The sequence below is a fragment of the Piscinibacter defluvii genome, assembly GCF_004011805.1.
Classification (GTDB): domain Bacteria; phylum Pseudomonadota; class Gammaproteobacteria; order Burkholderiales; family Burkholderiaceae_C; genus Piscinibacter; species Piscinibacter defluvii.
Genome location: NZ_RCHJ01000024.1, coordinates 1 through 54,892 on the forward strand (window position 1 = coordinate 1; position 54,892 = coordinate 54,892).

Sequence of the window (54,892 nt, forward strand, 5' to 3'; positions counted from 1 at the left end):
CGACTTCCGCGCGGTCAACCCTCATGCCCGGTGACCCACTCGAAATTCAACAGAGCCTTCTTCCTGCATGTTGTCCCTGACCTGATGTTCTCGCCCGCGAGGGAGGCGGCTGACCGCCGTTCCATTGTGCCGGTGGCTTAGCGGCGCGCCGCGATGCTGGCGGCAGACGCGCTGGCGGAGCTGGCCGGCGGGGACAGCTTGAACACGGCGCGGAGGATGAAGTGCGACAGCGCGGCGTCGAGCGGCTCGTAGACCAGAGCGCCGAACATCAGGCCCAGGCCGAGCGAGGACAGCAGCAGCACGGCGAAGGCCGTCATGCCCATCGCGGTCTGCGCATCGAGGCCGGGAGCGATGGCCTGCGCCGCGGCGATGAAGGCGTGCGCCGAGCTGAGCGCGATCCAAGCCTTGAAGAAGGTGGCGGCCAGGCCGGCCATGATGGCGGCGGAAGCGAACAGGCTGACGGCGACGACGCGAACGGTTCTCATGGGAGGCTCCTTGGTGGGTTGAGGGACTAGAAGAGGCGGTCGGGCGGCGGCGCGGCGTCGTCAGCGCGGCCGAAGGCCGGTGCGCCGTCGAGCAGCGACGACGCCGGCGCTGGTTCGGACGGCTGCGCGCCGCCGAAGGTGGTGACGGCCGCCGGCGGCGAGTGCCACAGCGAATGCTCTTGGTGCGCGGCGTGATGGGCGCCGGGCGCACCGAAGAAGCCGCCGTGCGAGGTCGCGGGAGAGGCGTTCGGCGAAGTCTGCGGATCGTGATCGGCCGCAGCGGTGATGTTGGCGCCGGTCAAGAGCGCGGTCGGCTGCTCGGGCGACGACGCGCCGCCGAGCCATGACGTGCCCGTCGTGGATGCAGCGGGTGAGGCACCCCAGACCGTGCCGGCCTGACGCGGTGTCGCGCCACGGCGAGCCTTCGACAGGACTGCCTTCTTGAGCCGCGTGGAGGCTGCGGCGGGTGCAGGCTGCTGAGCAGGCAGCTTGGCGTCTTGCGGTTTCGCGTTCGCAGCCTCGGAGCTGGATGAGCCCGGTGGCGCATCCGTCTCGCTGCGGCGCTCGGGGGCCGCGTCGCCGTCGCGCCGATCCGCGGCGCGGTCTACCTGCGTGCGCGCGTGGTCGCGAGCCGTCTGGCCAAGATCGCGAAGCCCGCGCTTGAGGCGTTCCAGCAACGAGTTCACGCACGGGCTCCTGTCGAAGGTCGAAGGGCCACTATGCCGGGCCGAGCGTTGAGCCGTCCAACGGAAAGGCCGGTGCTGCGACCCCCTGAAACCTCCGGTCGCCCAGTTTTTGGGCAAACAGACTTGGCTGGCGGCTGACAAGGACTTGCGCGAACGTCAGCACAGGTTGTCCACAAGAATTGTGGATGACTCTGGCGGTCGCCGGCACCCTTGAAGGGGCGAGGTCGCCTCGTATCGTGAACGCGTGGCAATCAAAGAGATGGAGCACGCGATGAGCGATCTGCACGATGACGAACTCGAGGTGATGGAGGGCTGTGAAGCCCCCGCCGTACCGGCGCGCGAGATCCCCGACGTGCCCTTCGGCGTGACGCGGGGCATGAGCAACGAGGATTACCACGGCGATCGCAGCGCCGTGTCGTCGACGCAGCTCAAGCGCATGCTGATCAGCCCGGCGCACTTCCTCAGCGGCCTCAACGAGCCCGAGGAATCGAGCGAGGCGCTGCTGTTCGGCTCGGTGCTGCACGGTCGGCTGCTGGAACCGGACAGCTTCGAGTCGCGCTTCTTCCCCATGCCGAAGCTCAACCGGGCGACGAAGGTGGGCAAGCAGCGCTACGCCGAGTGCCTCGTTGAGGCGGCGGGCCGGACCGTGTACCCGGTGGCCTGGAAGGAGCCCATCGAGCGGATCATCGACAACGCGATGGCGCACCGCCGCGCGCGCGAACTGTTCGCACAGGGCGAGGCCGAGGTCGCGCTCGTGTGGCTCGACGAAGAGACGGGCGTGAAGTGCAAGGTGAAGATCGACTGGTGGGCGAGCCCGCGCCAGCTCGTGGACGTCAAGTCGGCCGAGGACGTGACCTTCGACGGCTTCCGCAAGGCCTGCGGCCGCCTGGGCTACGCACTGTCGGCTGCGATGTACTGCGAAGCCGTCTTCCAGATCACGGGCGAGGAGCCCGAATGGGCCTTCGTCGCATGCGAGAAGGGGCGCCCGAACACGGTGGCGGTGTACCGCGCCACGCAGCGGCTTCTCGAACGGGGCAGGAGCGACTTCCGGCGTGCACTGCGCCGGCTCGCCGAGTGCCGGGCGCGCGGTCACTTCCCCATGCTGCAGGCGGACGGCGAGTGGGAGGACATCGACCTTCCGCCGTGGGCGTAGGCCACAGGGGCGCGAGCCCTTGTGTCGGAGCGCTCATCCGATGGCGGCGCGAATCAGCCTGCTCGGCTGGTGCGACGGGACTGCAGCCCTGAGCCGGAAGAACCCGCCATCGGATGAGTCGTTGAAAGGAGATCGCGTGAATTGCTTGAACCTGGTGCTGGCGCCGGGCTGCCGCGTCCGCATCGACGCGAACGCCGCGCGCATGTCGCTGCCAAAGGATGCCTGGTGTGGCCAGTTGTCGATGGAAGGCGTGCGCCTGAGTCGCACGCTCGAATCGATCCTGGACGCCACGGGTTTTCGGCCCTACGTCACCGAGGTGAGAACCGATGGCGTCGAGGTCGCCACGAGCTTCTTCGGCGATGGCATGTCCACATTGCGCATCCCGCGCACGGCGGTGATCGAGGTGACACAGGCGCCGGTCGCGAGCGCGCATGGAGGTCTCGCATGGGCTACCTGAATCCGTTGCTGAGGCTGCCGGCGGGTCGTGCGCTACTCGAGCTGCCCACCGCTGATCGCCTGCGCATCGCGAAGGTGATGCGCGAGCTGCGTGTGCAGGCGAACAGCGAGGCCGAAAAGTCCTGGAGCCGCCGCAAGGGATTCGCCGCGGCGTATTGGCGCGCGGTGTCCACCTACGCGCGGCACGTGGCGCATGCGCTGACGCGCAAGCCCGAGCGGCACGAGAAGGCGGACACCGACGTGGGTCGGCTGCTGCTGGATCTCGAGCGGGCCAGACTCGATGTGGAACTGCTGCTCGACGGCGCGCGGCGGTTGCTGCCTGAGGGGCAGCAACCCGAGGGCGCCGATGCACGACAGTGGGCCCGGGCGATGAAGCGGCGCGCCGATCAAGTTGCGCACGGCGAGGCCGCCCTTATGATGGGCGCGAAATCTGGGGAGCCAGCAGGATGTTGAACTCGATCGCGCGTTGGGTCCGAACGATTGGCCAGCCGTTCCCAGCGTCGGATGTCGTCGGGCAAGCAATGGCTGCCGATCGCCTCGGCCTCGAACTCGACGCCGGAGGCTGACATGCTCAACCGTCATTCATTGTTGGTGATGCTGTCGGCCATGCTGGGCGCGATGTTCTTCGCGTGGGTGTTCTTCGACAAGGCTTCCTTCCTCGATCACGGCTGGTTCGTCGTGGTCTGCCTGAGCGTGGTGCTGACGCCAATCGTGTCGCTGTTCGGCAAGCCCGACGGTTGACCGAGGCCGTGTCGTTCTTCCAGAAAGCCCTGGACGGCATCCGCGAGGACCTGGGCCATCCGGCAAGCCTGCTGCGCGCGCTGCGCGACCATCCCAGGCTCATCGCCAAGATTGCGGCCGACCCCGCTTCGATCGCGCTGTACAGCGTGACGCGCTGGGAGGAACTCGGAGACCACGCACCGACGAGCTGGCCGCGCCGCGAGCAGGGCGATCTGCAGGGCTGGCGCGCCGGCGAGAACGGCCGCTACGAGTCCTTTCGCGCGCAGCGTTCGGAGTACGCCGCACTGGGAGTGGAGCGGGTCAGCGCGGAATGGCTTTGCGACCTGTCGCAAGTGCACGGGTTCTCTTCCTCCAAGTCGCGTCTGGAAGACTTCGCGACCACCGATCAGATGGTGGAGCGAAACAGCCCCGAGCTCATCGCCGAAATCTCACACGAGAGGCTGCAGGCCAACCTGGCGCACAGCGAGATTCGTATCCTCCACGACTCGGACAGCTCGGATCACTTCGTTCGACGCGAGTGGGACGGTAGGGTCTTCCTCGTCAACGGCGGCGGCTCACACCACCTGGCTGCGGCCAAGTACATAGCCAGCCGGCTGGGCGTGCGCATCCCGCTCAAGGCCCCGTTGCACACCCATTCGCTCAACGCCGCGGCGCTGGCGTCGCTGAGGGGCGAGTTCGACATGTTCGTAGTCGGGGAAGAGCCCTTCGCCTGGAACGCGTTCACCGATGCGATGGAAGCCTACAGGGCGACTTGGCTGTGGCATCCCCTGCCGCGGCCGCGCGACCGCGGCGCGCGGGCCGTCCTGCTGCCCAAGAGCGTGGGGCGGTCGCGGCGCGTCGCGGACGAACTGCGCGGCGCCGGCTTCGAGGATCTCGGCGCGCACCTGGCCGGCCTCATCGACCGCCAGGCGTCTCTCGCGAGAACGAGCCCATGAGCACAGGGCTCGCGACCATCCAGCTGTCCGCGTTGCGACGGGCGGTCTTCATCGCCAACATGTCGCCGCGCAACGCGGCCTACGACTGCGTCGCGTGGTCCGGCGGCGTCCACACCACCAAGCGCGGCGCGTGGCGCATGGTTCGCGGTGGCCAGGATGCCGCCAGCCAGCGCGTCGCCCCGAGGCCCAGGCCTTGAGCGGCCGGCGGCGATCCTCTCGAACTCGTCATGCTGGTCGACGTCGTTCTCCTGCGCGACAAGGGCATGCGGCTGCGCAAGGGCGAGCTGCAGCCGGCCGTGCGCGGCGAGCTCGAGCTCGGTGACGACAGCGGCTCAGGGCTGAGCTTCAAGCGGCCGCTGCGCGTGGCGCGCCTGTACAAGCGGATCGGCGTGCAGAGCCAGCGCCAGGACGCGCTGCTGCCCTTGTTCGACGCGCGCGTGATCCGCGTCGAGGACGACACCCTGACCATCACCGGCGTCGAGCTCAGCAGCGAAGGCGACCGCATCAGCGAGTTCGGCCAGGTGTGGCGCTGCACCGTGGCGCGCTGATCGCAAACCCGGCCGCACCGCGGCCTTGAAACCGGCGGCTTGCGCGGGATGCTGAAGGCCACTGTCAACATGACGGGAGCCTTCATGGGTCACAGCGAACTTTCCCACCTTCCCGGCGCGCATCCTCAGGGCGCTGCCCTCAAGTGCCGCATCTGCGGCTGCAAGCTCAACGCTGCCCAGGGCGACGATGCCGCGCGCGGCGTCTGCGCGGCCTGCGATCGGCGCCCCGAGGCTCGGCGGCTCGGCCAGACCCCGCCGGCGAGCGCCGGCGGTGCGGCGGCGCCGGCGCGGGCCTTCACGGCCGCCGAGCTGTCGCTGATCCAGCGCGTGCATGCCGTGATGCCACTGCCTCAGCTGCTGGCCATACTCAACGAGCGGCTGATGGCCGACCTGGGCCCGGACGCGGCACCGTACACGCTGGAGCAGCTGCACGCGACCGTCTCGGGCTGGTCGGGCGCGGGCACGCTGGGCCCGAACGACTGGGCCGCGACGCGCAAGTTCCTCGCCAACGCGCGACGCCAGGGCATCCTCGACCGGATCGACGACTCGGTGATCAACGCCTTCGCCGTCGTCTTCCAGCTCGCGCCCAAGCAGGTCCTCTTGCTCAAGGACGTTGTCCTGGGAGGATGATCAACATGAACAAGCACCAGGTCATCAACCGGCCGGAACTGGCCGAAGCGACGCTCAACCTCGGCGGCGAACCGCTGTCGCTCGCCCCGTACGCAACGACCGGGCTGCTCGGCCTGGCGGTGGGCCCGCGCGGGATGGGCAAGACCAACGCGGGGCTGCTCGTCGCCGAGCAACTGAGCGAGCAAGGCTGGGTGTCGGTGCTCATCGACCCCGAGAGCGAACTCGAATCGCTGTACGGCGACGCGGTGAAGAGCCCGGCCGACCTGACCAAGCGCCTGCGCGCACGGCGCGAGAAGATCCTGGTGGTCCGCGCCCTCGACGCGAGCGAGTTCGTGCCCTACGGCAACGCCATCCTCGAGGTTGCCGACGCCATGCGCAAGCCGATCCTGTGCGTGGCCGACGAGGGCCAGCTGTTCAGCCACCCGCGCCGGCGCAGCGAAGGCATCGGCGAGGCGGCCGACATCATCAACACGATCTGCGAACGCGGCCGCAAGCGCGCGCTCGACCTGTTCATCACTGCGCTGCGCTACACCGGCACCCTTCATCGTTCGATCTTCGCGAACAAGAACCTGACGCTGGTGGGCTGCCAGGAAGATCCCACCGTCTGGGCCTCGCTGGCGCCGCAGTTCCGCGGCACGCAGATCGAGTTCTCCGACCTGCAGGCGCTGGCGCCCGGCGAGTTCGTGATGTTCAGCCGGCGCGGCGTCGAGAAGGTCCGCATGCCGATGGCCGCGGCTCTGCAGCCGGTGGCCACGAAGGCGGCGCCGCCCAAGCGGGTCCTGCCTGCCACCTACAGCCAGTGGGCGCGCGCGATGGGCGAACTGCCGCTGGCCACCTTGGAGCGCCTCACGGACGACGTGGTCGGCGTGCTGGGCGCGCTGTCGGGACTGACGGCGCAGCAGCTGGTGGCCGGCAGCAGCGCGCTGCGTGACGAGATCGAGGCGAGGGCACGATGAGCGCGCGCGAGGACCGCGGTGCGGAAGCCGGTTCGATCGGAGTGCTGCCCGACTGGCGCGCCTTCGTCTTGGCGCACGGGCATGGCGCGCCGCTGCGCGCACTCGCTGCCGTTCTGGGCCGCGAGGCAAGCGAGGTCCAGCGCGTGCGCAACAGCGGTGCGTGCGTGCGCGGCGCGCCGAAGCGCACGTTCAGCGAGTTGTTCACGCTCTGGCATGGCCGGGCGCCGGCCGATGGCGACTGGCCCGTGCCAGAGCGCGGCGCGGCGGGCGGCTACGAGTGGCAGTTGCCCGAGCTGGCGCTGCTGGCCGCGCAGGTCGGCCAGACCGGCGTGCGCGAGCTCGCTCTGCTGCTCAGCGAGCGGCTGCGCGCGCTGACGGGCGACCCGCAGGCCTGCCGCACGCCGAGCGCGGTGCAGAGCCGGATTGCGCTGCTGGGCCTGCAAGCCCGCGACGTGGTCGGCGGCCTCACAGTGGCCGAGGCGGGCCGCGAGCTCGGCTCGCGCACCATCGTGCAGGAAGCGGTCAGGCACGGGCACCTCAAGCCGCGCAGGGTCGGCTCCGTGCTGGTGATCCCGCGCGACGAGTGGCAGGCCTGGAAGACGCGCCGCTCGGCGCCGCCGGAGGGCTACGTGCAACTCTCGACCCTCAAACCGATCATCTGCCCGGGCACGGACAAGCTGCCCGAGTACGCCGGCCTGGGCTACATCCCGAGCGCGGTGCGGTGCTTCCCGATGCAGGGCGGCGTGCCGTCGAGCTCGCGCGGCACCTGGTTCATCAGCCGGGAAGTCGCCGAGCAACTGCTCGCGGATCGACGGGCCGGGCGGCCGCTGCCCTGGTACGGCAAGCCCACACCGTCGAACCTGCGCGCGACCTTCCGGCTGCTGCAGCAGCGCCTGCATCCGGCGCACTGCCCGGAGTGCCGCAAGATCTGGGGCCGCGCCGGCGCGCCGAAGGACTTCGACGACTACGTCCGCCGCTACCCACCGCTCGACCACGGCGCCAAGCGCCACCTGACCCGGCCGTGGACGCCGGGCATGACGCTCGCCGAGACCGCGCGCCACTGCGACACGACCGCGGCGATGGTCAAGCGCGCGATCGACAACGGCGTGCTCGCTGCGCGGATCGTGGACGGCAAGCCCTACGTGACGCGCGCCGATGCCACGCGCTGGCGCGCCCGGCGCTGTCCCTCGGGCGAGGGCGCAAAGTCGTGGATCTCCCTGGACACCGCAGTGCGCTGCTACCTCTTCACCCGCAAGGAGTTGAAGGCGGTGGTGGCCGATGGCCGGCTGCGCTCGAAAGTGGGCACGGACGGCTCGATGCGCGGCAAGGTTTACGTGCTGCGCCACCAGTGCGGCGAGATCCGCGCGCGCGATGGCTTCGAGCTGCCGGATGCCGCCGCACGGGCCGGCGTGTCGGTGGGCCGCATGCGCGAACTGCTGGCCGGCGCGCACTGGCGCCAGGACGGAGAGCGCGTGCCGCTGGAGACGCTCAAGACGGTCATCAAGCGGCTGCAGTCCACCACCGGCCTGTCGCTGACCGACGCGGCGGCAGAGCTCGGCGTCGAGGTCGCGTGGGTGGCCGCGCGGGTCGAGGACGGCACGATCAGGCTCACGCTCGACAAGTGGGGCTCGCAGGAGCCGCGCGTGACGCCGCCGATGCTGGCGCGGCTTCGCGGCGCGCTGGGCCGAGCCGAAGGCGAGCGCCTGGAGCCCGAGGGCTGGTACGGCCTGGGGGAGGCCACCGCCGATGCCGGCGTGTCGCCGGCGACGCTGATGAAATGGGGCGACGCTGGCGAAGTCGAGCGGCGGCAGGTCAACGGTCGCTGGCGCTACCGGCGCGAGTCGCTGCGAGCGCGCGCGGCACGCTACTGGTCGGCGTGCCGGTTCAAGCGGGCGGCGCCGCCGGCGTGGCTGAACGCGGGCTGAGGATCGAGAACGGAGGTAGGCGCTGCGCCGGGCGTTGACCGGGCCCGGTTGCAGGGGATCATGGGTTCATGAACACCCTCCTGCAATCGCTGCTGGCGCGCGAACAAGCCCAGCGCAATGCCGACCGGGCCGCGCGCGGCGGCGAGCTCGCCGAGGCTGCGGACATCGTGGCCGCGCTGCATGCCGCCTACGCCCCGTTCCACGAGCAAGTCCAGGCGCTCAAGCTGCGCGGCGACTACGGCGCTGCCGTCAGCTTCGGTGATCGCGCCGAGCACCTGCGCAGCGTGGCCACGGAGAGCGGGCTGCAACTGCACCTGGGGTCAAAGCTCCTGCCGGCGTCGCTGCACCTGAGCGTGGTGGCCCGGCAGGGCGCGACGCAAGCGAGCATCCGCCTGTTCATCCAGCACCGGCACCCCGGCAAGGTCGAGGAACTGGCGATCTTCGGTGCCGGCCACAGCCCCGAGGACATGGTGCGGGCGCTGCTCGAGCAACTGGCGCGCCACGTGCACGACGACAGCCTCGCGGAGGCCGCGTGAGCGCCCCGGCGCGGCGGGACGCCGTGGGCGCGCTGCTGCGGCAGCACGGCTGGGTGCTGGTCGAAGGCGGCACGGCGCTCGCGACCAAGGTCTACCCCACGGCGGTGGGGCCGAAGGAAGCGCAGGTCTACCTCTCGCGCAGCCGCGACGACGATCCCAATCAGTCGCTGTCCGGCCAGTACTACAGCGAGGGGCGCAACATCATGTCGACGGGCGTGCTGCTGCCGAAGGCGGCTGCCGCGGCGGACGTCGAGCGGCTGGTGGCGCAGTTCGCGCGAGAGGCCGATTACGCCGTCGACGCCTCGTACGCGCGGGGGATCTGGCTGCGCGACCAACGCGAGGCTGAAGGCCTGCCGCGGCAGGCTTGAACCCGCCCTGGGGCGCAGGACCATGGTGTCCCAAACCTCTGGAGCAAGATATGGCGCGAGCAGTGCCCTACGCCCGAACCTTTCCCTGCAGCACCCTGGTGATCGACGGCACCACCGCCGGCGGCGAACTCGACAGCGATCCGCGGCTGTGGCGCGGCGCGCCCTATGCGCTGTTCGACGTCGAGGACCAGCACCACGTCACGCCGCGGCTGCCGGCGCTGTGGATCGCCCGGCTGGCGCTGCGCCTCGCGCCGGCTTGGGCTTTCGCCCTGGGCGCGCTGGAGTTCCGCCGCGACTTCACGCTCAACCTCGGCGCCGCGCTGATGGAGAGCTACGACAGCGGCCGGGACTGGGCCCACCGGATCACGGGCCGCCGGTTCGACAACGCGGCCTGACCAGGAGCCAGCCAGGAAGCGAAGCAAGTAGCGGCGGCACCGCGCTCACGGTTCGCGTTCTGCGAGCGCCATCCATTCGGACCAGCTGGGCCAGAACCGTGCGCGGCGGGACAGGATCGCGGGCAGCACGGCGCGCGTCGGAACGTAAGGCGAGGTCGCGCACGGCTGGACTTCCTCGCTGGCCAGCGCCGCCAGCGTGTCGTACGACTGCAGAAACTGCAGGGCCAGTTCCGGCGGCAGCACCATGCCCGGGCTGGAAGGCGGCGCGCTGCGGAGGTGGTGCGCAATGGCGCTGAGCTCTTCGGCGACGGTCTTGCGGAACGGCCGGCGCGCCAGTTGATCCACGGCGGTAGGGTTCGCCCACCGGGACAGCCACCGCGCCTGCGCCACCTCGCTCATGTCGCTGGACGCCTGCGAGGGCGCCCGGGCATGGGCGCGCATGAAGTCGAAGGCCCAGCACGCCGAAATCCAGAAGGGAACGGCTCGGCACGCCGCGCGCGGCAGCCGCGTGGCGTGCCAGGCCATCAGGTAGGCGTGAAGCGCCGGCGCGTGCTCGACGACGCAGCGGATGCGATGCCCGTCCGGCCGCTTGGCGTAGGTCTCGCGAAGCTTGTCCAGCCAGTCGCCGAGCTCGGCGTGCTCGCCGGCGCGCGGGACGTTGTAGGTACCGTGCGCCGCGCGGTAGGCCTCCAGCTCTTCGAGCCTGCGCCCCAGGTCGAGCAGCGCGCGGTGGGTGAGCGAGCGGCGCGGCGTCGCGCTGCGGCCGGCTTCCTTGAACGGGCCGCGCATCAGTCGTCCTCCTCATCGTCATCTTCCGTGGCACCCTCCGCCATCAGTGCAGCGTCCTCGACGCAGGAGCCGGTGGTCTGGATCGTCAGAGCCAAGCGCCCGAAGGCGTAGCGCACGAATCGCTCGCGGCCCTCCAGCGTCATGACGGCCACTTGCCCCGCGGAAGCGACATACGCGCGGGCGGCAGCGACGAGGATGTTCATGCGCGCAGGGAACGCCAACACAGCCTGTGCCGTGCCCAGAGAAGCATGGGCAGAGTGCTCGATGCGCAGGTCGAGCCGCCTACCGTGCAGGCGAAGGCTGGTGGCGCTCAGTTCGATGCGCGGTGGCTCCAGCAGCTGCGCGACACGCTTCTTGGGCGGCTTGGCGTGGAGCACGTCGGCAACCTCAAACCAATCGGTGGCGTCGGTCATGTCGAGCGTGTCGCAGGGTGTCGCGCCTTCACCGGCCAAAGGCGGGCAATCGCTCTGAGCGGTCAGAGGCAGCGTGCCACAGAGCCTCTGGCCGAGCATGACGCTCACGGTGTCGGCGTCGCACTGCAATAGCGGTCGCCAATCGCGAGGCACGCGGCGCAGTTCGCGCAGCAGCTGGCGCGCGTTGGCAGCGATGGCGATTCGCGGTCCGTGGTGATCGGCCGGGGTCGAGGTAGCAAGGGCGAACGGCCCGTAGCCCGAGGCGATGGTGAGGGCCGATCGGTCCTGGAAGATCCGCACGGAGCGTAGTGGCGAATCCCGCGGGCCGACCACGCAGGGCTTCACCTGGCGCAGCATTCGCACGAGCTCGCCTGCCGGCACGCCGTGAACCGCGCACCGCGCGGCCTGGCGGGCGTTGAGAGAACGCCAATCGGGATGGCAACCTTGCTCTCGAAGCGGTACGGGCTCAGTAGGCATGCTGTCCTCCGAAGGTCGAAGCGCGGCAGCGGAGCAGCAGGTTGAGCAGCGCCGAGCCGCTCACGAGCTCGACCGACGTGCCGTAGAGCGCCAGCCGGGTCAGCGGGCCGGTGCGGCCGCAGTGGACGAACAGGCCGCCGGCGTGCCCGCGCTCGCGGATCGCTCGCTCGAACTCGCCGACATGGCTCGGGTTCACCGACGCGCGGTAGCGCTTGATCTGGACCGCCCACGTGCGGCCGAGCGTGCCCGGGACCACGACGCGGCCGTCGATCCCACCGTCGCCGGTGTAGCGACGGTTGCGCAGAACGATGTAGCCGGCCGACTCGATGCCGCTGAGTACCACTTCCTCGAAGACGTGCGGGTCCACGGTGCGCAGGTAGGCGAAAGCGCGCGCGCCGGCGCCCTCGCCGCGGAAGCGCGCCAAGGTGGCGAGGATGCGGCGCGAGCGCGCGATGCGCCGCAGGTGGGAGGGCCGGTCGAGCAGGCGGACGGTGTTGAGCGCGCGGCTGACCAGGCTGGCCAGGCGCGGGAACCGCGGTGCCGGCGCACGCGGCGCGTGGGCGGGCTGGCTGGCGCTGCGGAAGGAAGGCGGCGCGAAGGAGCGGAGTGCGTGGCTCATGTCGTGTCTCCCCGGTCAGGCCGCGGCCGTGGGTTCGGGCGCCGCTTGGTCCGCTGGGGCGAGCTGCCGGGCGCGGGTGTGGGCGAGGCTGGGGCCGAGGTACGCGTTGCTCACCTCGGGACGGCCGTGGCCGAGCTCGTGAGCGATCGCGAGGCGCGCGCTGCGCTTGTTGTCCGCCTCGCTCTGGCCGCCGCGCACGGGCGACGGCTCGCCGGTGAGTTCCTCGTAGCGGTCGTTGGCGTGCTGGTGGCGCAGCCCGTGCGCCGTCACGCCCAGAGCAGCCTTCGTGATGCCGAAGCGCCGCAGGGTGTTGTAGAAGCGGTTGGCGTTCTGCGCCGCGGTCCGGCCGGGCTCGCCGACGTAGTTGCCCTTGGCGACGATCTTGAGCAGCCGGTCGATGAGCTCGACCTGCTCAGGCGTCTGCAGGGGAATGTCGCGCGGGCGGCCACCCTTGGTGCCGCGGTGCACGCGCAGGAAGCGCTCGCAGCCGGGGAAGTGCACCGTGTCGCGAGGGTTCGCCTCTTCGCGCGACTTCACCGCCTCGTGCGGCCGGAAGTGCCGCGCTTCCTTGGCGCGCAGCCCGAAGCGGTAGCAGATCTCCAGCTGCAGGCCGACCCACGGGTCGTGCGCCCGCACGTCGGCGATCTTGGCCTCGACGTCCACGCACTTGGCGATCCAGCTGCGGTCGGCGCGCGCGGAGCGGTCGCGGTGGATGTAGTGCGAGTCCTCGCCGAAGTAGTGCGCGACGTCGCGCACGAGCCCGGGCCGGCCGATCCAGGCGGCGTAGGTGCGCAGGAAGCTGAGGTAGTTGTGGACGGTGGCCACCGACAGGCCACGGTCGGCCCACAGGCGCGTCACCGCCAGCACCTGGCGGTTGGTCAGGTAGCGCGGGTCGGCGTCGGCGAAGCGGGTGTTGAAGCGCAGGTCATCCCAGAACTTGAAGTAGAAGCGCTCGCGGTCGAGCGTGGTCTTGTCGGCCACCACCTTGATCAGCTTCGCGTGCTGCTTGTTGTGCACGCGCAGGACTGCGTCCAGGACGCGCTTCCAGTCCCGGGTGCCCTTGGGGGCGTTGGCGATGATGGTCTGGGGGTCGGTGGCCGCGCCAGTGGGCGGCCGCCGGTGGTAGCCACCAGCCTTGAACGAACAGGTCTCCTTGTCGAGCGACATGTGAGTCTCCAATGACGGCCGGCGAGCCACTTCGGCCGAGTCACAGAGGGCGGACGCAGATCTCCAGCGCGCATGGGCGTCCAAGGCCACGCGCACAGGTCGAGGGTCATCGACCAACGCGCTGCCGACCCTCGTGCGCAGCGCGTCGCTTCCGTCGTTTCGGCCGCGCTCGCGCGCAACCAGGCGGTCGTTAAAAAAATCCAGTCCCAAGACCTGGCGGTGTGTTTCCACGCCGGCAAGCCTCCTGGCCCGCGCACCTCTTCGGATGCGCAGCGCCGAGCCCGGTCCATGCCGAGGCTCATCAGGGAAGTTCGTGGGTACCGTGGCTCCCGCCGGAAGATCGCTCCTGCCAACGGAGCGTCGCGGGGTCAAGGTCTTGAAGCCGGTCGCATGACCTCATAGGGGCTGAGGCGACGGCTAACCCTCAAGGGGTTGGCGACATTGACAACGGTGTAGCCGCGCGCAGCTCGAAGGCCGCACGCAAGGGGGCAACTGCCGCGCAGGCGCGCGCAGAAGCTGTTCAGACGAATCCGCTTGACGGATCGGAGATGGGGATCAAAGGCGGCACCGCGCTGGGCGCGGCAGGGCTCTTGAAGAGCCGGGGATTGAAGTGCAGGTCACGACTGCGAACGGTGGCTTGCGGGCACCACATTCCCGGCCTGCTTGCAAAGAGAGCTGTGGCAGGCAGCACAAGCTCAGGCGCGAGTTGAACCCATCGGCGGCGCGGCTGTCAAGTGCGCGGTGTTGACGAATGGAAATTGGTCTAGCAGTGATTCGCCTGTGAGCGAATTGAAAGTGGCGAGTCTGCGCGGGGTTGACTTCAACCCTTGCCCCCGTCTAGCTGTGTACGGCGAGCGTGTTTGCTCGAAGACGATGCACCCGAATCCGAGATCGACTCCGACTGAGCCGGCATGCGGCCGGCGTTCTGATGGGCGACGTCGTGCTCTCGTCGAAGTCTTAGACGAAGGAACGGGCCGCGCGGCACGTGATGTCGTGCTCTCGTGGCACGAGAGCACGACATGGGAAGGCGCGAGCGGCACTTTTCGGGGGTCGTAGCACCCGCCTTTCCGTTGGCGCGGATCGGATTTCGTCGCGATGCTTCGGGTCATCAAAGGCCTTCAACAGGAGCAAGCGCACATGGCAACGATCGTCAGGGCAATCGACGTGGGCTTTGGCAACACGAAGTACGTGAAAGCGTCGAGCGGGGGCAAGGTCGACTGCGCCCACTTCCCATCGATCGCGTTCGACAGCGTGCACGACAGCACCGGCGAGCCGCTTGGCGGCAATCGCAAGACGGTGTGCGTGCCGGTGGGCGGTCTCTGGTACGAAGTTGGGCCGGAGGTGGTGCTGGCCGCCGATGGTTTCATCGGCCGGAACTACCACGACGATTACATGAAGACCCCGGAGTACCGGGCCTTCATGGCGGGCGCGTTGCACCTCATGAAGGTCGAGCACGTGGATCTGCTGGTGCTGGGCCTGCCGGTCGCGCAGTTCTCCGCGCGGCGCGCTGAACTCGAGAAGGCGATGACCGGAACGTTCGAGGTAGGCAAGCGCAAGAAGGTTGAAGTGCGAAGGGTGCTCGTGGTGGCTCAACCGCAGGGCGCGCTGTACGCGACTTTCGGCAGCACCGGGGCCTCGGACAAGAAGCAGGGCAGGAATCTGCTGATCGACGCTGGCTCGCGGACCTTCGACTGGCTGGTGACACGCAACAACCGCGTCATCGGCAAGATGAGCCACTCGGTGAACCGAGGCGTCAACGACATGCTCACCAAGATCGCCGCCGCGATCGCGGCAGAGGTGAAACAGGACTTCCGCAACCTGGAGGCGGTCGACGAAGCGCTCAGGACCAAGAAGCCGCTGCGCGCCTACCAGCAGAGCTTCGACCTCTCGAAGTTCGACAGCATGATCCAGAAGATAGCCGACCAGGCGGTCACCGAGATCCAACAGCGCATCGGGTCGAGCGACGATCTCGAACACATCGTGCTCGTCGGTGGCGGGGCACACCTCTTCCAGGGTGCGGTCAAGCGCAAGTTCCCCGGCATCAAGATCAGCGGGGTCGCCGACCCTCTGTACGCCAACGTCCGTGGGTTCCAACTGATCGGCGAACAGTACGTGCGCGAGAACCAAAATCTCTTCGGAGACCAGGGGAAGGCTGGAAACGTCGCGATGGTCGAGGCCTGAAGGAAGCAGCCATGAACAGAGACGAGAGGCTGGTGGTCCAAGTCACCATTCGTGCCCAGGAGTTCCCGATCTTCTTTCGAGAGCTGAGGGACATGACGGCGAACAAGCAGCGGGCGAGCCTGATGGCGCGGCTGGCCTACTTCGGGTGGCTGCTTGAGCGAAACGGCGTGCAGTTGGGTGCCTCGCCGACGGCAGGGCCGACCGCGGACGGGACCGCACAACTGGTCGAGATCGGCGACGCTCCACCCATCGGCGAATGGCTCAGCGATCTTGGAGGAAGCGATGGAATCGAAGAACCAGGGGTCGGAACCCCTGCGACGTGAACTGGTGAGCGCCAGCGACCTGGCGCAGCTGGGCTACTGCGAGCGCGTCGTGCACTTGGACTGGCAGCACGGCCCGAAGCGTTCGCAGGCTCAAGCGGCCGCGCAAGAGCGCGGCAACCAGGCTCATGCCCAGTTCTACAAGGACAGCCTCGAGGTCGCGCGCGCAAGCCAGACCAAGGGCAAGTGCTTCGTGGCCACGCTGGCGCTGGGCGAATGCGAAGAGACCCGCGCGCTGAGGGCGTTCCGCGATCTCTACCTGCGCAGATCCGATGTGGGGCGGTGGTGCATCGGTGCCTACTACCGGCTGTCACCGGCGCTTTGCCGGGCGCTGCAGTCACGGCCGGTGGCGTTGGCCATCGTCAGAACGCTTGTGACGGCCGCAGCGCGCGCCGCCGCGCGTCTCGTGGAAAGGAGACTGGTGCAATGAGCGATACCGCAACCGGAGTGGCGCTGGTACTGGCGCTGATCGTCTTCGCGGCGCTGTACCTGCAGATCAAGAGCCGCGGCGCGAGCTACGAAGAGCCTTGGCTGCCGCGTGAGATCCGTGGCGCCGAGCTCGCGTACTCGGAGAAGCGCTTCGAGTCGAAGCGGCACGGCCTCGTCGCGCGCTTGGATCGGGCCTACCGCGGCGGCGGTGTGCTGCACCTGGTCGAACTCAAGACCCGCGACTACTACGCAGCACACGCTTCCGATGCCATCGAACTGTCGGTCCAGCGCATCGTGCTCGAGGAAGAGACCGGCGAGCACGTGTCGCCGGTAGCCTACGTGGCGGTTCAGAAGGGTGGCCAGGGGACGCCGCGGCCGATCCGGGTCGATCTGTTCGAGGAACAGGAGATCCTGGCGATGCGCCGGCGGCTGCTCGAGGTCCGCAGCGGCCGCGGCCGCACGCCGGCGCCGGCGGCCAGGCCGAAGGCCTGCGAGAAGTGCGGCCAACGCGCGACCTGCCTGCGCACGTTCGGTGAGCCGGGGCGGCTCAGCTGACCAGGCGCCGTCGGCGGCGCCGCTCGAGCCCGACCGGGCGGCCGACGGCGAGCAGAACGACCATTCCCCAGACCGATGCCACGATGAGCATGACGGCGCCTGCGCCCCACGGGATGAGGGTGGCGGCGAGCGCGAACAGTGCCGTGGTGGTCCAGATCAGGAAGCGGTCGCAGGCCTTGGCGATGTCAGCGAAGGCGGCCGCATCCAAGCGACGCAGGTAGTGCCGGTCGGACCTGGCGACGAGGTAGGACGCGAGGGCGGGAACAGCCCAGCGAGGAGCTCGAACTGGGCTTTCGCTCACGGCGACGATGCTACTGGATCGTCGGCGTGCTCATCGTCATGCGCTTGATCACGCCGGCAAGCGCGTCCTGCAGCGAACGTGCGAGGAAGGGTGACCCTTCCGGATTCGGGCCGTAGTCGTAGGTCTTCATGCCCCAGTGCGTGGAGACGTAGTCGTCGACGGTGGCCACGCCATCGATGAGGCCCAGTTCCTTCGCTTCGGGCCCGGGCCAGACTTCGCCGGTGCCGACGTCGACGCCCGACTTCAGCTGGGCGGCGCGCTTGGCTTTCACCTCGGCCAAGAAGAAGCCGCCCATCTGGTCGACGAGCTGTTGGGCCTTGCGATCCACCTCCGGGCTAACCGGGGTGAAGGGATTGAGAAACGCCTTCAGCTTGCCGGATGCATAGACCCGCTGCGCGACGTCGACCTTGGCGATCGCCTTGTCCAGCTGCCAGGGCGCCATGATGGCGCCGATGGAGCCGACGAACGAGTACTTGGCCGCGATGATCTTGTCGGCGTTCAGCGCGATCATGTAGGCGGCGCTGGCACCGATGTTGTTGATGACGGCCACGACTTCCTTCTTGTGCTTGGCCTTCAGCGTGTTGATCGCGGTCGAGATGCGCTCTGCTTCCACGGGCGCTCCCCCAGGGCTGTCGATGTGAAGCACCACGCCCTTCACGTTCGGGTTGCTGAAGGCCTTCTCGAGCACCGGGATGATGTTCTCGGCTGAGGCGCGTTCGCTCGATCCGATCGCACCTTCGATGCGAACCACGCCGACCACGTTGCCGAAGGGGCCCCAGCGGAAGCCGGCCGTGTTGAGGAAGAAGAGGAAGTACAGGATGCCGAGGACCACCGGCGCGCCGAAGAACATCGCCTGGAAGAAGGTGCGCCAGCGCCGCTCGGACTTACGCTCCTTGGCGGCGAGGTCGGCCGACCGCTCGAACGCATTGCGCTGTTCGCGCATCTCGCGAAGAACCTCGAGAACGACACCGGGATAACCGGCCTGGTCAGAAGATCGGGGTGGTGCGCTTGGGGTGAGCTCGGGCGGCTCGGTTGGGGCGGTGGTGGACATCGCGATCTCCTTGCATGAGGCCTACGCTGAGGCCAAGACAATAGATCGCGAGGTGCGTGGACCGCCAACGGAAAGGCGGGCGCTACGACCCCCCGAAAGTTCCGGTCGACTTGCGACGAAGATGCTGCTGGTGCGAGCCAGTGGCGCGAGAGCTACTTGCAGCTGCCGCCGCCGAACAGGGTGCCCAACGTCACCTTGCCGCAATCCTTCTTGGCGACTCCGTTCGGACCGGAGGGAGCGGATCCTTCGGCCCTCTTCACCGCCTCGAACATGCGGCTTTTCAGGCTCTCCATCGGATCGGTCTTCTCGAGCTCGTTCAGTCTGGAGACGAGTTCGTCATGCTTCAGGATTGTGCAGCGAAGGTCAAAGGCGGGAAGTGCGCGATCTCCGAATGGAATGCTTGTTTCGGTCCGCGTGATCGAGGCGACGGCACAGGATGCCTCCGCCACAGCAGTCAATGACCGGACATCGGTGTTACTCGACGATGAGCCCTGCAGCATCAGGATCTGACCGTTGCGGCACTTGGTTGCAACGAATTCGCCCGCGAGCCGGAAGAAGGCATCGATCTGATCCTTGCTCGAAGCGACAGCGGGGACGAGGGTCCTCTGTCCAAGAACGTAGTTGGTGTCGTGCGTAAGATCGCACACGGAGTCATCCGTCGCCTTGTTGAGACGCAAGGCCACCGCGTGCGCCGCTTGAGCGAAAGACATGACCAAGAAGGCCAGAACGGTTGCTGCGCGCAGGTTCATCGACTGGGCCCTTGACTAAACGACTGAAGTAGTATAACTACCGAGCATTCTCAGGATCGATTGAAGCTTGATGCCATGAAACCATTGATCGCAGCTGGCGCTGTCGCCTTGGCGCAAGGCGTGATTGCCGTTGCGGACGGTCGCACGGTTGGTACCGCGATCGGCGCCGGCATCTTCTTCTTCGTGCTGACCTGGGCCATCGCGAGTTGGATGGGCGCGGCCAAGAAGGGTGGATCGTCCGGCCGCAAGCTAGCGCGAGAGGACATACCCCTCTGGCGTGGCACCCACGACACCCCATTGCGGGACCGGTAGAAGATTCCGGCCCTCGCTAGTTGCCTCGGGGTCGGCTTCGACCCTTCGGTAGCATGTTCGGCACTTCTGGGGTCGCCTTGATGGCTTGCTCCCGCGGGCTCGTGCCGTCAGGCGCCTTCGTCGTAGTGGCCTTCCTCACAGCTGCCTCGGCTTGCGCGGCGGTGTCGTAGACATCGGCGCCGAACATTGCGCCGGACCGGCCAACCAGGCTGTAGTCGACGATCAGGTGCCCATTGCTGTCTCGCTTGAGATGCTGGCGCTTTTCAAAGCCACCGATCCAATCGTCGTTGTTCTTGTGATGCGCATCGCCGCGCTCAGTGACGTGATCGCGAAACTGTTGGGGAGTTCGACCATCAGCGCCCGGCAGAGGGCCGGGCGACCCTGGCATGGGCGCCAGGCCCGGCGACGAGGGGCTCGGCGGCGCTCCCGGCTCTCCCAGTCGCTGGGAGCGGATCTTCCCGTCGTTGGCTGCCTTGAGGGAATAGAGGTCGGGGTTGACTTCCGAGTCCTTGGACTGGCGTAGGAACGTTTCCTGCACGTCGGAGAAGCCACTGGGAAGACCGGCGCCCGTCGTCGGGCGCGCCGGGTTCGTGGAGAAGTTTCCAAGGTGCGATGCCATGTGCGCAGCCAAGGCCTGCGGGCTGCCACGGAACTGAGCAGCAACGCGCTCGCTCTCGAGCACAGCTGACGAGTTGACCGGGTCGGCTGCGAGATCTCGCGAATAGCCGTAGCCGAGCTGATAGGCCTGGCGGACCTCCTGCAACCGAGAAACCGCCTCTGCATAGCGGCGTTCGGCCACGTCGCTCCGTTGCCCAGCAGTGGACAAGTCCGACGCGAGGGAAGATCCGGCCTTGCCTTCTGAAGAAAGCGTGTTGAGGAAGCTTCGGTCGTGGGTCAACTTGTCACCAAAGGACTTGGACACCTTGCCGGTGTCTTGGTTGGCGTGGTCAAGAACCTTGCTGTCGGTATCGGAAACGGAGACGTTGTAGCGCTTCCCGACTGCGACGCCGCCGCCCATGCCGAACGCCTCCGGCATCATGGAAAACCGGAGCATCGTGTCAGCCACTTGCCCCGCGTCGACGCCGGTGGCCTTCGAGATTCGATTGGCCTCGGACCAGAACTGATCGAAGCTCCTTCCCACCTCTTCGTAACCTGCGAGACCTTGGCCGGCATTGGACCGAGCGGCATTCACCCGCTGCCGCACTTTGTCCATACCCTCCCTCAGCGACGCAGCCTGCGTCGTACCTGCGCTGATGACCTCGCCTTTGGCCGCGGAGGCGGTCTTGCTCGCAGCCTCGACGTCGTCCTGGGTCACGCGAGCCGTCACAACCTGCGCCGTGATTCCTTCGTTCTTCAGCAACGAAATGGCGGTGCGACCGTGGTTGTCGTGCGTCTTCCAATTCGCGAAATCGTCCTGCTCCCTGGTGACATACGGATTCGAACTCGTCGGAGTCACGTTCCGTTGATCCATCGTCACGTTGCCGAGATTGCTGTTGCCGATTGCGGCAGCGGCAGATGCGCTCCCGGAAAGCGACGATGACGACAGGCCCTGCAAGCCTCCCATGACCGCGGACCCGAAGTTGACCAGCCGGTTCGCGAGCGAGTACGCCAGCATCGGAATGCCGATGATCAGGTAGGACACGACAGCCTGCGCGGAGACGGCATTGGAGTAGATGGGCGACGCGGTCTGCAGAGAGAGCGCCTTCACCCCACCGCCGATCTCCGCGGCCGCGGCCTGGTCGATCTGCGCGTACAGCGTGGCCATGTAGTTGAGGATCGCGAAGAGCGGCGGCCAGAGCTGAATCGAGATCAGCGCAATGGCATAGCCGGAGATGATCATCAGCGTGGTTCTGCCGCTGGAGAGAAACAGCAAGAGAACCACGAGAGGGAAGACCGCGTAGCACATCGACTCGGCGACATTACGGACGACCGGCAGAGCCTGCTCTGCGATCTTTGCGCCATTGATCCACGCCGCGTTCTGGGAAGCGACGGCCGAAGCGCGGCCAGTGGCCATCATCATGCAGGACGGGTCGTTGATCTTCTGACAACCGAGCTCGCCAGCGTCGTTGATCGCGTTGATGAGGGCGTTCTGGCGGATGATGTCGGCGGCCGTCGACGCCGCGCTCGAGATCTGAGAGCGGATAAAGGCCTGGGGAACTTGGTTCACGAACGCGGCTTGTGCCGCGAGACTGGTGAGCGAAGGGTTCAGACGCGACGAGAGTCGCTGGGTCAACGTGTTGACCTGCGCAGGGATCCGCGCGCCGATCGACGCGTAGACCGCATCGCACGTGTTGGTGGTCACACCAGCGGCGCTCGTGATAGTGCTGAACCGGGCGGGATTGGTGAAGGCCATCATCGACCACAGATCAGATGACTCCGAGAAGGCAGTCGGCGAGATGGTCCCGTCGGCGATGTCGAAAGCGGTGCAGTTGTTGACGAAGTTGATGAGGTCGGTTCGGACACCGGGATCAGGCAGCGAGGTGCGCCGCAACTCTTGAATCAGCCTGCTGCCGAACATCAGCCCGTTCTGCTGATACGCCAGCTCCGGGGGAAGCGCGCCCGGACCCGGCAAGGTCTGAAAGGCGGTCTCGAAGAGCTCGGTGATCGAGTTGCCGATCGAACTCGTGAGACCGCCGAGAGCCGCCATTCCGAAGGGCACGTTGGCGATGATGCGGTTCGGCGTGCCGCCCGTCTTGTCGACAACGGCAACGGTCACGCGCGGCACGAACAGCACGCCATAGATCAGGACGACGGATCCGATCCACTTCCAGCCCTGAAGCTTCTCCGGCTGGAACATGTAGGCCACCATCGCGGCGACGAAGCCGCAGAAGGCCACGGCCGCCACCGCGCTCAGGTAGGTGCCTGAGGCCATGATCGCGGCAATCGCGTTGAAGATCCCCGCGAGTGCCTCGGAGTTGTGGTAGGCGAAGATCTCCCACATGGCGTGTTCTCCAGCTCGTTCTTGAGGGCTACTTCAGCGACGCGTAGCCGAGCATGTCCAGCGCATGATTCGAGAGGTTCGAGCGGATGTTTCGCTCCAGCCGCTCGAGGTCGGTTGCCACGGTCGAGACTGCCGTGACCTTCTTGTACATGGTGGCCTGTTCTTGTTGCAGCTGGCTCATGAACTTCTGAACGTCGCTTCGCTGAAGTTGAGCCAGTTCGGTCTGCCGTGGCGTGAGGCGATAGCGCTTCGTGAGCGCCGAGACGGCGACGTTGGCGAACTGGTTGAGGAAGGTGAACGCGTAGTCCGCCGCCACGACCTCGCGGTAGTTGCCGATCATCATCTCGGCCAGGCCGGAACCAGGGATCGTGTTGCCGATGGCCAGCATCCGCCACACCGGGATGCTCGTGCTGTTCACGAAGCCGACGGCGGCCGAGTTGTTCGGAATGGCGGTCCGAGTGCGGATGTTGTCCGAGATGAGCTGCATGATGTCCGACACCTTCTTGGTGAGCGGCTCGTGCACATAGGTGTTGGAACGGGTCACCACATCGCAGTCGGTGTAGTTGTTGCAACGAAGAACTTGGAGATTGACGTTGCCCCCGCCCGCATCGGATTGCCCATAGAGCAGCTGCGCGACTGTGGTGATGCTCGGGCCGATGTACTCAGGGTCTCGATTCGCAGACTCGGGCTGGAAGATCACTGCGCCCACGATGCTCATGACGAGCTCTCGCGCAGGATCATCGAGCGTGTCGATCGACTTCAGCGCTTGCCAAGTGAAGTTGCCGACGAACGGCGCCTGCGCGACCAGGTTGGGGTCGCCGCTGGTGCGAGCCGACGCAAGGATCGATGCGCTGTCGGAAGCGCACCGCCGCATCGCTGAGTCGATGTCGGTTTCCAGGCCCATCTGCATCGCGAGCTTGGCGCACGCCCGCTGGGAGTCATAGCCGACAGCCTCAGCCGCGGAGGCGACAAGAGCGGTCGCCGTCTCGCACGAGTTGATGCGAGAGTTGTTGATCCAAGTCTCGAGGCCCTTCGCCCACTTCGTCAGGCCACCCAGCAGAGGGGAGACCGCCTCGAGCGCCAGCTGGAACGCGATGCCTGGCAGCGCGGCCGTGATGTTTCGCAGCATGTTGCGGAACTCGGTGGCCGAAATGTGCGAGAACGATCCACCGAAGAGGTCGATTCCGCCGCAGCCGCCCTTGGCCGACGGGAACTGGATGGCTGCGAGCTGGTAGGTCTTGTTCGGGGACCGCAGGTAGAGGTTGCCGCCCGTGTAGGTGTTGAAGGTCTGGCCCTTGAACGCGCCGGGTGCGGTGTAGTTGCCGATGGCGCCGAGGCTGTTGAACATGTTGTTCACCTCGCCGTTGAGGTCGGCGGCGTAGGCAAGGGGCGCAGCGAAGGCGATCGAGTAGGCCGTGACGAGCGCAATCAGCCTGCCGAAGATGGATCGAACGGACATAGGGCCTCCTATTGCAGGTTGACGCGGCGCGTGACGGACGGGGCGTAGGCCTCTGCGCCAGGCGAAGCCACCGTAGCGATGCGCTCGAGGAGCTGGGACTCGCTGAGCACACCGAAGCCAATGGGTGTGATCTTTCCGGTGAAGGGCTCGGCCAGGTAGACGGCGGGAACCTGCGTCACCTGCAGCGTTCGGGCAATGCCGTTGTCGCGGCGGAAGTTCGGGAAGTTGGGCAGGCCCTTGCCGTCGACGCTGACGGGCACGATCTGGATCCCGTAGCGCGCCTGGAAGGCTTCCAACGTGGGCGCGAACGCGTGGCAGTAGGGGCAGTCCGAGCGGAAGAAGAAGAACAGCACGTGCGAGCGCGACAGGTCGGCCAGGGACTGCACGCGGGACGTGGTTTGCTCGCGGTCGAAGACCTCGATGGCGCGCGAGTTGACGGGACGCCCCTGCAAGGTCATGTCGAGGTCGGGGGTGGCCCACGCGACGCGCTGGGCGACGTCGGAGAAGTAGCTGGCCTGGCGCACCACCTGCGCCTCCAGCTGCATGTACCGGCGCACGTTGTCTTCGGTGGGGCGGATGATCGCGATGTTGCGGTACTCCTCGAGGCGCTTCTGCAACTGCTCGAACTCGATCAGCTCGGGAGCTCGCGTGTCGCGGCGCTTCGCCTCGGGCTTCTGTGGGATGGGCTTGGGCGGAGGCGCCGGCGCGGGCTGAACCTCGACCTCCGGGTCCTCGTAGAAGTGCCATCCGCGGCGGAAGTCATCCCAGAAGAGATACCGGGGCGCGGTCGATGCGGCAGAGGCGACGGCCGCTGCGGGCGCATCGGGTGATGTCTGGCCGAAGGCCGGAGCGACCAGGCCGACCAGGAGGGCAAGGCGGACAAGCAGCGTTCGCATGATCAGATCCTCACGAGAGGGACTTCGGGGGCTTGCCGTCGCGGCAGATGTTGATGCCGAAGGCAACGGCCTTGCGGGTAGGGGCAGCCTTCTCGGACGCGTGGACACCGTCCTGGCTGAACGCAACGCGCAGGCGACTGCAGCCCGCCTCGGCATAGCGCTTGACCGTGGTGACGTCGATCAGGATGGGGCCCGTGGCCTGGAAGAACCGGGTGATGTTCTCAGCGTCCTTTCCGGCGAGGATCCCGCGCGCGGTGCCGTCGTTGGAGTCGATGGCAGCGGCCATGAGCACGCGCACGTCCGCGACCGGGACGCGGCCGGCGTCACTGGATTGAGCGTGGACGCTCGCTGCCGCCGCGAGGGCGAGAGCTGGAACGACGAGAGGGCGCTTCATGGTCAGCACTTTCCTTGGCCGTAGTAGCAGGCAGGAATCTTCGAGGCGCTGTTGTTCTGCAGCGTCGTGAGGTTCGGGCTCTTGGCGACCAGCGACGCATAGAACTCGGTGAAGTCCATGCGCGCGAAGTCGAGGGACTGCAACTGAGCGATCGTGAAGCCAGAGCAGTCGGGGTTCTGCGCTGAGCCCCATCCCTTTGCGACCTGGGACCGGCCCTGTTCGTTGACGATGCGGGCCAGCAGCGAGTTGAAGCAGCACTTGCCGGTGGTGTGCTCGATGCAAGAGACGCAACTGCCAAGGATCCGGATGCAGCTCGAGCACCAGTTGCCCAAGCTGTGGCACAGGTGGGCGCCTTCGCTGAGCGCGGTGACAGCTTCGTCCGAGTTGCACGACATGGCCGAGAGCACGACCGTGATCACCACGGCGATCGCCAGGGTCCACGGGTCAAAGGCGACGACCATCCCCGTCGATTCGGAGATGGCGCCTGAGTAGAGGATATTGCCCGTGGTGGTCACGACGGCATCGCCGGTGAAGAACTCGACGGTGATGCCGTAGGCGCCGATGCCGGCGCTCGCGGTGAAAGAGGTCTCCGCGGTCAGGAAGGCGATCAAGCCCTGCCGCACGTAGTCGAAGTTGCGGCCGCTCATCAGCGCGTCGAACACCAGCCTCGAGCCGACGCCGAACATGCTCTGATTGCTCATGCCGCCGCCGGTGCCATCCGAGGCGCAGCAGTTCTTCAGCAGGCGATCGCGGCAGAAGCGAGCCTCGCCGTTGAACACGGTCATCTTGTCGGTGTCGAGGTAGACGCCGGCCTCGCGCGCGGCTTCGAGCATCGACATCGAGCGGCCGAAGTCGGCGTCGCCGGTGTAGGAGATGTTGAAACAGTTGCCTTGCAGGCAGAACACGTTGCTGGGGCAGTTGCTGGCCTGGGTGACGGTCTCGTTGGGCACGGTGCAGGAGTACTGGTCTTGGTACGCCTCGCAGTTGCCGGTGGCGGCGTTCGTGCGGGTGCAAGTCGAAGAAATGGGCGTGCAGCCGGACGCCACCAGCGGGGCGCACTGGTCGGCCGTGTAGGTGCTGCTGCAGGTCATCGTGCTCTGGTACTGCCAGCAGTCGCGCGTCACCGGAACGCCATCGACCATCTTCGTGGCCGGGCCGTCCACGCACACCGGCGTGGTGGCCACCGAGCAGCGACCGTCGCCGGCGAGCGTGGGGCACTGGTTGTTCCAGCTGTCGGCGGTCGTGCTGGTGGTGGCTGGCTTCGTGTAGGTCAGCCGCATTTGCGGGATCGGGCCGTAGGCAGGGTTAGGGGCCCAGCCCACGATGGCTCGCGTTGAGCTCGCGTTCCAGTAGAGCGAGGCGTACGTGCCCGTGGTGTCGGTCGCCTCGGTGCCGGAGAAGGTGGCGCTGGGCGCGTAGCACGTGGACGTGGTCAGCGGGCTGCTAGTGCAGGACATGCTGTCGCCGCCCCCAGAGCACGTCGTGCTCACCAGGTTGTCGCCGCTTTGCGTACCCGCGGGGCAGGCGGCGTAGACGTCCAGGAAAGGGTGGATCGTCACGCACGTCATGTCCTCCCAGCCGCCGGTGCAGGACACGGAAGGATCGTTCGCGATCATGGCCGTGAGGCTGCAGGTGTCGCCGGTGCAGCTCCTGTCGGCCACGAAGACGGCGGTCTCCGTCGGCGTGAAGCTCGGGAAGCTGTAGGACGTGCCGATGACGGCGACCTTCTGCGGCGTGATGACCGGCCGCGTCATGTCGACGTCGAAGAACGCGAGCGGATTGCCGTTGCTGGTGACCCGGAAGTGCTGTTGGGTGTCGGCGCGATCAGGGAGGCACTGGGCGGCCACGGCGGTAGAGCCGGACGTCGCCTGGGCGAACCAGTCGCCCGGCGTGCAGTTGGCCGACCGCGTCACCGCGACGTTCAGCGAGTTTGAGCAGCTGTAGCTGCCAGCGGCGACGTAGCGCGCGCACGTGCGCGTCTCGGTGTGCGCTGCGATGGTCGAATTCGTGGTCGTGCAGCCGCTGTAGTAGGCAGACAGATCGCCGAGGTTCAGCGATGGGTTGCGCGCGATCTGCGAGGCAGCCGCCACCGATGGGTCGCTTGGCGAGATCGTGGGGCGCGGCGTGTTCGCAGAATTGATGGCCGTCCTGAGCGCCTGGCACGTCTGGTCGTTCGGCGTCGCGGCGCAGGCGGCGAGCTTCGCGTTGATGTCCGAGCCCAGGGCGGGGCGGCCCGCCAGCGATGCCTCTGGGGGCGTCGTGGTGTACCCGGGCACGACGCTGTTCGCCGAAGGTTGGTTGACCAGCCCGCGGATCGTGGTGTTTGCCGACTGCCCGGCGGACACGCCTTGGTCGTGGGACGACTGCGCGAAGGCGGTGGTCTGGACGATCAGGAGGGCTTGGACCATGATCCAGACGATCACGCGCTTGAAGAGCATGCTCAGCCTCCCTTGAGCTTCGAGAGATAGGTTTCCGCCTCGCGAGAGAACCTCGGTGCGGTCCGCTGGATGAAGCGCAGGGCGTAGTCCACGCTGACGTCGCCGGCAGCCAAGGCGTAGCTCGAGGTGTCGAAGCAGGTCCCGGCAGCGCAGGGGGCAGGCACGGCGCCATCCTTGATCAGCACGAACGAGGGGGTGGCCGTGATCGAGAAGCGATCGAAGGCCTGCGGATCGATCTGGAAGCCCACCTTGCGCGTTCCGATGACGCGCTGCACCCGGCTCACGGTCTTCTGCAGCGAGTCCTCGACGAAGCCGCGCAGAACGAGCGTTGCGCCGGTGCGAGCCGCCTGGTCGACGAGGCGACCGAGCGAGGTTTCCGGCATCGAGAAGCTGACGAAGACGAGCAGCGTGGGCCCGACAGGCAGCGAACCCTTTGCCGGGTCCGGTTGTCCCATGGCGTCGTACCCGCCGGCGATAGCGCCCAGGTCGATCTTCCGCTGAGACTGGGGTTGCGGCAGCGCGTCGATGCGCGGGGTCACTGGAACAGGCACGCGCGCGAGTTCGGCCTCGGTGGGCATGCGGTTCTTGCGCGCCGCGGCATCGATGTCCTTGTCGGTGATGACCGGCTGGCTGCGCGCCGCGCGGGCGATGTCGGCCTCGGTCACCGGGCTCTTCTGGGCTTGGGCACTCGCCGGCGGCGAGCCGGCCAGGCCCATGCAGAGCGCGACTGCCGTGAGCAGGCGAAGACGATGTTCAGTAGCCAACACAGCAGTTCCGCTTTCGAAAGAGCATGAAGGCGAAGTCCTCGCCGCGGACCGGGTACTCCTTCCCGGCGCCCCACAGCACAGTCGTTCGACCGAACGGCTGACAGCACTTCCCGTCGAGCTTGTCCGTCGAGGGGATGGGGTAGGTGAGGTTGGTCTTGTAGGCCGTCTTGTCCATCACCGGCTCGAAGTACGGCCCGCACAGTCCTTTGCTGCCGTGCCACCCCCAGGCGATGAGTTCGCGGTGCATCTTGGCAGTGAGCCGATGGGCCAGCAGCGCCGCGGTGCGCACGCCGCCCATGTGGTACTGGACCTGGCCGTCGAGCGGGTAGATGCCACCCTGGCAACCCGAGCACCAGAACAGCGAGTTAAGGCCGAAGCCGGTCGTGGCCGCCACGCAGTCCGCCGCACAGGCGGCGATGGCGATGGGGTTTGCGAACAGGACGGCATCCGGGTTCAGCAGCAGGGTGAGCTCGTCGTCGTTCCACAGGGGATCGACTTCGGTCATGTAGGCGACGTCGAAGCTGCCCTTCTCGAGGCACGGGAAGTCGGCGACCACCTCCATCCAGTACAGGACGGGGTTCGTGTAGAAGTGGGCTTGGTAGAAGGAGCCACCATCGCCATCACCCTCCGCGCGCGTGAAGCGCGCGGCCTCGGGCGCCGGGATGCCCGGGTCGAGGTTGAGACCGCCGAGCGAGGGCAGACAGAAGGGCTTGCGCACGGCTTCGACGTGGCGCGCGGGCTCCCAGAAGCCGATGGTCAGACCGACCACCGGATTGACGCCGCAGGTGCACACCGGGCTGCCCGGGTTCCCGTCGTTGTCCTCCTGGCCACCGAAGTTGCCGATCGTCGTGGTGCCGATCGTGATGGGCAGGATGCAGGACCAGCAAATGTCCGTGATGGGGTTCGGGAACTTGCCGGTACACGTGGCCATGCCGGCCGCGAACGCGGAATGCGATGCCGCCAGCACGGCGAGGGCGAAGAAGAAGCGACGCAGCAGCATCATTTGGCGGGCACCTCGTCGATGCGAAGGCGTTGGCCTTCCTGAGACACGATGGCCGGGACCGCGGTGATGCCGAACTTGCGCACCAGCGTGCCGTCCTGGTCGTAGAACACCTGCTTGTTCCAGCGCTTCATGAGGTCCATGTAGCTGCCGCCCACGAGGATCGGCTTCACCTTGCCCTGGTAGTGATCGATCAGCTCGCGAGCTCGCGCAACCTGGCGCGGGTCGCGCGCGTCGAAGAACAGCAGGTGCTTCGACAGGGAAACCACCTCGAGCGGGTTCTTCCGAGTGCCGGCTGGAAAGAGGACCGCACCACGCTCGTCCACGACGTTGGTATGCAACGTGAAGCTGGGGTCGAAGTAGAAGGTGCGGGGCGCTTCGGCGCGGCGGAGGCCGGAGACGGGCTTCGGGTTGTTCACTGCGAACGCCGCGCGATCGCGCGCCTCCTGCTCGAGCTTCTTCAGCTCGCCGCTGGCTTCCTTGGCGCGCAGACGCGCCATGATGACCTCGAGCAGGCTCTTCTCGGCGATCGGGTAGGTCGGCCCGATGGTGCCGAGGTTCTCAGCGCGGGTGAGCGGCGTCAGGCCGAGCACGGCGACGAACAGAACGCAGAGCCTGGGGAAGCGCATGTCACTTGCCCGGGCAGGAGATCGAGCCGCCCAGGCGTTGGATCGCCGCCGTGTCTCGCTCGTGAGAGGCGCGGATCATGCCCATCAGCACCGGGTCGCCGTTGCCCTCAGCGAGGGCGCGCCGCAGCTCGACGGCGCGCAGGGATCGGCCGCACCGGGAGCGGAACGCCGCCATGTACGCCTCGGCACCATCGCGCGCCGGCGGCGCCACCTGGGCCAGCAGGGCCAGGTAGGTGTCGATCGGAACGTCGTCCTGGAACTCGACGCGCCCGCCTTGGGCCTGGGCGAAGGCAGAACCACACAGGGAGATGAGAAGCAGCAGGGGGTAGCGGCGCATGTCGAACCTCAGAGGATGGGGATGACCTTGGCCCGGACGTCCTGCACGCGCACGAGGCCGCTGAGGCTGTAGCGCGAGTCGAAGCTGTCGATGCTCGTCCCCTGAACGTAGAGCTGGCCAGCCGGAATGACCGTTGGCGCGATCGGCTCGAGCGGGCGGCGATCGAACGCATGGGTCTTGGCGCGGCCGACGAGCGCGCCGTTCACGAACACGTCGCGCCCCTGAACGGTCACCACATCGCCGGCGACGCCGGCGACACGCTTGAACAGGGCCTGATGACGCAGGCCCGGATAGGCGCCCTGGCCGGCCGGACCATCGAAGGAGTAGACGACCAGGTCGCCGCGCGCAAGCAGGGCCGAACCGTAGTCCACCACCGCCACCTTGTAGGGCAGGCTCGGCGTCCAGTTGAAGAGGATCGGCAGGACCGGCACGTGGTGAACGAAGAGCCGCACGAGGGCGAGAGCCCAGACCAGGCCGACGACAGCGAAGACGAACCAGCGGCGCCGGAGGTCGGCGCGCATCTGGCGGACGCCGTACATCAGCCACGGGCCGAGGCTGAGGCGGGTCGGCGTGACGGTAGACGTGCTCACGACTTGGCACCCACCTTGGCCTTGAGCGCGGCGGTCAGGTCCACGGCGTTCGACCAGCTACCCGCCACGGCCGACTTCACAACGACCATGCAGCGGCATTCGGCGGGCATCTCGCGAAGGGCGCGGTCCAGGCGCTCGCCGAAGGACTGCGCCTGCGCGTAGGCGCGCTGCCGATCCTCGTCGGACTTGCTGGCGGTGAGCAGCGCCGCGAACTCCGCTTCCTTGCTGCGATAGACATCGGCGATGTCGACGATGCCGATGACCTGCCCGGGCTTGACTACAAGGCGGTCGTAGGCCAGCAGCGCGGCCGCGGTGACGAAGATCGAGACGATCAGCGTGGTGATGACGGCCTTCATACGGCATGCCCCCGGCGGCGCAGCAGTTCGGTGATGGCGTCGTCGATGGACAGGCCCTGCTTGCGCAAAGCATCCAGCGGCGCGTTGTCGTCGAGCTTGTTGCTGAAGAGAAGGTGCGAGAACGGGTCCAGGATGGTCCTGGCGACGCCCTCGCCGATGGGCGAGGTGATGTAGCACTCCGAGAACACGCCCGGCTCCATGCGCAGCGAGTTCAGCAGCCGCTTCTTCGGCTCATCCATCGCGAAGCGCCCCGAGCGCGCCAGCAGTTCGATCGACTCGGGCTTCTGGCGCAGCAGGAAGGTCCAGTCGGAGCACTTCAGAGCCGACTCCATCTGGGCCGAGGTGAAGTAGTCGTCGCCGTTCTGCGTGGCGGTGACGAGGCTGCCGCCGTACTTGCGCGCGCGGCGAGCGGCCTCGTCGATCGCAGCGGCCATCACCAGGTCGTTCTCGCTCGAGTCGCCCAGCTGCTGCTTCAGCTCGTCGATGAACCACACCTTCTTGCGGTCGCGCGTGAGGTACATCTCGCGCGTGATGGCGTGGAACAGGATGATGTTGACGACGGCCTGCAGGTCCGGCTTGCGCTTGAGCTCTTCGCTCTCGATGACGACGAAGTCGTTGGAGAAGTCGATCGTGTTGCGGCCGGTGAAGAAGCGCGCGTACTGGCCACCCTTGGCGTAGGGGTTGAGCATCACGGCCAGATCCTTGACCCGCTGGTCGTTCTTGATGCCCAGTTCCTCGATCGAGCCGGCCACGAACGAGTCGCGCAGGATCGTCATGTCGAGCTCGGGCCCGTACTTGGCCCAGAGCTTGAGCAGCATCGCCGAGATCGCCTTCATCTGGACCTCGTCGAGCTCCTTCATCGAGGCCATCTTCGCGATGGCCGGGAGAAGCATGTCGATGTCCTCGTTGATGTCGGTGACCAGCGGGAACGGGTTCAGAGAGATCTCGACGTCGGGGCGGAACTCGATGAAGGTGCCGTCGGCCTTGCGGCACAGCTTCTCGAACGAGCGGCCAAGGTCCTGCATCCAGATCTTGGCGCCGATCGCACGGTAGGACCACGCAAGTTCGTTGAGCAGCACCGACTTGCCCGAGCCAGGCGAGCCGATGATCGCGGCGTTGTAGTTGCCGTCGTTGTCGTAGAGGTCGAGCGTGAGCAGCTGGCCGCGGCGGCCGGCGAACACCAGGGTGGGCGTCTTGGTGCCGCGCCACTCGGCGAGCACTGGCGCGAGGTGGATGGCGTTGGCCATCGTCTTGCGCGTGACCCGCTTCATCTTCTTCAGGTCGCCGTGGAAGGCCGGCGACAGCGTCATCGGCAGGCTGGCGATCAGCGCCTGGCGGTGCTTGTAGACGTCGGCGTTGAGCTCGAAGCCGCGCGCGCGCCAGATCGCCTTGGCGGTCTCCTGCGTCTGAGCGACCTTGTTCGGGTGGCAGAACAGGCCCAGCTGGTGGTACATGCTGACCAGCGCGCCGCCGGTGTCGATCGCGTCGGCGGCCGCGGACCAGTCGCGCGCCTTCTTGGCGACATCTGGCATGACCACCGCCATCTTGCTGCCGGCGTTCTGCGTTGCGCGCACGTGGTTGGCCGTCACGACGGTCTTCGTGCTGTTGGGGTCCAGGATGTAGACGCCCATCGTCAGCAGGAACGGCGAGCTGTACTGGAGCGCGGGCTGCATCAGGTCGCCGACCAGCGCGCCCATCTGCCACAGGCCGAAACGCTCAGGGAACGACTTGATGGAGTAGAAGCGGACGTCGAGGCCGTCGCCGGCGCCTTCCTTCCACAGATGCAGGCCGTTCGAGCGGGCGTCCTGGATCGTGTCGTGATCGACGATCTGGTCGCGCAGCTCGCGGCCGTCGTCGTAGTGAAGGTCGGGAGCGGTGGCAGCGTCGATGCGATCGGGATTGACGAACAGCGAGCACCAGTTGATCAGGTCGGCCGCGTCGCACACCTTGTTCGGAAGCGACGCCGAGCGCAGCGTGGTGCCCATCCCGTCGCGCAGGCCGATGATCCGCTCGCGATCGGAGAGGTTGTTCGGGTCGGCTTTGACCGTGACGCTCACCATCAGGCGGAAGTCGCGGATGGTGTAGTGGAAGCCCTGCGTGAGCGAGTGGTGCGCGCCGTGCGCCAGGTGGGAGAAGCGGCGGCGCGCGAGCTTGCGGTAGAGGTTCTCGTTGCGCGCCGGGCGCCCGTACTCCTGCGCCTTCTGGATCTGGTCGGGATCCTCCATGCGCAGGTTGGCGTACTTGCGCAGCGGCGGGCAGACGTGCGGCGAGGCGAAGAGGTGGAACTGCACGCCGGTGTCGGGAGGGCAGTTCGAGTACAGCGACACCAGTACGTCGACCATGCGGTCATCGGCACCGCTTTGGGGCATGACTTCCAGCATGAAGCCCATGCCATCCTTGTTGACGAACAACTGCTCTTCGTCGAGGTAGGAGATGTAGGGCAGCCAGCTGGCGAACTGGTCGGCCGGGGACTCGTCCTTGTCGCCGAACGAGAAGAGGCCGCCACCGGCCTTTTCGCTGCCGGGGGAGGAGTCGTTGCCGAAGAGGTTGAGGCGGAAGGACTGAAGCATGGGGCGGCCCTCGGAGGTCACTGGTCCTGGTTCGCCTGCGCGCGGCCTTGGAGCGCACGCAGGGCCTGGGTGATGGAAGTCGAGTCGTCGCCGGGGTTGGGCACCTGGCCGGCCGGGCCAGCGGGCGTCGCCGCGGCGGACTTGGCGCCGCCGCCGCCGGTGGGCACCTTGGGTGCGCGCACGGGGGCGAAGGCGTCGCGCTGCTGGCGCTGGACGTGATCGACCAGCCAGCGGCCGTTGTCGACCTGGACGTAGACCAGGCTCTCGCCCACCAGATCGCGATCGGCGTCCTCCCAGGACTTGACCCAGAGGCGAAGCACGCGCGGGGCCGCGCGCAGCGGCGCGGCGTTGTACGGCGTGCCTTCTTCCGTTGGCGCAGTGCGCGCGGCGGTGTTCAGCATCACCGGTGCGCTGCGCGCCGCGGCACCGGGCGGGGCGGGCTGCGGCGCCAGGTCGGCCGCCGGCGCCGATGGCGCGCGTCGTTGCGACGGCAGGTTGTTCTGGATCGCGTTGTAGTAGGTGCCCGACACGGAATCGCAGTGCACGCCCTCGGGTGCCTTGCACGAATACTTCGAGCCGCCGTCGAGGCCGGTGATCGCGCAGCCCTGGACCAGGACGGCGATCGGCGCGAGGACGAGCAGCTTGGAGATGGCGATGCGGCTCATTGCGGGTTCTCCTTGCCGGTGATGCGAGACACGATCTCGGACAGCAAGACCGACTTGCCCGAGCCGGAGCGGCCGAGCACCATCGTGTTGAAGTTGCGGCCGGCGCCGAAGTCGAAGTAGGAGGTCGCCGCTTCCAGCGGGGCTTGCGGCTGTCGCGTCGACGCATGGCGCCGGACCTTGGCCTTGAGGCTCGCGAGCTTGTCCGGCTGCGACTGGCGGCGCGGCTGAATTGCGTTGCGGCGGTTCATTGCGCCTTCTCCTGCGTTGACGTCTTCGCCTTGGCGACGGGCACGCCGGGCGCGGAGACCGAGGCCAAGCGGCGCTCGATCTCGCTGAGCGGCACGTAGCCCGTCGTGCGCGTGCCGTCGGCGTAGAACACCGTGGGGGTTCCGTTCACGCCCAGTTGGCGGGCGAGGGCGGTGTTGCGATCCAGCGGCGTGGCGCAATCCGCCTGCGTGTTCAGCCCGGTGGTGTCGGCGCTCAGCATCACGGCTTGCCAGCTCTTCACCGGGTCGGCCGAGCACATCACGGCCTGCGGGAGCTGGCGGCCCTGGAAGGGCAGCACGAACGTGTAGATCGTGACGTCGGGCAGCTTGGCCAGATCGGGCTCGAGGCGGCGGCAGAACGAGCACGCGGGGTCGCTGAAGCTGAAGAGGGTGCGGGCGCCCGTGCCGTGCACCACCTTCAGCGCGTCCTGCAGCGGCAGCTTGCTCGTGTCGATCGGCTTGTCCGGGCTCTCGGAGGTCTCCGTGACGACGCGCGCGGACTGCTGCGCGCGCGCGAGCTTCGGGCCGGTGACGTCGGTCGCGGTCTGCGCGTCGAGCAGGCGCCCCATGATGAAGTAGCGCGGGTTCTTCGGCGACACGAAGGCGACGTTCGGCCCCATCCAGACCTCGTAGATGCCGGGCACCTCGCTGGCCGACACCGACGTGAAGTTGGTGGCGGGATAGGCCTTCTTCAGCGCGGCCAGCAGCTTCGCCTCTTCCTGGCTCGGAGCCGCATGGACACCATGGAAGGCGGCAGCCAGCAGCGCGGCCGCCAGAAGACGTTCACTCTTCATCGTTGGACACCTTCATGTAGCGCTCCGAGGGCTCGGAGCGGGAGGGGTAGGAGGTCGGAGACGCAGCGGCGGCGTCGGGCGCGCCGCCGTCGATGCGAACGCCCTTGGTCAGAACCACGTCGATCTCGCGGCCGGCGTCGACCTCGATGATCGGGAAGGTCTGCTCGGCGAGCTTGATGTAGTACTGAGCCAACCTATCCAAAGCCTTGCCCACGCCCGAGCCGATGCCGGCGCGATAGGCATCGCCACCCGAAGCCGTCGCGACGGAGCCGAGGGCCGACGTGCTGTAGGTGGTATTGGCCTGCGAGAAGCCTTGGCCGATGCCGCTGACCACGCCGGCGAGAAGCGCGTTGGCCAGCATCTGCCCCTGCTTGGTCACCAGCCTCCCGCGCATGCCGACCTTGCCGTCTTCGCCGAAGATGGAGCCCTGGATCTTCACTTCGAGCGGATCGCCGTTGGTGCGGATGCACGACAGCAGCTCGGTGCGGATGTAGGCGCGCTCGGAACTGATGTCGCCGTACCCTGCGCCGATGACAAAGCACTCGCGGTACTCCGCGCGATAGCGGTTGGGCAGCACGGAGTTGTCCGACAGGCGGATCAGTACCGGATGTGGGTTGCTCTGCGACTGGCCGCCAGTGGGCGCATCGAGGCCGCCGATCAATTGGCCCCGCGTGAAGCTGATCGGCAGGAAGCTGTCGAGCGTGTCGCGAGGCTTCTTGCCAGCGTCAGGCCCTTCGCCGGCCTTGGTTGGCGTGGAGAGCGTGACCCGCATCAGTTGCGGCTGCGGCGGTGTCGCGGCGACGTCGATGCCGCTGGGCGACGCATTGGCAGGCACGCCAGGTGGCATGGCGCCGCGCGGATAGGCCACCGGCGGGGGCGGCGCCGGCGGCAGAGATGCAGTCGCCCGGGGCAGCGCGGTCTCGGGCGGAGGCGTCTGCGGCGTAGCAGCCGGGCCCATTGACGGCGACGAAGCGGCCTGCGGTCCGCCCTTCAGCCGACTCTCCATCTCGGCCAGCCGGCGCAGGACTTCCTGCTGGCGTTCGCTGACCTCGCGGTTGAGCTTCTTCTGCTCTTCCTTGTCGGCCTTGTACGCCTCGAGGTCCTTGCCGGCCTTGCCGATCCAGACCTCGGAGTCCTTGACCTGAGCCCCGGGGGCCATCATGTCGACGTTGGTGGGCTTGACGTCGCTCTTGGCCGAGGCCGCCGCGGCGCGCTGGGCGCTGTCGCCCGAGCCCGCGCTGAAGACGGCCCACAGAAGGGCGACGCCGCCGCCGCACACCAGGCCGGCGACGGTCCATTGCTTCGCGCGCGGCGACATGCGCTCGGCGATGGCCGACGCGCGATCGCGCAGGTTGTCGGTGAACTTGGACATGCTCAGGACCCCCGGCGAATGACGTAGACGGTGGTGCTTTCACCGGGCCGCAGGTTGTGGTTCTCCACCGAAACACCCACGACGTCACCGCGCTCGCGATCGAATTCCTGCTCGGCGAGGACCATGTCCTGGTTGGAGACGTTGGTCAGGATGTAGCGCTCGCCGATGAGGCCGCGGCCTTCGTACAGCCGGATGAGCGAGAACTTCGCCTCCTGCCACAGCTGGATGGGCCGGTTCACTTCCTCGACGCGCACGTCGGTGGGCGGGCGGTCCGACGCCATCGCCACCAGCATCCCCTTGAGCGCGCGGACGTGCTGCGGCGTGCGTGCGGTGGGCGATCCCGCGTTCGCGTCAGCGCGCGCGAAGCGCGGTGTCTTGTCGCGGATGACGATCGTGTCGGCCGGGGTGTCCGATCGCTTCAGCAGCAGCGTGTAGGTCGCGTGCTGCGAGGAGATGAAAAGGTTGACCGGTTTGCCCGGGCCCCCCACCGGGCGAACGTAGATCTCGCCCTTCTCGGTGTCGCACTCGAGGATGATCTCGCCGGCGGGATTGATGCCGCCGGCGGCCGCATTCGAGCTCGAGCTCGCGCCGGGCTGCGGAGGCGCGCTGCTCGTCATCGACGAGCCACAGTTGGTCGAGTAGATGTTGCCGAAGACGTTGGTGATCGGCGAGCCGTCGATGCGGATGCGCGTCGGCTCCTTGAGCGACAGCACCGCGTCGACGGAGACCCCGTCGGTCGCCTCAACGAGCTGCAGCGCGTGCGCCGGTGTGGCGCTAGCGAGCAGCAGCGTCGCGGGAATCAGCAGCGCCGAGGCGAACTTGTTGGCCAGGTTGCGCATACGGGATCTCCTTGAAGGACTGGATGTGGACGCGGCCGCCCGCGTACTGGAACTGGGCGAGGTAGGAGCGGGTTTCCGGGTCGCTCACGTCGGCGCCGTTGATCTGGCGGCGAAGCCGGCCGGTGATGACGACGGACTGCTTGGCCTCGTCGGCGGCGAGCTGCTGGACGAGGAAGAAGGTGGAGGCGTTGTTGCCGCGCAGACGCTCAGCCTCCAGGTCCATCTTGGTCTTCATCGCCGCGTGCTGGTCGGGTGCGACCCAGTTCAGCAGGAGGTTCTTCTTCCAGTCGATGGTGGTGGGCGTCACGTCGAGCATCAGCCAGGCGACGTAGCCCCCCATCTCTTCGAGGTACTCGCGGCTCGCCTTCTCCTTCGTCACCCAGAAGGTCTTGTCGATGTTGGGCGGGACGATGACGGTGCGGTCGGAGCCGACGATGCTCACGATGACGCCAAGGCAGAGCAGGATCGTCAGCGACTGCACGCCGACGATCGCTCCGAGGATTCGGTTCGACCGACGCTGTGCGCGAAGGTCGTTCTGGTGTTGGGAGAAGTCCATGAGTGGGTGTTCCCTCGACGGTTCAACCGACCATTCGGCGGATGTGCGAAGGCGGGGTGGCACGCAACGCGGTGATCGGGTTCGTCGGCAGGGCCCAGTAGGCCCAGTGCATCGCGAACGCCGGGTGCTTGTCTGCCTTGGTGCGCGAGATCCAGCGGCTCAGGAAGAAGCCGGCAGCTGCGCAGAGCACGAAGCCCCACTTGGTGCCGGACATCCAGCCGAGGAACAGGAAGAAGACGAAGGGGAACGCGACATCGGCATCCCAGAAGCCGATCTTCCATTGGTCATCGAGCCGCCGAGGGATGTAGGTGTCCGACTGCATCGCGTTCCCCTTGTCTTAGCCGTTGCCAGCGGAACGGCTCAGATGACCGCGCCGAGGATCGCGCCGGCGATCGTCAGGCCGACGGCGCCGAAGATGGCCATGCCCAGGTAGAACAGGACGGGGCCGAAGTTGCGCAGGGCGGCCAGGCTGATGAAGGCGACCACGAAGCCGACGAAGGCGACGAGCGCCTTGACGCCCGGGCCCAGCGCGGCCAGCTGGGTCAGCGCGGACACCAGCGGGCCGGTGATGCCGGTGAAGGCCACCAGGTCCAGCGCGTAGCTGGGCGCGGCGACCATCAGGCTGGCGATGAACGCGAGGAAGATGCCCGCGCCCATCATCACCTTGCGGGACGGCAGGGACAGGGTCGGGGTGAAGGCTGCAGCTTGCATTGCACTCTCTCCAAGAGGTTGGTTTCAGTCAGGTGGTGGTTCGAGCCGTGCCCAACGAGGCAATGGCCCGCTTCACGATCTGGTCCGCACCGATCTCGAGGGCCAACTCGACGCACGCGTCGGCGAGGTAGCTGAGATCGATGACGGGGTCGTTCGTGGATTTCTGGATGCGCCGCAGCTCGGCGAAGCTCTGACTCCGGACGATCGTTGCCGTCCATCCGGGTCGGGGCTTGCGCCTACGCTGCGGGGATGCAGCCGACATCTCGGCGGGCACGGCCGGGGTCGTGCCCTTCGAGGTGTCGGCGGATTGGGGCCGCGAAGGGCGCGCGATGGGCCTGTCCATCACATCACCCCCGTGGAAAGGAAGACGACCTCGACGCGCCGGTTCTTGCTTCGGCCGCCCTCGTTGTCGTTCGGGGCGATGAAGCAGCAGCGCCCCTTGGCGTCGATCGATATGACGTTGGGCAGGTCCGGCACCGCGTCGCGCATGTAGTTGCGCACGGCCAATGCGCGGGCCAGCGCGAGCTTCTGGTTGACTTCGTCGGAGCCCACGCTGTCGGTGCGCCCCGAGATCACGATGCGGTCGGATTCGCGCGCGGTGGGCAGGGCGCGGCGCAGGGTGTCCTTGGCGGTGTCGGTGAGCGCTGCGGAGGCGAAGGGAAACGTGAGCAGGATGTGGATCTCTTCGACCTTCGGCCGCGCCGGCTTGGCGGCCGGTGCCGGTGCAGGTGGCGGCGCGGGAGACGACTCGACCACCGCGGGTTCGGGCCGCACGGGCGCAACGAGAGCGACCGTTTGGCGCAGCTCAGCCTGGGGCAGGGTCTTCTGCGTCACGGACGGGCAGGCGGGCTCGGCGCACGCGGCGAAGTAGGCGTCGCGCCCGAAGTTCATCTGGACCACGCGCAGCTGTGCGGGACGTGAGGCCACGGAAGGCGCCGCCTGATCGTCGGCAGCACGCGGAAGCAGGGAACACGAGGCGGTGGACAGGACCAAGGCGCCGGAGAAGCCGAGAGCGACGGCCAGGCGCGTGAGGCGCATGTTCATGGAGACACCTTCGCGGACAAGATGAAGCGGGTCGGCTGTACGGCCGACTGAGGGGCGGCGGCGACCTGCTGAACTGGCGGCGCCTTCGCCTGGCGCGCCGGCTGCATGCCGGGCAGGCGCCGATAGACGCGCCACGCATACTTCGCGCGTGCTGCGCGACATTCCGCACCCTTGAGTTGCGAGCAGGCCGCGTTGTAGGCGCCGACAGAGTCCCAGCTGACGCCCTGCCGCGCAAAGTAGCCGGCGAGCAGCCAGGCGCCGACCATGATGTTCGTGCAGGGCTGGTAAAGATCGCGCTCGGTGATCCCGTAGCGCGAGAGGTTTGGAAGGTGCGAGCTGTTGATCTGCATGAGCCCGATGTCGTACGTGCCCGTGCGCTTGCGGTGATCGAGGTTCACGGCGGCCGGGTTGAGATCCGACTCGGCACGCGCCACCGCGTACAGCAGTTGGGCCGAGACTCCGTAGCGCGACGCGGCCTCTTCCCAGCACGCGCTTGCAGTCGACGGTGCGACCGCAGCCACGGTGAGCAGGGTGAGCAGAAGCGGGCGAAGCAGCATCGCGTCAGCTCAGTTGGTGATCCACGCTTGCGCGCGCGGCGACGTTGAGGCGCGCCTGGCGCAGCGTCCGTGCGATGGGCTCGGCGCTCGAGCGGACCACCGCCACGCAGCCGCTGGCGATCGCATCGAGGTCGAACTTCGGATTCGGATGCGAGTTCCAGGGTGCGCGGTGCTCCTTGAGCAAGTCGTCGAACTGCGTCTGCCAGAGGTGGCAGGTGCGGCGCGGGGACTTGGGATCGCGCGTGCTGAGCTCGGTGATCAGGAAACGCTGCAGGCGGGCAATGCCCTCCGAATCGGCCAGCGTCAACGCGACGCACGCGGACAGCAGATCCGGGAACCGAAAGGTGGGCGCCTGGTTCTCGCTGCAGGCGAACACCGTGTGGAGCCACTCGTGTTCCGGGAGCCACACGCGCGTCATGACGATGGCGGGCTGAGCAGCGACGAAGGGTTGCCGCATCGTCGAACCTCGCAAGAAAGCTTCGTGGTGGGTGTGCATCTGGTGCCTCAGAGAGGCCAGCCCGATGCATGACCTCGAAGCCCGAGCGTAGAAAGTTGCATCGAATCGCGCCAACGGAAAGGCGGGTGCTACGACCCCCCGAAAGTTCCGGTCGATTCGATTCCGCCGTTGATTCCTACGTGCGAAAGAGACACGGCCCGCACATGGCGGGCCGCGTACTTGACGAGATAGGCAGGACGCTCAATGGATGAGGTGGTAGTTAGAGATTGCCCGGCTCAGCACGAAGAGCATCAGGAGCAAGGCGCCGATCGTGTAGAGCGGGCTGAGGGTGAACGGCAGGAAGACGCCCACCAGCACCAGGGCCAGAAGTGCGATGCCGACCGTGGCGCTGGCGGTGAAGACCTCGGCGCTGTGCGCGACGAACTCGCGCGCCCGAACACTGCGCACCGCGAACCCGTCGACGGCGCAGATGAGCAGGAACACGAGCAGCAGCGGCAGCACGTGCAGCAGGGTCGAGGCGCGGAACGCGGCCAAGCCGAAAAGCGCATCGACCGACTTGAAGTAGGGCGACGAGAACAGGCGCATGCTCATTTGTCCAACCTCGGCGGCCATCGCCGTGTTGACGCCGGGCCCAGCGACCTGCACGGTTGCCGCCGGCGGCGTGGAGACGGCGGCGCCGGAGGCTTGGAAGTCGAGCATGCGTTCGAGGATCTTGCCCGCGGCCGCATCGCCCCAGAGTCGCGTGTTGATCTCGTGCTCTGCACGCACGGTCTGCATGAGCTGGTCGGGCGAGAAGGCAGAGGGCACGTACAGCACCAGGCACAGCACGCAGCACAGGGCTGCGATCCAGACGATCCGGATCATGCTGGCGCCCCTTCGCGCCGGCTCGGCGCCACGTCGAAGTCGGGGTCCAGGATGGCAAAGCGGCCCTTGATCAGCCGACCACCGGACACCTGGGCGAAGTACTGCAGGTTGGGGAGCTTGCCCAGCATGTCCGCAGGGATGCGCTCTTCCATGCTGTCGGTGATCTGCACGGAGTTGCCCGTGCTCCAGTCCCCGAGGTGAGTGTCGGCACCTTGGTTGCGACCCACGCGCATGGTGTGAATGCCGGTCTTGCCGAAGGTCTCAACCACGAAGTCCTGCGTCGGCCGATCCTTGGTCCTCAGGGCGATGAGGTTGTTCAAGTTGCCCAGTGCCATGCGCGCGGCGTCCTCGCTGCCCAGGCGTTTGGCGAGGTCGGCCAGTGTCTGCATAGCGCAGGTGGCGTAGATGCCGCCCTCGGCGCCCTTGTTCAAGATCTCGATCAGCGGCTGGTTCATGACGTTCGAGGTCTCGTCGACGAACAGCGAGATGCGTCCCTTGATGCCGAGGTTGTAGCGCATGCCCGCGCGGGCCGAGAGGTCCGCGAGCGCGAGCGCGCCGATGGCCGAGGCGACGGCGGGATCGGGCAGCGAGTCCAGACACATGTACAGCACGTGGCCACCGCGCTCGATCTTCTCGAAGTTCATGATCGGGCGGTTGTCCTCGAGGTCGAACGGGTCGGGCGACAGGCTCTTGCCCAGCGAACCCGAGGTGAGCATCGAGAGGATCGGCAGCAGGCTGGCGGTGATCTTGGCGTAGTGCTCCCGGTTGTGGCGGAAGACGCGGATCTGGTCATCGATCACCCGCTCGTGCTGGTTCGGGGGCACCTGCTGCTCGTAGTACGTGACGTAGGCAATCAGTTGCGCGCTGGTCACCTCGGACGGTCGCTTCAATTGGCCGCGGCCGGCCTCCTGCAGCAGCTTGCGCATCTCGACCGAATCGCGCCAGCCGCGGGGCAGCGTGCGGTCGAAGAAGTGGGCGAGCGTGGCCTCGAGCACCGGTTCGACGCCGCCGGCGATGTACTTGATGAGCTTGACCAGGTTGGGCCGGTCCTCGAGGCTCACGAGGCCTTGCACGACGACGTTGACGGCGTCCCAACCGAAGGCGGTGAACGTCCCGTCCTTGTCGGCTGGCATGATCGACTGCAGGCGCGACGCGATTTCGGTCGGCTTCTGCCAGTTGAAAGTGAAGTCCAGGCGCACGCCCTGCTCGGGGAAGGCGGGGTGAAACTCGAGGAAGGTGTCGGGCTGACGGTAGTCGGCGCAGGCCCGTTGGACGATGCGCTTCATGCGCCGGCTGTTCTTGGGGTCGATGATGATCACGACGTCCTGCCGGCGGACCGCCTGCGTGATGAGATTGGCCAGTGCCACGCCTTTGCCAGCCTGGGTGGTGCCGACCAGCAACGTGCCCCCCTCGAAGTTCTGCAGCGGCCGATACAGGGCCTCTTCCTTCGGCTCGACGCCGTGGATGAACGGCATGCCGATCTCGCCGTCCGGCTGTGGGTCTACCGTGTAGCCGAGCATGCGCAGCAGCTTCGGCGAGACGGAGAAGTCCTTGTAGTTGATCTTCGCGAGCTCGTAGAGGCGCTGGGAATGGATGGGCTGCCACTCGAAGCCGAAGCCGAGGAAGACCTTGGCCGGGTCCGGCGTCAACTGCGCAAGGCGCCTCGTCGTGATGACCTGCATCGCGCGGCCCGAGAGCGACGCGCGGACTGTGAGCACGCGCAGAGACTGCCGCACGCGCAACAGCATCATCACCAGCGCGAAGCCTGCCAGCGTCAACGCGATCGGCATCGCGACGAGGCGCGCGCCGGTCATGTAGACGAAGTAGAAAAGGCCGATCAACCAGGCCGCGGCGGCCCACAGCTCGTAGGCCGGGCGCCAGGGCATTTCGTAGGGACGGACAAGCATCGCGATACCTCTACTCGCTGGTTCGGAAGTCGGCCGGGTCGAGACCGGCAACGTGGATGGGCTTGACGATGACGCCGGCCTGTTCCTGGCCGCGCATGTCGTGCTGGTAGGTCCGCGGGCGCCGATCCTTGGTGCCGACGAGCATGTCGACCTCGGCGAGCGAGCGCAGCGCGACGCTCACGTCAACCTTCTGCAACTTGAAGTGCTCGATCGGCACGAAGACCCCGGTGGCCACGGTCACCGCTGTTGCCTGGCCGGCCTCTCCATTCAGGGAGTCGATCGCGAGGGCGAGCGCCTGGCGGACCTGCGGGACGAGGCGCATGGGCGCCTTCAGGGCGAAGCGGATTGGCGGAAGCCGCTCTTGATCGCCGCTGGCTGATGGCGGCGTCGACGGCTCGATGGCCCCGGGTGCTTCGTCGCCGACTTGAGTGATGACCGCCATCTGGGCATCAGGCGCAAAGTCGAGCGCCCCCTGCGCTGCGCCAGGACTTGGCTCGGCGGCCTCTTGCGGCGGAGCTGCGACTGCAGCGGGGCGAGACGGGCGGCCGGCGGAAGCGGCAGCGGGGTCCGGCGGCGCGGGTGTGGTGTTGGTCTTGGCAGGTTGCGCCGAGCCAGGCCGAACAATGAGTGCCTGCTGGAGTGGCTCGACGGGCCGCGTTTGGCCGGCCAGCAGGATGTCCGGTGACGCGAGGCGAACCGCTTCGATGGTGGACGACGTGCCGGGCGGCTGGATGGACCAGGCCGTCTGGCTGCCGGGCGGTGACTGCAGGACGCCGGCGGCGGTAAGGATCTCGACGATGGTTTCGGGTGACTTCGGGATGCCGCGCAGCTCGTCGTCTTCCAGGACCTTGCGAATCTCGGCTGAGGCGTTGGGCCAGACGATGAAGAGGCCATCCTCGCCGAACCACACCCGCGATCGTTCCGTGTTCGGCGACCAGGCTGCATGCGAAGCGACGAGGCGCCGCATCGCGTCGAGCAGATAGCGCTCGATGTGCGCGCCGAGGATGGGCTTGCCGTATCGGTGCGCGCTGGCCACCAGGTCGCGGTCGATGACAAGTGCAGCCGATCGCTTTACGAGCTCGATGAGGATGCTCTGCTCGTGCAGAAGCGGCAAGCCGGTGATGGACGCCAGCATCTGCGGCACCACCGTGTTGTTCCCGGTGGCCAGGTGCTGCATCGTCTCCGGCGGCACGATGTGCGGCAGCGGGAAGAGGCTCAGCCCGCGGCTCTCCGGCGCGTTCGCAATCCAGCGCACGAAGAAGCGTCGCGCCTTGCGCTGCTGAAGCCACTTCGACAGCGGCATCAGGTAGGCTGGCCACTCGTTGCCGTGCTCGTCGGTCACTGCGGCGTGGCTCAGCGTGCGATGCAGCTCGCTGCACAGGCCAGCGAGGAATGTGGCCTGGCGCCAGCGCGGCTCGAGTTCCTTCCGCACAGAGATGGTCGCGCGACCGGAGACGATGTGCGCATCGGTGCCTTGCAGCGCGTAGAAGGCGACCTCGAGCCCGAGACGGAAGAGCCCGCCGGCGCCGCAGAAGAAGTTGTCGGCGGTGGCGGGGAGCAGGTTGACGTAGGAGGCGTAGGCGCGGATGGGGGCGACGATGTCGCGCTCGAACGTCGGGTTGTCGCAGCCGTAGCAGTACTTGAATCGCTTGAGGAGTTCGTCCTCGGCGGCGAGCAGTTCATCGACCGATGCGGCCGCGATCCCAGGGTCCACCGAAGGGTAGGGCGATTCGCCGGGAGCCGGCAACACGCCGGCCGGCTCATGGCGCGGCGCCGCCGGCGCTGATGCCTTGCGGAAGGAAAGCAGGTCGATGAGGGACATGCGCAGTTCGCACTTGGACGAACCTGCATGATCCTGTTCGCGTCGAGCGGCGACAAACGGAAATGCCGGCGCTGCGACCCCCCGAAAGTTCCGGTCGATCCGCCGCTGTTCCGACCAATTAGTGTCGTGAACAGGTCATTAGTGTCGTGAACAGACCAATAGAGTCGTGAACAGGGTTCCGCCTGTCCGGGGGGCCGGCTAGAGGGCAGACCGCCAGGTCTTCACCGTTTGGCTTCGGGCCGCGGCGGTCCGCTCAGGGACGGTAAGCCGTCATCGGGGGCTCGCCCTCGGGCGGCTCTGGACGACCCTAAGCCGATACTCACGGCCTCGAATACCTTGCCCGGAAGCCGGCGGTCAAACGCGGGGAGTGGGCGACTGACGCAAGACAGCTTCGGGCTAACTCTCGGCGGAGAACGGCGCCGAGCGGCAGCTACTGCTCTATCGAACAGGCGAGCTGGCGAGCAAACTACCGCTCTCGTCGACCATGGTCACGGCGGCACGCACCTGCCTTTCATCCGCGTGATCCTGCGGGCCTGTGACTATGAGAGTGAGGCGGCAGTGCCCGGAATCTTCCGCGCCCAGCCTGTCATACCGGAACACTGCACCACCGGGCGGGACGCCGTAGAAGAGCCATGTGTCGTGGACGTTCGTCCTGCTCTTGTAGAGGTCGACGGCAACGCGCAGGACCTTTGTCGGATGGACGTTGGTAACGCCGCACGCCACGGCCTTGAACGGGTCCGCCCCGAACCGGGGAGCGGGCGCTTGCACGGTGTCGCTCCACATGTTGCACCCCGTCGCGCGTGCCTCCGGATGTGCGGCGCAGTTCGGCAGGTGCGGCAGGAATTCGTAGGCCACCGGCGCCCCCTGGATGGTGAACTGGGCAAGTGCCGGCGCAGGCAAGGCGAGCAGGCCTGGAGCCACCACCGACGCGGCAAGGATGTGCTCGCAGAGATTCACGGTCGTGCGTTCCCGTTTGACGAGTGGAGGGGGTAGGAGCGCAGTCGGCGGCGACCGCCGCTACCGCAGCGGCTGCGACCATGTCCGACCGGTGCTTTCCGCCAGCGACATGGACGTGCGAACCTGTCGTGCGTCGGCGTGGTCCCGCGACGACGAGGGGAGCAGATCAATCCGACAGAAGATCGTCAGTGGCAAGCTGACCGGTCCGGCGTTGCGAATGGCCTGAAGGACCGACACCGGTGCCGCGGCAGTGCTGATGGCGCCACTCGCCAAGCCGCTGAAGTCCGTGTGCCCGACGGGATAAACGTATCCGCCTCCGTACGCCAGGAATTCGATCTTGCCGCTGACCGGTTTCGTCGGGTGCAGGTTCATGATCAGGCAAGTCCCGTCCACCGCCGTCGACGGGCCGTAGGTCACCACCTCGCTCCAGAGTGTGCAGCCGGCGCCGCGCGCGTCCGATGCCACGACGGCGCAAGGGGGCGGGGCTGCGGGCGTGAGCGGTGCGGTGCCGGTGGCAAGCGGCGGCGTCTGGGCTGGAATTGCAGAGGCGTACACGCAAAGGCCGATCAGTGCGAGGAGTTCCTTCTTGACCATAGCGTTGCTCCGATGGCGATGAGACGAGGAAAGGGCCATAACGTCAGAACCCGAACAGCAGGTGGCGCAACGCCGCTGCAGCCGAGTCGCGCGGAACGCGGACCTCGTCGGGTCTGGTTGAGGGTGCAACCTCCACCCCTGTCGGTTGGAGGTTCGGCGCGGAAGCGGATAGGACCGACGCCAAGCTGTGGGCTGACCCGGCGCGCGTTCCCATGTCAGGGACTTGCCCGGCGGCGCCGGCGCAGAAGCGATGCAGCACGGTGCTGAGAATGCTCGTGTGGTCGAACACGACTTTCGACGTCCCCTTCGATGACCAAGGCGAGACGACGATGCACGGCACGCGCGGCCCGAAACCCAGAAGAGGCTTGACGTGGTCGTAGAACCCCCCGTGCTCGTCGTAGGTGATGATCAGCACAGTTTTGGGCCACGCGGGGCTCTGGATGAGGGCGTTGTAGACCCGTGCGACGAAGACCTGTCCGTTGTTGATGTCGCCGTCGGGCGGATGGTCGTCGCTGGCGGCGCGCGGCCCATCGGGTACGTCGCTGAAGTTGGGGTCGACCCAGGTGAACGACGGCAAGTCGCCGGTGCTGGCGCGGTCGAGAAACTCCGCGATCGGTCGCATCCGGGCCGTATAGTTGGCATCCTGCGCCAAGCGCTCGTAGATTAGCGCGAAGGGCATGTCGGAAAAGAAGACGCGCCAGTCGACGCCGTGCTCACTCAGCACCTCGAAAATCGTCTTCGCGGTGATCGAAGGGGGTTGTGAAGCTGCCGAACTGCCCGACGGTGTCTCGAGCAGGCCGCCGGTTTGCCCGGTCATCGCGAAAATGCGGTTCGGCCAGGTGTCGGTCGGTACGGAGGCAAACCACCGGTCGCACACCGTGAACTGGGCCGCGAGGGCGTCGTAGGCCGGCAGGTCGGCTGCGTTGTAGTAACTCATCACCTCCGAGGGTCGCTCGAAGTGAGAGGTGTCGTGCGGCTCTTGCACGAACGTGATGGTCGTGTCGAACGCGAGTGCCTTGTCAGCACCGCTTGACACGCGGCAGGTCCAGTTGCCTGCGGGTGCGAGTTCCGCGGCGGCCGCCGGGTAGGCGACGGCCAGCGTAGTGTTGCCCGCAGCCGAACTGATCGACGCCACTGGGTGAGTTGCACCGGGCGACCAGATCTCGATCGATCCAAGCAGACCGCTCTCCGTCTTGCGTGGGGCATTCGAGACGACGCAGCGAGCGCTGATGAGGCCGGGCAACGTTGGCCTGAAGGCCACCGCGCGCGTGTCGCCGGCGTCCACGGTGGCAGTGTCGTGCACTTGCTGCCACCGGGGCGGCAAGTTGGGGTCGGTCGCCTCTCGCGCCAACTGGCGCTCGAAGTTGCGCACGAAGCCGGCATTGGACTTCAGCGGCCCTGGCAGTGCGACCGCCTTGTTCGTCGCCGTGTCGCCGGCGAGTTGTTCGACGACGTCCTCGTGGCCGTGACCGGGGTCGTTGTGAAAGCGCGTCGAGGTCCGGTGGTGGACGGTCTGCGCCACGTGCGAGGAGTCGAGGTTGTATTCGGTGCCCTTCAGCCCGTCGACGTCGGCACGGCCCGCGCCGGTGGGCGTGGGCAGGCTCAGATACCCGAGCATGTGATCGAAGGAACGGTTCTCCATCATCAGGACGACGACGTGGTCAACCTTACCGAGGTTCCCCGGCATCGTCGGGTAGCGCACGGTAGCGTCGCAGCGTGCGGGCGCGAGCGGGAAAGCTGCCTTCGGTGAACCGGCCTGGGTGTTGGTGAGCCGCATCGTCCAGTCACCCGCAAGCTCCGCGGCGCCGGCCGTTGCGTGCGCGGTGATGACGAGCCGGGTCGGCTGGTCCGGCGCCGAAATGTTGAGCAGCCTGGTCTTCGTCGCCACGGCAACTGTTGCGCCCGGCTTCAGGATTTCGACCCGCAGAGCCACCGAATACGACGCAAACCGAACGGCTTTCGGTTGTTGTTTGCCTCCGCCTCCTTCGCCGGTGTCCGGCTGCAGCCCGACGGCAACGACGACGACGTTCACCAAACCGGCTGCGGCCGGTCGAAAGGTCAGATTGACCACTTGCTCGAGCCCCAGAACTTGCCCACGGATCTGTGTCGGGTAGGTCATGGCCTCGTCCTCAGCTCGTTTGGGGTACGACGTAGTCAACGGTCAAGACGCCGTCATTCAGTGAGTAGCGCAGATTGCCGGCCGACTTGCCCAGCCGAAGCAAGGCGATGAAGAAGTTCTCGATGTATCCCCGCAGCCGTCCGCCGTCGAGCTTCGAGATCTGCTCGCTCAACTTGGATCTGACTTGGTCGCTCGCGTCGAAGACGAAGTTCATGCCGCCGACCGCGACAGTGAACGAAGCATCCACTGCCACCGACACGGTGCCATCGAACGCAACGGTGAGCGCGATGGAGAACGTCCGTGCACGCACGTCGTGGACAAGCTTGTCGAGATCGAAATCCGAGTCGATCAGCACGAACTTCGCCGTGTTCAAGTTGAACGGCAGTTCGAGCGATAACACCGGTACCCCGTTGCGCGACAAGAGCTCAGTCGCGATGACGCGGTCGCCATCGGAGTCGAGATCCAGCACCCGCAGCACCACCCAGGTCAGGGTGACTCCGACGGTGCTCTCCAGCCGGAAGTCCTGCACGTTGAATTCGCTCGCCCGTCTGCCGTGGTCGGGCCCGGTCAGTGCGTCAGCAAGCGCATCGGACCATCCGACAAAGCTGCTCTGCTCATGCGGATCGGTCTGGATGTGCCAACGGAGGCCGGCAGCGGCCACCGCCTCGCCCACCATGAGGCTCAGCAGTCGGGCATCGAAGGTGGCCGTGCGCGTCACCCATTGGACGTTCGGTGTGTAGACCACCTGCGTGTCGAACTGCATTGCCACGACAGTGTCGTTGCTGACTTCGCAGATCCAGTCCCCCGGCACTGACAGGTCCGAAGCGCTCACGTCGTAGGTCAGGGCGAGCACCGCTGTTCCGATCGGACCCTGAAACGATGCCACTGGTTTGGTGTCTAGTGGCCGGCGCACTTCGATCTTGCCAACCAGGCCGGTCTCGGTCTTGGCGCGCGGTTGCGACGGGCGGCTGCGCGCAGACACGTGCCCTGGGCCCGATGGGCGAAAGCGAATGACGCAAGAGTCGCCGCCTGCAATGACAGACGTATAGGATGCCGTATCGGCCATGGTCCAGCCTCCGGGATCGAATTCGGGTTAGACGCGGTGACGTACGCCTCAAACGAAGGTGTGACGACCCGAAAACAACGGTGCTGCGGTCTCCACGCGCGTCAACGAAGCGACGATTGATTGACGATGGTCTGGCCGAAGGCGTACGTGTAGTTGGTCAGATCGCCCGGACCTGCCGCTCGTCGGCGTGATCGCCCGGCCCTGTCACGACGAGGTAGATCTGGCAGCGCACCCCGCCGTGCGCGGGATAGGGGTCTTCGAAGAGAGCCGCTGCTCCGGGCGCAAGAGCGAAGCCCTGAGGCCCGGCCGAGGGTGGGCGGCCCGGGTTGCCGATGACCAGGACCGCGTGAATCGACTTCGTGAGATGCAGGTTCAGCACGGAGCACGTCGAACCCAGTGGAGCCCAGGTGGTGGGCGTTACGAGAAACTCGCTCGTGATGGAGCACCCTGTCGCTCGTGCCTCGGGGTGAGCGCTGCAGTTGGACAGCACGGGAACCGGTGTGGGGCCCGGCATGGGCGGCGGAATGACGACGAGGTTCTGAGGCCAGGCTGGCGCTGCGCAGGTACACAGGCACGCGACTGCAAGAAGGCGTTCGAGGATGTTCATGCTGAGTGTCTCCAAGGGTGCAACGCACGCGGTGCGCCGAGCGACCTGCGTTCAACGCCGCGTCACGACGACCTCCAGGTACTCGCTCGGCACGACCAGCGAGCCCGGGCCGGCGCGGTTCGATCGCTCGAGCAGGTCGCGCAGGTCTTGCGCCAGCGCCTCGGCCTTGTCCGCAGGCAGGGCGGCGAAGGCCTTGTGCGTGGGGCCATACCACGTGCGGAAGACCTCGATGAAGTGCGCGGGCGACCGGTAGCGGAAATTGAAGATGCGCGCCGTGGACGCCACGTGCGCCTCGCTGCGCGGGAACAACTCCGACAGGCGCGCCTCCGTGCCCCAGGCCGACGGCGGCCTCAGTCCCGCCGGCGGCGGCACGTGCCGGCCGAGCGTCTTGAAGAGCTGGCCGATGAACCCGTCCGGCGTCCAGTTGGCGAGGCCGATGCGGCCGCCCGGCCGGCACACCCGCAGCATCTCGGCGGCGGCCTTGTCCTGGTCAGGCGTGAACATGACGCCGAACGTGGACAGCACGGCGTCGAACGTGCCCAGGGCGAAGGGCAGGGCCTCGGCGTCCGCGGTGCGGAACTCGACATCGAGGTGCTCGGCACGTGCGCGGTCGGCGCCCCGTTCGAGCAGCGTGCCGACGTAGTCCGTGGACGTGACCCGGCAGCCACGACGGGCGGCGGCAAGGGTGGCATTGCCGTTGCCGGCGGCGACGTCCAGTACGCGTTCGTCGGTGCGCAGGTCGCAAGCTTCAGCGAGCAACTCGCCCACGATCTGAAGCGTGGTGCCGACGACGGCGTAGTCGCCGGAAGACCAGGCCATCTGTTGGCGCGCCTTGATGGCGGCGAAGTCCGTGGCGGCAGGGACCGGGGCAGTGTCGGCTGAGCTCATATCGGCATCTCCGGGTTCTAGGTGGTTGGGATCAAGGCCTTGCCGGGCAGCAAACCCGACGGTCGTGGTGCCCCCCTGCTGCGGCTACCGCGGAAGTCAGCTTGATGGGGCGGAGGCGAATCTGCGCCGATCCGCGCGCGATGTACTTGAGCCGTTTGAGAGCGCCTTAAACCTCCTTAAACCGGGTCGTGCCTGTTCCCGGCAGAGGCAGAGGGTGGGCGCCGGGGCCGCAAAATCTGGTGCATGTCTTCCGCCTACCGCTTCGGCCGGTTCGAACTGCGCCCGGACCGGCGATTGCTGCTGGTCGAGGGTGAAGCAGTGGCGCTCGGGACGCGAGCCTTCGACCTGCTCGTCGCCCTGGTCGAACGACGTGAGCGTGTGGCCACGAAGGGCGAATTGCTCGAGGCCGTTTGGCCCGGCCTCGTCGTCGAGGAGAACAACCTCCAGGTGCAGGTCAATGCCTTGCGCAAGCTGCTTGGGCCGCAGTCCATCGCCACGTTGGCCGGGCGTGGCTACCGATTCGTCGAGCCGATCGAACTGGTCGCGGATGCGGGTCAGCCATTGCGGGTGGCGCGCGTGGCGCACAACCTTCCCCATGAAAGGACTCGGTTCATCGGGCGCGAAGTGGAGCTGGCCGAATGCGCGCAGTGGCTGGCAGAGTCGCGCCTGGTCACGCTCACGGGCATCGGCGGTTGCGGCAAGTCTCGGCTGGCCGCCGAGGTGGCCCGGCGCGGGGCGACGCAGTTCGTCGATGGCGTGCGACGTATCGACCTGGCTCCGGTGTCCAGCCCCGAGCGTGTCGTGGGTGAGGTGGCCCGAGCTTGGCAGGTGGTCGAGGAGCGCCAGTGCCCTCTCGACGAGGCTCTGCCCCGGCAGTTGGGTTCACGTCACGTCCTGCTGGTGCTCGACAACTGCGAGCACTTGCTGGACGCCTGTGCCGAGCTCGTCGATTGCCTGCTCGACATGTGCGATCACGTGCATGTGCTGGCCACCAGCCGCGAGCCGCTGGGGGTCGAAGGCGAGCACGTGCTTGCTGTGCGGCCGCTCGATCTGCCCCCGGAGGGCGCGGGCGTCGATGCCGCGACCGGCAGCGCGGCCGTGCGCCTGTTCGTTGACCGCGCGCGGCATGTCGTGCCGGCGTTCGACCTGGCTGACCACAACGTTGCGGTCGTGATCGACGTCTGCCGTCGGCTCGACGGCATTGCGCTGGCGCTCGAACTCGCGGCTGCGCGCTTGGCCACCTTGTCGCTGGAGGATCTGCAGCGCATGTTGAGCGACCGCTTCCGCCTGCTTACCGCCGGCGGGCGCGGTCTGGCGCGCCATCAGGCGTTGCATGCCACCTTGCAGTGGAGCTACGACACCCTGAATGCCGACGAGCAACGCCTGCTTCGCTGGCTGTCGGTGTTCGCGGGCGGGTGGACCTTGGCGTCGGCTGCCGCGGTGTGCAGGGCCGACGAACCCGAGATCGAGGTCGCCGACCGGCTGCGCCGGATCGTCGACAAGTCGCTCGTCGAGCTCGTCCGGCAGCCTGACGGCGGCGCCCGCTACGGGATGCTGGAGACGGTGCGCCAGTTCGCGCTGGATCAGTTGCTGGCCCATGGAGAGGCACGACCTGCGCGCGACGCGCACCTCGATCACTTCATTGGCGTGGCGCAGGCGCTATGCGAGCGAATGTCCGAAAGCACCGAGATTGCCTACGAACGGATAGAGGTCGAGCTCCAGAATTTCATGGCGGCGCACCAATGGTGCGACGAGAACCACATCTCGGCTGAACTTGGTCTGGTGCTTGTTACTCGCCTGCGGCGCTACCTTGGGGAGCGCTGCCCGTTCTCAGTCGGGGAACGGTTGTTTCAGCAGGCGCTTGCTCGCCCGGGTGCACAGAGCGAGACCCTCGCGCGCGCCGATGCGCTGTTCTCGCTGGGTCAGCATCTTTGCTGGAGCGGTCGGCGAGCGGATGCGGCCGGCATCCTGCGCGATGCGCAGCGCATTGCGGAGATTCACCAGGCGCCCGACATCCAGAGCCTTTCGCTCACGTTGCTCCTGCACGCCCAATTGATCGCTGGCGACAGCGTCGCAGCAGAGGAAACGGCGCGGCGGGCGTTCGAGATCGCCCAATCCAGCGAAACCGGCTTGGTGCGGGCCTGCGCGTGGGCGGGGCGGGGCACCGTGCACCAATTTGCCGGTCGCTACGACGAGGCCTCGAGCGCCATGGACGAAGCGATGGCGCTGATTCCGGATGGCGATCCCAGCAACCTGGCGTACGTGCTGCGCCTGCGGGCACGTGCGTCGATCGGGGCCGGGCGTCTTGCCGACGCACGGGCGCAGACGGCGCGCAGCCTGACCCTGGCCCGGCATCTCATGTCGTTGCCCGAGTTGCAACCGACGATCGAAACGGCCGCGCGCTTGGCCGCCGCGCTGGGTGACTTCGAACGTTCGGCCTGGACGCAGGGCGTGTCGGATGCGCTGGCAGGCCGCATCGGTATCGAGGCCAACGCCTTCGATGACCCGGCTCTTGCGCGGTTGCGCGCCCGGCCCGTCGAAGTGCTGGGCCCCGAACAGTGCGCGGCGAAGCGCGCGGCCGGCATGGGGGCTGCACCAGACTCGGCCATCGACGAGGTCCTGGCCTGGCTACAGCGGGCCTCTGCCGAGACCTGAGGGCGGCTGATGCCAGCTCCGGCAAACCATCGGCGCCGAAGGAGCCGCGCCAGTGCCTCACCCGCGGCGCGCCGCCTCGATCTTGGCGATGTCGATCTTGCCCATCTCCATCATCGCCTAGAACACGCGCTTGCTCACCGCGGGGTCAGGGTCGGCGATGCCTTCGGTCAGTACGCGTGGCGTGATCGGCCACAAGAGGCCCCAACGGTCCTTGCACCAGCCGCAGGCGCTCGGCTGGCCGCCGTTGTCGACGATGCCGTTCCACAGCCCGTCTGTCTCGGCCTGGTCTTCGGTGGCCACTTGGAACGAGAAGGCCTCGCTCTGCTTGAAGGCCCGGCCGCCGTTGCGCGCCATGCAGGGGTGCCTAGACGTACTGCGTCATTCCAATTCCCCCCGACAGCGGCCCTTCTGCAAAGATCGCTCCTGGCCGATCTCCGCCTGACGCCAGCGTGCGCCGTGCGTCACCTCTATCCCGAAGCTGACTCCCGCCGTTCACGACTCTATTCGCTGGCCTGCTCGTCTTCGAGCCGTCGGCCGCCGCACGTGTTCACGACTCTTAGGAAGCCTGTTGTGCAATCGCCTCGCCGCGAACCCGCAC

At 67.3% G+C, this 54,892-nt stretch carries 61 protein-coding genes and 1 pseudogene; 19 read left to right on the top strand and 43 right to left on the bottom strand.

Annotation, left to right across the window (positions count from 1 at the left end):
- Positions 1–137: 137 nt before the first annotated feature.
- Positions 138–485 (bottom strand): hypothetical protein, encoded by a 348-nt coding sequence (locus D9C15_RS27565; protein WP_128002197.1) that lies wholly within the window; start codon positions 483–485, stop codon positions 138–140.
- A 26-nt stretch (positions 486–511) separates the two neighbouring features.
- Positions 512–1,171, bottom strand: coding sequence for a hypothetical protein (locus D9C15_RS27570; protein ID WP_128002199.1), 660 nt, complete (start codon positions 1,169–1,171; stop codon positions 512–514).
- A 271-nt stretch (positions 1,172–1,442) separates the two neighbouring features.
- Here D9C15_RS27570 and D9C15_RS27575 point away from each other — a divergent pair, with 271 nt between their 5' ends.
- The 13 genes from D9C15_RS27575 to D9C15_RS27635 all read left to right on the top strand — a co-directional run bounded on the left by D9C15_RS27575 (position 1,443) and on the right by D9C15_RS27635 (position 9,814).
- Positions 1,443–2,324 (top strand): PD-(D/E)XK nuclease-like domain-containing protein, encoded by an 882-nt coding sequence (locus D9C15_RS27575; RefSeq protein ID WP_164886877.1) that lies wholly within the window; start codon positions 1,443–1,445, stop codon positions 2,322–2,324.
- A 145-nt stretch (positions 2,325–2,469) separates the two neighbouring features.
- Complete coding sequence (locus tag D9C15_RS27580; RefSeq protein ID WP_128002202.1) at positions 2,470–2,781, top strand: hypothetical protein; 312 nt, start codon at positions 2,470–2,472, stop codon at positions 2,779–2,781.
- Entirely contained in the window at positions 2,769–3,233 is a 465-nt protein-coding gene (locus D9C15_RS34220) for a hypothetical protein (protein WP_240668619.1), read from the top strand. The genes D9C15_RS27580 and D9C15_RS34220 overlap by 13 nt, the downstream gene beginning before the upstream one ends.
- A 51-nt stretch (positions 3,234–3,284) precedes the next feature.
- On the top strand, positions 3,285–3,521 hold the full coding sequence (locus D9C15_RS27590) for a hypothetical protein (protein ID WP_128002204.1): 237 nt from the start codon (positions 3,285–3,287) through the stop codon (positions 3,519–3,521).
- Complete coding sequence (locus D9C15_RS27595) at positions 3,518–4,456, top strand: DUF6685 family protein (protein ID WP_205854924.1); 939 nt, start codon at positions 3,518–3,520, stop codon at positions 4,454–4,456. The genes D9C15_RS27590 and D9C15_RS27595 overlap by 4 nt, the downstream gene beginning before the upstream one ends.
- Positions 4,453–4,653: a hypothetical protein gene (locus D9C15_RS27600; protein WP_128002206.1), complete on the top strand. Its 201-nt coding sequence runs from the start codon at positions 4,453–4,455 to the stop codon at positions 4,651–4,653. Before D9C15_RS27595 ends, D9C15_RS27600 begins: the two co-directional genes overlap by 4 nt.
- Positions 4,654–4,683: 30 nt before the next feature.
- Positions 4,684–5,004: a hypothetical protein gene (locus tag D9C15_RS27605; protein ID WP_128002208.1), complete on the top strand. Its 321-nt coding sequence runs from the start codon at positions 4,684–4,686 to the stop codon at positions 5,002–5,004.
- Positions 5,005–5,088: 84 nt separating this feature from the next.
- A complete protein-coding gene (locus D9C15_RS27610; protein WP_128002210.1) occupies positions 5,089–5,634 on the top strand; it encodes a hypothetical protein in 546 nt (181 codons plus the stop codon).
- 5 nt (positions 5,635–5,639) lie between these two features.
- A complete protein-coding gene (locus tag D9C15_RS27615; protein ID WP_128002212.1) occupies positions 5,640–6,590 on the top strand; it encodes an ATP-binding protein in 951 nt (316 codons plus the stop codon).
- On the top strand, positions 6,587–8,515 hold the full coding sequence (locus D9C15_RS27620; protein WP_128002214.1) for a MerR family transcriptional regulator: 1,929 nt from the start codon (positions 6,587–6,589) through the stop codon (positions 8,513–8,515). Before D9C15_RS27615 ends, D9C15_RS27620 begins: the two co-directional genes overlap by 4 nt.
- A gap of 68 nt (positions 8,516–8,583) precedes the next feature.
- A complete protein-coding gene (locus D9C15_RS27625) occupies positions 8,584–9,051 on the top strand; it encodes a hypothetical protein (protein ID WP_128002216.1) in 468 nt (155 codons plus the stop codon).
- Between the two features lie 23 nt (positions 9,052–9,074).
- Positions 9,075–9,419, top strand: a complete 345-nt coding sequence (locus tag D9C15_RS27630; protein WP_128002218.1) for a hypothetical protein — start codon at positions 9,075–9,077, stop codon at positions 9,417–9,419.
- A gap of 62 nt (positions 9,420–9,481) precedes the next feature.
- Positions 9,482–9,814, top strand: a complete 333-nt coding sequence (locus D9C15_RS27635; RefSeq protein WP_128002219.1) for a hypothetical protein — start codon at positions 9,482–9,484, stop codon at positions 9,812–9,814.
- 45 nt (positions 9,815–9,859) lie between these two features.
- Here D9C15_RS27635 and D9C15_RS27640 read toward each other — a convergent pair whose 3' ends face one another.
- From D9C15_RS27640 to D9C15_RS27655, 4 genes are read right to left on the bottom strand one after another with little or no spacing between them, the layout of a single operon-like run.
- Positions 9,860–10,603: a helicase associated domain-containing protein gene (locus D9C15_RS27640; RefSeq protein ID WP_128002221.1), complete on the bottom strand. Its 744-nt coding sequence runs from the start codon at positions 10,601–10,603 to the stop codon at positions 9,860–9,862.
- Positions 10,603–11,493 carry a hypothetical protein gene (locus D9C15_RS27645; RefSeq protein ID WP_128002223.1) on the bottom strand — a complete coding sequence of 297 codons (891 nt, stop codon included), beginning with the start codon at positions 11,491–11,493 and terminating at the stop codon, positions 10,603–10,605. Before D9C15_RS27645 ends, D9C15_RS27640 begins: the two co-directional genes overlap by 1 nt.
- Positions 11,483–12,112: a restriction endonuclease gene (locus D9C15_RS27650; RefSeq protein WP_128002225.1), complete on the bottom strand. Its 630-nt coding sequence runs from the start codon at positions 12,110–12,112 to the stop codon at positions 11,483–11,485. Before D9C15_RS27650 ends, D9C15_RS27645 begins: the two co-directional genes overlap by 11 nt.
- 15 nt (positions 12,113–12,127) lie before the next feature.
- Complete coding sequence (locus tag D9C15_RS27655; protein WP_128002227.1) at positions 12,128–13,279, bottom strand: integrase domain-containing protein; 1,152 nt, start codon at positions 13,277–13,279, stop codon at positions 12,128–12,130.
- 1,137 nt (positions 13,280–14,416) lie between these two features.
- On the opposite strand from D9C15_RS27655, the gene D9C15_RS27660 reads away from it, so the two are divergent.
- The 4 genes from D9C15_RS27660 to D9C15_RS27675 are packed head-to-tail and all read left to right on the top strand — an operon-like array spanning position 14,417 to position 16,764.
- Complete coding sequence (locus D9C15_RS27660) at positions 14,417–15,460, top strand: PRTRC system protein D (protein WP_128002229.1); 1,044 nt, start codon at positions 14,417–14,419, stop codon at positions 15,458–15,460.
- Positions 15,461–15,471: 11 nt separating this feature from the next.
- A complete protein-coding gene (locus tag D9C15_RS27665) occupies positions 15,472–15,783 on the top strand; it encodes a hypothetical protein (RefSeq protein WP_128002231.1) in 312 nt (103 codons plus the stop codon).
- Entirely contained in the window at positions 15,743–16,210 is a 468-nt protein-coding gene (locus tag D9C15_RS27670) for a CFI-box extended C-terminal domain-containing protein (RefSeq protein WP_128002233.1), read from the top strand. The genes D9C15_RS27665 and D9C15_RS27670 overlap by 41 nt, the downstream gene beginning before the upstream one ends.
- Before the next feature lie 17 nt (positions 16,211–16,227).
- Positions 16,228–16,764: a PD-(D/E)XK nuclease family protein gene (locus D9C15_RS27675; RefSeq protein WP_128002235.1), complete on the top strand. Its 537-nt coding sequence runs from the start codon at positions 16,228–16,230 to the stop codon at positions 16,762–16,764.
- On the opposite strand, the gene D9C15_RS27680 is transcribed toward D9C15_RS27675, so the two are convergent.
- From D9C15_RS27680 to D9C15_RS27690, 3 genes are all read right to left on the bottom strand, one after another.
- Positions 16,757–17,065: a hypothetical protein gene (locus D9C15_RS27680; protein ID WP_128002237.1), complete on the bottom strand. Its 309-nt coding sequence runs from the start codon at positions 17,063–17,065 to the stop codon at positions 16,757–16,759. The genes D9C15_RS27675 and D9C15_RS27680 overlap by 8 nt on opposite strands.
- A 10-nt stretch (positions 17,066–17,075) precedes the next feature.
- Complete coding sequence (locus D9C15_RS27685; RefSeq protein ID WP_128002239.1) at positions 17,076–18,116, bottom strand: S49 family peptidase; 1,041 nt, start codon at positions 18,114–18,116, stop codon at positions 17,076–17,078.
- A 152-nt stretch (positions 18,117–18,268) separates the two neighbouring features.
- Entirely contained in the window at positions 18,269–18,865 is a 597-nt protein-coding gene (locus D9C15_RS27690; protein WP_128002241.1) for a hypothetical protein, read from the bottom strand.
- Between the two features lie 75 nt (positions 18,866–18,940).
- Here D9C15_RS27690 and D9C15_RS27695 point away from each other — a divergent pair, with 75 nt between their 5' ends.
- A complete protein-coding gene (locus D9C15_RS27695) occupies positions 18,941–19,177 on the top strand; it encodes a hypothetical protein (protein WP_128002243.1) in 237 nt (78 codons plus the stop codon).
- Positions 19,178–19,193: 16 nt separating this feature from the next.
- On the opposite strand, the gene D9C15_RS27700 is transcribed toward D9C15_RS27695, so the two are convergent.
- The 33 genes from D9C15_RS27700 to D9C15_RS27860 all read right to left on the bottom strand — a co-directional run bounded on the left by D9C15_RS27700 (position 19,194) and on the right by D9C15_RS27860 (position 51,639).
- On the bottom strand, positions 19,194–22,118 hold the full coding sequence (locus D9C15_RS27700; RefSeq protein ID WP_128002245.1) for a conjugal transfer protein TraG N-terminal domain-containing protein: 2,925 nt from the start codon (positions 22,116–22,118) through the stop codon (positions 19,194–19,196).
- Positions 22,119–22,146: 28 nt separating this feature from the next.
- Positions 22,147–23,577 carry a conjugal transfer protein TraH gene (locus D9C15_RS27705; RefSeq protein ID WP_128002247.1) on the bottom strand — a complete coding sequence of 477 codons (1,431 nt, stop codon included), beginning with the start codon at positions 23,575–23,577 and terminating at the stop codon, positions 22,147–22,149.
- A gap of 8 nt (positions 23,578–23,585) precedes the next feature.
- Positions 23,586–24,473 carry a conjugal transfer protein TraF gene (gene traF, locus D9C15_RS27710; protein WP_128002249.1) on the bottom strand — a complete coding sequence of 296 codons (888 nt, stop codon included), beginning with the start codon at positions 24,471–24,473 and terminating at the stop codon, positions 23,586–23,588.
- A 10-nt stretch (positions 24,474–24,483) separates the two neighbouring features.
- A complete protein-coding gene (locus D9C15_RS27715) occupies positions 24,484–24,867 on the bottom strand; it encodes a hypothetical protein (protein ID WP_128002251.1) in 384 nt (127 codons plus the stop codon).
- A gap of 2 nt (positions 24,868–24,869) precedes the next feature.
- Entirely contained in the window at positions 24,870–27,305 is a 2,436-nt protein-coding gene (gene traN / locus D9C15_RS27720; RefSeq protein ID WP_128002254.1) for a type-F conjugative transfer system mating-pair stabilization protein TraN, read from the bottom strand.
- A gap of 2 nt (positions 27,306–27,307) precedes the next feature.
- The gene (trbC, locus tag D9C15_RS27725) at positions 27,308–27,970 is read right to left on the bottom strand and encodes a type-F conjugative transfer system pilin assembly protein TrbC (RefSeq protein ID WP_205854925.1); all 663 of its coding nucleotides are present in this window, start codon (positions 27,968–27,970) and stop codon (positions 27,308–27,310) included.
- Between the two features lie 88 nt (positions 27,971–28,058).
- On the bottom strand, positions 28,059–29,075 hold the full coding sequence (locus D9C15_RS27730; RefSeq protein ID WP_128002257.1) for a TraU family protein: 1,017 nt from the start codon (positions 29,073–29,075) through the stop codon (positions 28,059–28,061).
- The gene (gene traW, locus D9C15_RS27735; protein ID WP_128002259.1) at positions 29,072–29,701 is read right to left on the bottom strand and encodes a type-F conjugative transfer system protein TraW; all 630 of its coding nucleotides are present in this window, start codon (positions 29,699–29,701) and stop codon (positions 29,072–29,074) included. The genes D9C15_RS27730 and traW overlap by 4 nt, the downstream gene beginning before the upstream one ends.
- Position 29,702: 1 nt before the next feature.
- Entirely contained in the window at positions 29,703–30,038 is a 336-nt protein-coding gene (locus tag D9C15_RS27740) for a hypothetical protein (protein WP_128002261.1), read from the bottom strand.
- Between the two features lie 8 nt (positions 30,039–30,046).
- Entirely contained in the window at positions 30,047–30,628 is a 582-nt protein-coding gene (gene traF / locus D9C15_RS27745; protein ID WP_205854926.1) for a conjugative transfer signal peptidase TraF, read from the bottom strand.
- Positions 30,625–30,984, bottom strand: a complete 360-nt coding sequence (locus tag D9C15_RS27750; protein WP_128002263.1) for a hypothetical protein — start codon at positions 30,982–30,984, stop codon at positions 30,625–30,627. The genes traF (D9C15_RS27745) and D9C15_RS27750 overlap by 4 nt, the downstream gene beginning before the upstream one ends.
- Complete coding sequence (gene traC / locus D9C15_RS27755; protein ID WP_128002265.1) at positions 30,981–33,554, bottom strand: type IV secretion system protein TraC; 2,574 nt, start codon at positions 33,552–33,554, stop codon at positions 30,981–30,983. Before traC ends, D9C15_RS27750 begins: the two co-directional genes overlap by 4 nt.
- A 17-nt stretch (positions 33,555–33,571) precedes the next feature.
- The gene (locus D9C15_RS27760; RefSeq protein ID WP_128002268.1) at positions 33,572–34,219 is read right to left on the bottom strand and encodes a TraV family lipoprotein; all 648 of its coding nucleotides are present in this window, start codon (positions 34,217–34,219) and stop codon (positions 33,572–33,574) included.
- Positions 34,216–34,467: a hypothetical protein gene (locus D9C15_RS27765; RefSeq protein WP_128002270.1), complete on the bottom strand. Its 252-nt coding sequence runs from the start codon at positions 34,465–34,467 to the stop codon at positions 34,216–34,218. Before D9C15_RS27765 ends, D9C15_RS27760 begins: the two co-directional genes overlap by 4 nt.
- Positions 34,464–35,279, bottom strand: a complete 816-nt coding sequence (locus D9C15_RS27770; RefSeq protein WP_128002272.1) for a DsbC family protein — start codon at positions 35,277–35,279, stop codon at positions 34,464–34,466. Before D9C15_RS27770 ends, D9C15_RS27765 begins: the two co-directional genes overlap by 4 nt.
- Positions 35,269–36,651, bottom strand: coding sequence for a TraB/TrbI/VirB10 family type IV secretion system protein (locus D9C15_RS27775; RefSeq protein ID WP_128002274.1), 1,383 nt, complete (start codon positions 36,649–36,651; stop codon positions 35,269–35,271). The genes D9C15_RS27770 and D9C15_RS27775 overlap by 11 nt, the downstream gene beginning before the upstream one ends.
- Before the next feature lie 2 nt (positions 36,652–36,653).
- Positions 36,654–37,490 carry a type-F conjugative transfer system secretin TraK gene (locus D9C15_RS27780; RefSeq protein ID WP_128002276.1) on the bottom strand — a complete coding sequence of 279 codons (837 nt, stop codon included), beginning with the start codon at positions 37,488–37,490 and terminating at the stop codon, positions 36,654–36,656.
- Positions 37,426–38,046: a type IV conjugative transfer system protein TraE gene (traE, locus tag D9C15_RS27785; RefSeq protein ID WP_128002278.1), complete on the bottom strand. Its 621-nt coding sequence runs from the start codon at positions 38,044–38,046 to the stop codon at positions 37,426–37,428. The genes D9C15_RS27780 and traE overlap by 65 nt, the downstream gene beginning before the upstream one ends.
- A 22-nt stretch (positions 38,047–38,068) precedes the next feature.
- On the bottom strand, positions 38,069–38,368 hold the full coding sequence (gene traL / locus D9C15_RS27790; RefSeq protein ID WP_128002280.1) for a type IV conjugative transfer system protein TraL: 300 nt from the start codon (positions 38,366–38,368) through the stop codon (positions 38,069–38,071).
- A gap of 38 nt (positions 38,369–38,406) precedes the next feature.
- The gene (locus D9C15_RS27795) at positions 38,407–38,757 is read right to left on the bottom strand and encodes a hypothetical protein (RefSeq protein ID WP_240668620.1); all 351 of its coding nucleotides are present in this window, start codon (positions 38,755–38,757) and stop codon (positions 38,407–38,409) included.
- A gap of 28 nt (positions 38,758–38,785) precedes the next feature.
- Positions 38,786–39,100: a hypothetical protein gene (locus D9C15_RS27800; protein ID WP_128002282.1), complete on the bottom strand. Its 315-nt coding sequence runs from the start codon at positions 39,098–39,100 to the stop codon at positions 38,786–38,788.
- A complete protein-coding gene (locus D9C15_RS27805) occupies positions 39,100–39,801 on the bottom strand; it encodes an OmpA family protein (RefSeq protein ID WP_128002284.1) in 702 nt (233 codons plus the stop codon). Before D9C15_RS27805 ends, D9C15_RS27800 begins: the two co-directional genes overlap by 1 nt.
- Positions 39,798–40,358: a lytic transglycosylase domain-containing protein gene (locus D9C15_RS27810; protein ID WP_128002286.1), complete on the bottom strand. Its 561-nt coding sequence runs from the start codon at positions 40,356–40,358 to the stop codon at positions 39,798–39,800. Before D9C15_RS27810 ends, D9C15_RS27805 begins: the two co-directional genes overlap by 4 nt.
- Before the next feature lie 4 nt (positions 40,359–40,362).
- A complete protein-coding gene (locus D9C15_RS27815; RefSeq protein WP_128002288.1) occupies positions 40,363–40,854 on the bottom strand; it encodes a hypothetical protein in 492 nt (163 codons plus the stop codon).
- 201 nt (positions 40,855–41,055) lie between these two features.
- The gene (locus D9C15_RS27820; RefSeq protein WP_128002290.1) at positions 41,056–41,679 is read right to left on the bottom strand and encodes an IncC plasmid conjugative DNA transfer DtrJ family protein; all 624 of its coding nucleotides are present in this window, start codon (positions 41,677–41,679) and stop codon (positions 41,056–41,058) included.
- On the bottom strand, positions 41,676–43,637 hold the full coding sequence (traD, locus tag D9C15_RS27825; RefSeq protein ID WP_240668621.1) for a conjugative transfer system coupling protein TraD: 1,962 nt from the start codon (positions 43,635–43,637) through the stop codon (positions 41,676–41,678). Before traD ends, D9C15_RS27820 begins: the two co-directional genes overlap by 4 nt.
- Positions 43,597–45,408 carry a MobH family relaxase gene (mobH, locus tag D9C15_RS27830; RefSeq protein ID WP_128002292.1) on the bottom strand — a complete coding sequence of 604 codons (1,812 nt, stop codon included), beginning with the start codon at positions 45,406–45,408 and terminating at the stop codon, positions 43,597–43,599. Before mobH ends, traD begins: the two co-directional genes overlap by 41 nt.
- Before the next feature lie 438 nt (positions 45,409–45,846).
- A complete protein-coding gene (locus D9C15_RS27835) occupies positions 45,847–46,365 on the bottom strand; it encodes a hypothetical protein (RefSeq protein ID WP_128002294.1) in 519 nt (172 codons plus the stop codon).
- Between the two features lie 60 nt (positions 46,366–46,425).
- The gene (locus D9C15_RS27840) at positions 46,426–46,959 is read right to left on the bottom strand and encodes a hypothetical protein (protein WP_128002296.1); all 534 of its coding nucleotides are present in this window, start codon (positions 46,957–46,959) and stop codon (positions 46,426–46,428) included.
- A 43-nt stretch (positions 46,960–47,002) separates the two neighbouring features.
- Positions 47,003–49,078, bottom strand: a complete 2,076-nt coding sequence (locus D9C15_RS27845) for an alkaline phosphatase family protein (protein WP_128002298.1) — start codon at positions 49,076–49,078, stop codon at positions 47,003–47,005.
- 10 nt (positions 49,079–49,088) lie between these two features.
- Positions 49,089–50,144: a hypothetical protein gene (locus tag D9C15_RS27850; protein WP_128002300.1), complete on the bottom strand. Its 1,056-nt coding sequence runs from the start codon at positions 50,142–50,144 to the stop codon at positions 49,089–49,091.
- A 157-nt stretch (positions 50,145–50,301) separates the two neighbouring features.
- Positions 50,302–50,523 (bottom strand): hypothetical protein, encoded by a 222-nt coding sequence (locus D9C15_RS27855; RefSeq protein WP_128002303.1) that lies wholly within the window; start codon positions 50,521–50,523, stop codon positions 50,302–50,304.
- Positions 50,524–50,802: 279 nt separating this feature from the next.
- Complete coding sequence (locus tag D9C15_RS27860) at positions 50,803–51,639, bottom strand: class I SAM-dependent methyltransferase (protein ID WP_128002305.1); 837 nt, start codon at positions 51,637–51,639, stop codon at positions 50,803–50,805.
- Positions 51,640–51,882: 243 nt separating this feature from the next.
- Between D9C15_RS27860 and D9C15_RS27865 the strand changes: the two genes are divergently transcribed.
- Positions 51,883–54,294 carry an ATP-binding protein gene (locus D9C15_RS27865; protein WP_128002307.1) on the top strand — a complete coding sequence of 804 codons (2,412 nt, stop codon included), beginning with the start codon at positions 51,883–51,885 and terminating at the stop codon, positions 54,292–54,294.
- Positions 54,295–54,411: 117 nt separating this feature from the next.
- Here the strand turns inward: D9C15_RS27865 and D9C15_RS27870 are convergent.
- A pseudogene (locus D9C15_RS27870) lies at positions 54,412–54,654 on the bottom strand (VOC family protein); the annotation flags it as partial.
- Positions 54,655–54,892: the final 238 nt, after the last annotated feature.

Coding starts and splice junctions, on each gene's coding strand:
- D9C15_RS27860 (WP_128002305.1), bottom strand. CDS start 51,639: ATGAGCTCAGCCGACACTGCCCCGGTCCCTGCCGCCACGGACTTCGCC.
- D9C15_RS27765 (WP_128002270.1), bottom strand. CDS start 34,467: ATGAACCGCCGCAACGCAATTCAGCCGCGCCGCCAGTCGCAGCCGGAC.
- D9C15_RS27650 (WP_128002225.1), bottom strand. CDS start 12,112: ATGAGCCACGCACTCCGCTCCTTCGCGCCGCCTTCCTTCCGCAGCGCC.
- D9C15_RS27840 (WP_128002296.1), bottom strand. CDS start 46,959: ATGGTCAAGAAGGAACTCCTCGCACTGATCGGCCTTTGCGTGTACGCC.
- D9C15_RS27620 (WP_128002214.1), top strand. CDS start 6,587: ATGAGCGCGCGCGAGGACCGCGGTGCGGAAGCCGGTTCGATCGGAGTG.
- D9C15_RS27565 (WP_128002197.1), bottom strand. CDS start 485: ATGAGAACCGTTCGCGTCGTCGCCGTCAGCCTGTTCGCTTCCGCCGCC.
- D9C15_RS27645 (WP_128002223.1), bottom strand. CDS start 11,493: ATGCCTACTGAGCCCGTACCGCTTCGAGAGCAAGGTTGCCATCCCGAT.
- D9C15_RS27800 (WP_128002282.1), bottom strand. CDS start 39,100: ATGGACAGGCCCATCGCGCGCCCTTCGCGGCCCCAATCCGCCGACACC.
- traC (WP_128002265.1), bottom strand. CDS start 33,554: ATGCTTCAGTCCTTCCGCCTCAACCTCTTCGGCAACGACTCCTCCCCC.
- D9C15_RS27575 (WP_164886877.1), top strand. CDS start 1,443: ATGAGCGATCTGCACGATGACGAACTCGAGGTGATGGAGGGCTGTGAA.
- D9C15_RS27660 (WP_128002229.1), top strand. CDS start 14,417: ATGGCAACGATCGTCAGGGCAATCGACGTGGGCTTTGGCAACACGAAG.
- D9C15_RS27615 (WP_128002212.1), top strand. CDS start 5,640: ATGAACAAGCACCAGGTCATCAACCGGCCGGAACTGGCCGAAGCGACG.
- D9C15_RS27795 (WP_240668620.1), bottom strand. CDS start 38,757: ATGCAAGCTGCAGCCTTCACCCCGACCCTGTCCCTGCCGTCCCGCAAG.
- traF (WP_128002249.1), bottom strand. CDS start 24,473: ATGCGAACGCTGCTTGTCCGCCTTGCCCTCCTGGTCGGCCTGGTCGCT.
- D9C15_RS27775 (WP_128002274.1), bottom strand. CDS start 36,651: ATGTCCAAGTTCACCGACAACCTGCGCGATCGCGCGTCGGCCATCGCC.
- D9C15_RS27705 (WP_128002247.1), bottom strand. CDS start 23,577: ATGTCCGTTCGATCCATCTTCGGCAGGCTGATTGCGCTCGTCACGGCC.
- D9C15_RS27610 (WP_128002210.1), top strand. CDS start 5,089: ATGGGTCACAGCGAACTTTCCCACCTTCCCGGCGCGCATCCTCAGGGC.
- D9C15_RS27865 (WP_128002307.1), top strand. CDS start 51,883: ATGTCTTCCGCCTACCGCTTCGGCCGGTTCGAACTGCGCCCGGACCGG.
- traW (WP_128002259.1), bottom strand. CDS start 29,701: ATGCGCTTCCCCAGGCTCTGCGTTCTGTTCGTCGCCGTGCTCGGCCTG.
- D9C15_RS27740 (WP_128002261.1), bottom strand. CDS start 30,038: ATGCGCCGCTACCCCCTGCTGCTTCTCATCTCCCTGTGTGGTTCTGCC.
- D9C15_RS27625 (WP_128002216.1), top strand. CDS start 8,584: ATGAACACCCTCCTGCAATCGCTGCTGGCGCGCGAACAAGCCCAGCGC.
- D9C15_RS27600 (WP_128002206.1), top strand. CDS start 4,453: ATGAGCACAGGGCTCGCGACCATCCAGCTGTCCGCGTTGCGACGGGCG.
- D9C15_RS34220 (WP_240668619.1), top strand. CDS start 2,769: ATGGGCTACCTGAATCCGTTGCTGAGGCTGCCGGCGGGTCGTGCGCTA.
- D9C15_RS27730 (WP_128002257.1), bottom strand. CDS start 29,075: ATGATGCTGCTGCGTCGCTTCTTCTTCGCCCTCGCCGTGCTGGCGGCA.
- D9C15_RS27685 (WP_128002239.1), bottom strand. CDS start 18,116: ATGTCCACCACCGCCCCAACCGAGCCGCCCGAGCTCACCCCAAGCGCA.
- mobH (WP_128002292.1), bottom strand. CDS start 45,408: ATGTCCCTCATCGACCTGCTTTCCTTCCGCAAGGCATCAGCGCCGGCG.
- D9C15_RS27715 (WP_128002251.1), bottom strand. CDS start 24,867: ATGAAGCGCCCTCTCGTCGTTCCAGCTCTCGCCCTCGCGGCGGCAGCG.
- traL (WP_128002280.1), bottom strand. CDS start 38,368: ATGCAGTCGGACACCTACATCCCTCGGCGGCTCGATGACCAATGGAAG.
- D9C15_RS27760 (WP_128002268.1), bottom strand. CDS start 34,219: ATGAGCCGCATCGCCATCTCCAAGCTGCTCGTCCTCGCGCCGATCGCC.
- traN (WP_128002254.1), bottom strand. CDS start 27,305: ATGCTCTTCAAGCGCGTGATCGTCTGGATCATGGTCCAAGCCCTCCTG.
- D9C15_RS27815 (WP_128002288.1), bottom strand. CDS start 40,854: ATGCACACCCACCACGAAGCTTTCTTGCGAGGTTCGACGATGCGGCAA.
- D9C15_RS27590 (WP_128002204.1), top strand. CDS start 3,285: ATGTCGTCGGGCAAGCAATGGCTGCCGATCGCCTCGGCCTCGAACTCG.
- D9C15_RS27695 (WP_128002243.1), top strand. CDS start 18,941: ATGAAACCATTGATCGCAGCTGGCGCTGTCGCCTTGGCGCAAGGCGTG.
- D9C15_RS27700 (WP_128002245.1), bottom strand. CDS start 22,118: ATGTGGGAGATCTTCGCCTACCACAACTCCGAGGCACTCGCGGGGATC.
- D9C15_RS27810 (WP_128002286.1), bottom strand. CDS start 40,358: ATGCTGCTTCGCCCGCTTCTGCTCACCCTGCTCACCGTGGCTGCGGTC.
- D9C15_RS27665 (WP_128002231.1), top strand. CDS start 15,472: ATGAACAGAGACGAGAGGCTGGTGGTCCAAGTCACCATTCGTGCCCAG.
- traE (WP_128002278.1), bottom strand. CDS start 38,046: ATGGACTTCTCCCAACACCAGAACGACCTTCGCGCACAGCGTCGGTCG.
- D9C15_RS27850 (WP_128002300.1), bottom strand. CDS start 50,144: ATGGCCGATACGGCATCCTATACGTCTGTCATTGCAGGCGGCGACTCT.
- D9C15_RS27670 (WP_128002233.1), top strand. CDS start 15,743: ATGGAATCGAAGAACCAGGGGTCGGAACCCCTGCGACGTGAACTGGTG.
- D9C15_RS27605 (WP_128002208.1), top strand. CDS start 4,684: ATGCTGGTCGACGTCGTTCTCCTGCGCGACAAGGGCATGCGGCTGCGC.
- D9C15_RS27780 (WP_128002276.1), bottom strand. CDS start 37,490: ATGCGCAACCTGGCCAACAAGTTCGCCTCGGCGCTGCTGATTCCCGCG.
- D9C15_RS27845 (WP_128002298.1), bottom strand. CDS start 49,078: ATGACCTACCCGACACAGATCCGTGGGCAAGTTCTGGGGCTCGAGCAA.
- D9C15_RS27805 (WP_128002284.1), bottom strand. CDS start 39,801: ATGAACATGCGCCTCACGCGCCTGGCCGTCGCTCTCGGCTTCTCCGGC.
- D9C15_RS27690 (WP_128002241.1), bottom strand. CDS start 18,865: ATGAACCTGCGCGCAGCAACCGTTCTGGCCTTCTTGGTCATGTCTTTC.
- D9C15_RS27750 (WP_128002263.1), bottom strand. CDS start 30,984: ATGAAGGCCGTCATCACCACGCTGATCGTCTCGATCTTCGTCACCGCG.
- D9C15_RS27770 (WP_128002272.1), bottom strand. CDS start 35,279: ATGAAGAGTGAACGTCTTCTGGCGGCCGCGCTGCTGGCTGCCGCCTTC.
- D9C15_RS27655 (WP_128002227.1), bottom strand. CDS start 13,279: ATGTCGCTCGACAAGGAGACCTGTTCGTTCAAGGCTGGTGGCTACCAC.
- D9C15_RS27640 (WP_128002221.1), bottom strand. CDS start 10,603: ATGCGCGGCCCGTTCAAGGAAGCCGGCCGCAGCGCGACGCCGCGCCGC.
- D9C15_RS27820 (WP_128002290.1), bottom strand. CDS start 41,679: ATGATCCGGATCGTCTGGATCGCAGCCCTGTGCTGCGTGCTGTGCCTG.